A 56,948-nucleotide genomic window follows, 5' to 3' on the forward strand; every position below is an offset into this window, starting at 1 on the left:
TGATCCCATGCCGAACTCAGAAGTGAAACCGCTTAGCGCCGATGGTAGTGTGGGGTCTCCCCATGTGAGAGTAGGTCATCGTCAGGCACTTATCCCGTAGAAAGCCCCGAGCACACTGTGTTCGGGGCTTTTTGCTATGCGTTAAATTTGTCGTGGGAAGGGGCGTCGAGAAACGTTGGTTGGGAAAATTCCTGAGCAAAAAAACACCCAGCCTGTGGCTGGGTGAGGGTGACTTTACAAGAGATCGGTTGCTAGGCGTCTCTGCGGTGTTGGCATACGCCTCCGGCCCAGGTTTCATAGACAGCGCGGTCATCGGCGAGCATCATCAATGCAAATAGCCGTTCACCGAGGGTGGTGCAGTGCTGGCTACGTCGCTGTAGCAGTGACGTGGCGTCAGGGTCGATCACGACAAAGTCAGCTTCGTAGGAAGGGGCCAACTGTCCAATGTGGCTATCCAGAGAGAGGGCTTTGGCGTTGCCGTGGGTGAGGCCATAAAATCCTTGCCAGGCGGTCAGAGGCTGACCACGCAGTTGGCCTACCTGGTAGGCACTTTTCAAGGTGCCGAAGCCTGAAAGATCCGTGCCTGCGCCAATGTCGCTGGCATAGGTAAATGCCATGCCCGTCTCTCGGGCAGCGTCTCGGTCGAACAGGCCGCTACCCAGGAACAGGTTGGAGCTGGGGCAAAAGGCGATATTGGCGCCGCGCTCTGCCAACCGTTGGCGCATGCCGTTGTCCAAATGGATACCGTGGGCAAAGGTGCTGCGTGGGCCGACGAGTCCTGCTTCTTCGTAAACGGCCAAATAGTCTCGACTGCCGGGAAACAGTTCCGCCACCCAGTCCAGTTCTCCGCTGTTCTCGGCGAGGTGGGTCTGCAGCCATAGGGTAGGGTCATTGCGCAGCAGGGCACCTGCCGCGTCCATTTGCGCTCTGGTCGAGGTGGGCGCAAAACGCGGGGTAACGCTGTAACCGAGGCGCTGCTTCCCGTGCCAGTCCTCGATGAGCCGCTCTGTGTCGGAGATACCCGAGACGCCATCCATCAAGGCATCGGGGGCATTGCGATCCATCAGTACCTTGCCTACCAGCATGCGCAGCTGCCGCTTTTGGCAGGCTGCAAAAAAGGCATCCACGGAGCCTGGGTGGCTCGAGCCAAACACTTGCGCGGTGGTGGTACCTGCGCGCAGCATTTCGCTCAAGAACGCTTCCGATAACGCCTTGGCGTGATCATGATTGGCGAACTGGCACTCGGCCGGAAACGTGTAGTCATTCAGCCAATCCAGCAGTTGGCGCCCATAAGAGGCCATGATGTCCAACTGGACATAGTGGACGTGAGTATCGATGAATCCTGGCATGATGAGCTTGCCGCGATGGTCGATCACTTCCGCTGCTTTCGGCAACTGATCAACCAGGTCGGCATAATGCCCCGCTGCATGGATATGCCCACCCTTCAGCCACAAGAGGCCGTCAGCGTAGTGTTCCAGACTGCCAGGGTGGGGCAGGTTGCCATCGCCGGGGTCATTGGGAAAGCTGATCAATTCAGCGCGGATAAGCGTATCGGTGGGCAAGGTCATATCAACTCGAGTGCGTTGCAGTAGGGGCAAAAAGCGCGCGTAGCGTAGCGCTATCCAGGCCACGGGTCTCGGTGGCATAGGGTTGGTCGGTCAACCAGAGTAATTCCGTCACCACGCTCAGCGCGATGGCGTAGGGGGTTTTATTGCTGAGCTTGGTATCCCTGACCGAGCCGATGGGGCAGCGCACGCGCTGCAGTATCGGCTGGTCGACACCTGCTCGGGAAAGGCGCCCTTTGAAGCTCGCCCACTTGCTGTCGGAGCCTATCAGCCCAATGGACGCAATATCGGCGCGCTCCAGCAACCCCTTGATCAAGGCATAATCCTCATCATGATCGTGGGTCATGACCAGAGCATGGGTGCCAAGGGGTAAGCCTGCCACCGTATCTCCAACGCCGCCTAGCAAATGACAACTCAAGCGTGCTCGAGGGACATCTGACTGGAAAGCATCGGCGCGGCTGTCATACCAATCGAGCTGCCAAGGCAGAGGAGCGCTGAGTTTGACGATCTCGCGTCCGACATGCCCCGCGCCGAACAGGGCAATGTGAGCGGTGGCGCCCAGAAATACTTCCAGCAGGACGTTGACCAGCCCGCCACAGCACTGCCCGCTACGACCGCCCAGCGAAAAGGATTCCAGTGAGAACCCCGCCTGGCGCTGGCTCAATAGGGAGCGAGCCTGCTGAATGGTCTGCCACTCGAAGGTGCCGCCGCCCAGCGTATCGAAGACAGCGTGTTCGGTAATCACCATGCGTGCGCCAGGCTCACGGGGCGTGGAGCCTGCGCTGGTCATCTGGGTGGCCAATACATGAGGCGTGCCGTGGCGTTGACAATGATCGAGGGCGGCATGCCAAGTCATGGGCGTTTCATGGGTCATAAGGCACTTTTCCGAATGGCATGCGCCGCCAGCATGACGCGCTCGGGCGTGGCCGGGGTATCCAGACGCGGCGAGCTGCGGTAGTCATCCAGGCTGGCGAGGGCATCGCGCAAGGCTGACCAGACGCATATCCCCAGCATGAAGGGCGGCTCACCCACCGCTTTGGAGCGGTACAGGCTGGCCATGGAGTTAGGGTGTCCTTCCAGCAGTTCGACATTGAAGACGCTGGGCAGATCCCCGAAGGTGGGAATCTTGTAGGTCGCTGGACCATCGCTGACCAGCGTCCCTTCACTGTTCCATTTGAGCTCTTCGCTGGTCAGCCAGCCCATGCCCTGGATGAACCCGCCTTCTACCTGACCAATATCGATGGCCGGGTTGAGCGAGTTGCCCACATCATGAAGTATGTCGACACGGTCGACCTGATACTCGCCGGTCAACGTGTCGACGCTGACCTCCGCCGCGGCCGCGCCAAAGGCGTAATAATAAAATGGGCGGCCTTGGCCAGTTGCGCGATTGTAATGAATCAGTGGCGTCGCGTAGAAGCCTTTCTCGGACAGCGAAACCCGGTGTAGATATGCCGTCTGCACCAGCTCGCCCCAGGGAATGCGGCGTTCACTTTCGCCGATGCCTGCGATGAGCATGCCGTCCCTCAGCTCCATGCCTTCACGATCCAGCCCGCCCTCGAAGTGGTTGGCGGCAAAATCGAACAGACGCTCACGCAGTTTGATGGCAGCATCGCGAGCGGCCATGCCGTTCAAATCCGCACCGCTGGAGGCTGCCGTGGGGGAAGTGTTCGGCACCTTGTCCGTTCTTGTGGCGCTGATGCGTACGCTCTCCAGGTCCAGCCCCAGTTCCAGAGCCACCACCTGGCAGATCTTGGTGTGCAGGCCTTGCCCCATTTCAGTGCCGCCGTGGTTGATCAGGATGCTGCCATCGGTATAGACGTGTAGCAGCGCGCCGGCCTGGTTGAGGTGCTGGGCGGTGAAGGAGATGCCGAACTTGACGGGTGTCAGTGCCAGTCCTTTTTTGATGACGGAGCTGGAGGCATTGAAATCCCATATCTGCTGTCGACGCGTCCAGTACTCGCTGCGTTGCTCAAGGCGCTCGACGAGCGTGTGAAGCAACTGCTTCTGGTCGACCTGTTGCCCGTAATGGGTCATGTCGCGTTCGGGGCGGTAAAAGTTGCGCTTGCGGATGGTCAGCGGGTCTTCACCGACATGGCGGGCAATATCGTCCATGGCCGCTTCGATGATCATCATGCCCTGGGGGCCGCCAAACCCGCGAAAAGCGGTGTTCGATGCAGTGTGGGTGCGGGCTCGGTGGCCGGTCACACGGGCATTGCCCAGTGAGTAGGCATTGTCTGCGTGAAACATGGCGCGGTCGACGATCGCATCGGAAAGATCGGGAGAGTAGCCGCAGTCGCCGATCACGGTAATGTCGCTGCCTTGAATCACTCCCTGTGAATCGATGGCCAGCCGATAGCGGTTGTGAAAGGGGTGGCGCTTGCCAGTGGCGCGCATGTCGTCACGTCTGGGTAGGCGAAGACGCGTGGCCTTGCCGGTGCGTCGTGCGATGAGGGCAGCAATGCAGGCCCAGGGGGATGCCTGGGTTTCCTTGCCTCCAAAACCACCCCCCATGCGCCGTACTTCCACCGTGACGGCATGAAACGGGATACCCAGCACTTCGGCAACCAGCTTTTGGGTTTCACTGGGGTGCTGGTTGGAGGTATGTACCATGACGCCTTCGTCTTCGCTCGGAATGACGACGCAGGCCTGGCCCTCCAGGTAGAAGTGCTCTTGTCCACCAATGAACAGCGCGCCTTCCAGCACGTGTTCGGCTTGCTCCAGTGTGGCCTGCCAGTCACCACGCTGCTGGGTGTGGCTGGGACGAACGAACTCCTGTTGAGCAGCGGCTTGAACGGCATCCAGCTGTGCTGGCAGCTTGTCGATCTGCACATTGGCAAGCAGCATCGCGTGACGCGCCGCACTCAGGGAAGTGGCAGCCACGGCGAACAGGCACTGCCCTGAATAGCTGATCTCGTGTTCGACGAAGATAGGGTCGCCAGGGAAGACCGGGCCGATGTCCGTGTGGCCAGGCACGTCGTGGAATGTGATCACGTCGACCACGCCGGGGGCGGTGCGAACGGCCTCCAGGTCGAGGTGCGTCAAGGTTCCGTGGGCCACGGGTGAGAGCCCCAGAGCCACGTGTAAAGCATCAGCAGGTGTCTTGAGGTCGTCGATATAGAGCGCTTTCCCCGTCACATGTTTTTCGGCGCTCTCATGAAAGCTGGAGGACCCCGCCTGGCGCTGTCCGCTGCTGTCCACGGTATGGCGTGCCAAGGGTGCCGCGCCATGTATACGCTGGTCGAGCTCATGCCGGGCCCGGCGACTGTCGTTGTCGAGTTTAGTGAGCGTACGCATGCAACATGACCTCCTGTTCTGGTGATGATAGCGACAAGTAGAGTCGTTCCAGCAGATTGGCGGCCGCCAACTGACGATACTGCTGGCTGCCTCGCACGTCACTCATGGGCTCGAACTCATCTTGCAGCGCTTGCCGAGCCGCTTGAAAGGCCTGTTTGCCTACCCTTTGCCCTTCCAGCGCGGCCTCCGTTGCCGGAGCGCGCCGGGGCGTGGCAGCCATCCCTCCGAAGGCGATGCGCACGTCGCTTAACTTGCCGTCGTCCAAGCGGTAGCTAAAGGCACCCAGAACGGCAGAGATATCGTCTTCACGGCGTTTTGAGAGCTTCCACACTCTGAGTGAAGCACTCTTCTCCAGCGCCGGAATGAAGATACGTGTGATGACCTCATCGGCGGCCAGGGCCGTTTTTTTGTAATCGATAAAGAATGCCTGCAGCGGCAAACAGCGGGTACCCGCATGGCTGGCAAGTTCGAGGTGAGCGCCGAGTGCCAGGAGTACGGGTGGGGTATCGCCAATGGGGGATGCATTGGCGATATTGCCGCCCAGAGTTCCCCGGTTACGCACTTGTTCCGAGCCCAGCCGGTGGAGCAGGTGCGCGAAAGCGGGGAAGTGTGTTGCCAGCAGCGGAGCAAGCCGCGAATAGGTCACCGCCGCGCCGACCCACCATCCTTCCTGCCCCTGAAAGGTCGCTGACGAGATCATGCTCAGCTCGGGCACGCGGGTGGTATCGATCAGTTGATCCAGTGCGGACAGGCGCTGGGTCGTTTCCAGCCATAGGTCCGTGGCGCCGGCGACCAACCTGGCATTGGGCAGATCGCGCCGCAGCGCTGTCAGTTCGCTCAGGGAGCTCGGCTGAGCAAATAGCGGACCTTCCTGAAAGGCTTGTGTGGAGCTGTCGCCATCCTGAGAGTCAGCAAGCGTCGCATCCCACCATTGAGGCGGCTGCCAGTCGCTGGCGTGCATGGTCAGCGCGGCATCACGAATCGGGCGATAGCCCGTGCAGCGGCAAAGGTTGCCACCCAGCGCGGCTTCCAGACGCTCGGGCGTCAAGGGGGCAGGTTGGCGCTGCTGCTGCGTATGCAAACTGAACAGCGACATGACGATGCCCGGCGTACAGAAACCGCACTGGCTGCCGTGGCAGTCGATCATGGCGCGCTGCGCAGGGTGCAAGGAGTTGCCCTGTGAAAGGCCTTCCACAGTGACGAGATGCTGACCGTGCAGTTGGTGAGCCGGCGTAATGCACGCATTGACCGTCAGGAACGGTGGCTGATCGGGGTCGCTGCTTTTCAAGGCGACTGTGCAAGCACCGCAGTCGCCGGAAGCGCAGCCCTCTTTTGTGCCCGTGGCCCCCAAATGGTCGCGTAACAGCGTTAGAATACTGGTCTCAGGGGGCACTCGACACTGTTGACGGGTGCCATTGAGCAGAAACTCAATCGTTGCCATGCCAAACTCCGTTATGATTGTTCTGACCGATTGGTCAATAATGGTGAGCTTGGGACAAAAAAGCGTGGCTTGCAAGACTTTGTTGTCAGCGCGTTTTGATGCCCTGAAACGATGCATAAAGAGCGAAAATGCCCCTTTTTGCAGCGTTGTCCGACGTTGGGCCTGAGCTGATCGGCACAACCCGAGCCTATATCAAGGAGCTTACTCAATGACGCTTGATACCGCTAACCATGAGAGCGCCAGCAGGGATCGCATCGAGCAGATGATATTGAGTGCCGCCGAACAGGTGTTTGCTCAGCATGGTTATCGCGGAGCCAGCCTGCAGTCGATTGCTGACGTCGCTGGTTTGCCCAAGGCCAATATCCTCTATTACATGGGGAGCAAACAGGCGCTCTATGTGCGACTACTGAATCGCATGATGAAGCGCTGGAACGCGGTGCTGGAGGACATTACGCCAGCGAGTGACCCAGCAGCCGTATTGAGCGATTTTATTCGCACCAAAATGGTGCTTGGTCAGCGCTATCCCGAGGGTTCCAAGCTGTTTGCGGCTGAAATCCTGGGGGGCGCACCTTTTCTGAAGGATTACCTGAACGGTGAGCTGAGAGAGTGGGTCAGCAGCCGTGCCGCCATCATGCGAGAGTGGTCGCGACAGGGGAAGATGGATGATGTGGATCCTCGCTGGCTGATTTTTCTGATCTGGTCATCCACCCAGCACTATACCGAGTACAGTGCCCAGGTGAACGGCATTCTCGGCCAGGAGGCACTGGCCGAGGAGGACATCGACGCTATTTGTCGCTTCCTGGAGCATGTGATCTTGAAAGGCTGTGGCATAGAGCGCCCAGTCGTATCCATTGCATGAGTTCGACCATGCCTGAGCTGCCCATCGAGCAACACCTGGCGTCGATCGAAGACGCTCTGGACACCCACTCTCGCCTCATTCTGGTGGCGCAGCCCGGCGCGGGCAAGACCACCCGCGTGCCGTTGCGGCTCATCGAGCGCCCTTGGGCGCGTGGCCAGCGCCTGCTGATGCTCGAACCTCGGCGGGTGGCGGCCAGGCTGGCGGCAACTTACATGGCCGCTCAGTTGGGTGAGCCGGTGGGTAAGCGTATTGGCTATCGCATGCGCGGTGATCAACGGGTGGGGCCTGACACGCAGCTGGAAGTGATCACTCAGGGGGTGCTGACGCGCATGCTGCAGGATGACCCGCTGCTGGAGGGGGTGGCCGGCATTCTCTTCGATGAGTTTCATGAACGCAGTATCGAGTCCGACCTGGGTCTGGCGCTGGCAATGGACGTGCAGCAAAGCATTCGTGACGATCTCCGCCTGGTGGTGATGTCCGCGACGCTGGATATAGAGGCGCTGCGTACCTTGCTGGGCGAGCATACTCCGGTGATCGAGAGCAGTGGCCGCGCTTTTCCGGTCACCACGCTATATCGGCCACCTGTTGGCGGTGAGACCGCCGCCATGGCGGCGCGCAGTGTCGTGGAGGAAGCCGTGGCGCTGGACGATGCCCAGGACATATTGGTCATCTTGCCCGGCGTGGCGGACATCCGCCGGCTCGCTCAGGCGCTGGCGGCTTCATCGCTGACGCTGGATATTCGCACGCTGCATGGCGGCATGACGCTGGATGCTCAACAAGCGGCACTTAGCCCTGGTACGCAGCGGCGGGTGATCATTTCCACCTCGATCACCGAATCGAGCCTGACGGTCGACGGCGTCAACGTCGTCATTGACGCAGGCCTTGAACGGGTGCCCGAGTTTAGTGCCCAAACGGGGCTTACGCGATTGACCACCCGTCGCGTCAACCGCGCCAGCGCCGACCAGCGGCGTGGGCGCGCGGGTCGCCAGCAATCGGGCTACTGCTATCGCCTGTGGGCACAGGACCAGCCACTGGTCGCGCACCGTGAGCCCGAGATGCTGCAGGCCGACCTCTCGCGGCTGGCGCTGGAACTGGCGCTATGGGGCGTCAATGCACCCGACGCGCTGGCCTGGCTATCTCCACCCCCCAAGGGCGCATGGCAGAGCGCGCGCGATCTTCTCCAGCGGCTGGGGCTGCTCGATCAGGCCGGCGGTCTGACACCGCTGGGGCAGCAGTGCGGTACCTTGCCGGTGGAGCCTCGCCTGGCCGCGATGCTGGTGCGCTCCAAGGCTGGAGAAAATACCGCGCTGGCCTGTGCGTTGGCAGCGCTGCTGGAGGGCCGGGAGCGTCTTGAGGGAACATTGCAGGAAGCCCTGGCCGCTCGGCTGAAAACACCTTCTGCATTCCCAGCCTGGCACCAGGAATTCAAGCGTCTGGCGGCGCTGATGGGATGCACGGTGCCGTCACGCCTTGATCTTGAGCCTCTGGGTGAGCTGCTTGCGGTGGCGTTTGCTGACCGAGTGGCCCAGCTCATGAACCTCGGGCGTTTCAAGCTGGCCAATGGCAAGACGGCAACGCTATCGCCGCAGCACCCGTTGGCCAACGAGCCGTATCTGGTGGCCGTTCACCTCGACAGCGCTAGCCGTGATGCACCGATCCAGAGGGCAGTGCCCCTCTCCGAACAGGCTTTGCGAGCCCTTTATCCGGCGACGGCGAGGTGGCACGAACGAGTTGCCTGGCAAGAGCCGCCAGGCAAGCTGGTGGCCGAAACGGTGCAGTGTCACGGTGAGCTGGTATTGGCGGCACGCCCGCTACAGACGCTGCCCGCCGCCGCTGCCGAACAAGCGCTGATGAGCGCTTTGCAGCGCCGCCCTTCAGCCTTGCTGGATGACGAGGTCAGGCGCTTGCAGGGGCGCATGGCGCTGCTCAAGCGTACTTTCCCTAGGCAATGGCCCGACTGGTCCGATGCTGCGTTGGTGGATGATCTGGACGAGTGGCTGGCGCCTTACGTGGCCGGTATGACTCGGCTGGCACAAGTCGAAAAACTGCCTTTCGCGCGGTGCCTGCTGGATACGCTGACCTGGGAAGCGCAGAGTGCGTTGGCACGTCTGGCGCCTATCGGCCTTACCGCGCCGAGCGGTAACACGATTACGCTGGACTATCTTCCCTGCCTGGAGGGCAGGCCGCCGGTGCTGGCATTGAAGCTGCAGGAGGCCTTTGGCTGGCAAGAAACACCGACCGTAGCCGAAGGGCAAGTGGCCGTGATGATTCACCTGCTGTCACCGGCCCGACGCCCTCTGCAGGTAACCCAGGACTTGCGCAGCTTCTGGCTGACCGGCTACCCGGAGGTGAGAAAAGAGATGCGCGGGCGGTATCCAAAGCACCCGTGGCCAGAAGACCCCTTGACGGCGCAAGCCACGGCACTGACCAAGCGCCGCTTGGGCAACGCTTGAAGGTCAGTCAAAGCGTGCTCTTTACTCTTGTGCAGGTTCCGGTACTTCTCCAGGGCGTTGATAGCGTACGCCGTCCGCGCGAGGTTCTTCGTAACGCTTGTTCTCATCTTCGGAAACCACCCCAAAGACCGTTTCCTGAGAGCCATCCGGCCATGTGTAAGTGGTACAGCCCGCCAGGCTCGACAGACCAAGAATAAAAACGAAACCAGACAGCGTGATACGACGCTTGGGCATGAAAAGCTCCCTGAAAATGGCACATGCTCATGAAAAAGGGTGACGACGAGTGCTGCGTAGTGTGAAGCGCAGCGCCACTGCTCGCAAGCTAATTTCAATGGTGTCGATGCAGCAATGGAGATGATGGTCGGTGGCGGGCATGTTCACCTTGTGTCTATGCTGGGATATCAGTCAGGTGTCCTTGTAAAAGGGCGCCAGGAAGACGCCCAGGCGGTTGAGTGCAGAAGGTGGGGAGGGGATATGTGGTCAGTCTTGAAGTCGGTACTGGCAGCCCTGATCGGGGTGCAGAATGATCGGCAGCGCAGGCAGGACTTCTCCAGCGAGCGACCTGCGGCGTTCATTGTGACGGGGGTCGTCGTCACGCTCCTGTTCGTACTGGCGATTGCCTGGTTGGCCAAGTGGGTCGCCGGATGAAACGTTGAGGCAAATCACGCAAGGTTTGCGTGACGAATGGCATTTGTTTTCTATACTGAGATTGACGTCTTAATCCTGCTTTAATAAAAGCATGGCGAGAACAACAATAATAAAGGAGGTTTCTATGCCCCCAGTGTGGCGATGGCTACTACTTCCCTCATCGAGTCTTGCCGTCGCGTCAGCGGCGTCGGCCAATAGTTGGAATATGCCGGTGGGTGTCACGGACGTCAGCCGTGATATCTTCAATCTGCATATGACCATTTTTTGGATCTGCGTCGTCATTGGCGTCGTGGTGTTTGGCGTCATGTTCTACTCGCTGTTTCGCTATCGCCACGCCAAGGGAGCCAAAGCAGCCCATTTTCACGAGCACACCACGGTGGAAGTGTTGTGGACGGCCATTCCCGTGCTGATTCTGGTCGGTATGGCGATTCCCGCCACCGCTACGCTCAAGAACATGTATGACGCCTCGGAAGCCGACCTGGATGTGATGATCACCGGCCAGCAGTGGCGCTGGCGCTACGAATACCTGGGCGAAGACGTTGCCTTCAACTCCAATATGAGCACCCCTTGGGAGCAGATCCGCGGGCAGGAGGAGCGAGGAGAGCACTATCTGCTCGACGTGGACGAACCCCTGGTCTTGCCAATCAATCGCAAAGTGCGCTTTCTGATGACCTCAGACGATGTCATCCACTCCTGGTGGGTGCCCGAGCTGGCGGTCAAGCAGGACACGATTCCCGGCTTCATCAATGAAAACTGGGTGCAGATCAATACACCCGGTATTTATCGCGGACAGTGTGCCGAACTCTGTGGTGTCAATCATGGCTTCATGCCTGTCGTGGTACATGCCATGGAAGAAGAGGAATTCGATGCCTGGCTGGTAGAGCGGCGTGAAGCGGCCGAGCAGGAGGCCATGGGCGTCGACCGTGAATGGGAAATGGAGGAACTGATGGCCAGAGGGGAAGCGGTGTACCGCGCCATCTGTTCTTCTTGCCATCAAGCCGAAGGGCAAGGGGCGATGCCGGCCTTCCCTGCATTGGCCGGTAATGATCAGTTGATCGAAGACCTGGATTGGCATATCGACAGGATCGTCAATGGGGTCTCTGGCGCGGCGATGCCTGCCTTCCGGGCAACTCTGAACCCCGTTGAAATTGCCGCAGTGGTCACCTATACCCGCAATGCCTGGGGAAATGACACGGGTGAAACGGTACAGCCTGCAGCCATTGCTGAGCTGATAGCCCAATAACTCCACGTTTCTACCCATAACAACGAAAAGCAGGCGGAGAAGCTCATGGCGCCCCAACTACCCCCTCAGCATCCGTTGCAGCATAGCTCTACCACTCACGCTGGCACTCATGCCAGCGCCGGTTCTGCCCACCATGAGCATGCGCATCACCCGAAAGGACTCATGCGCTGGCTATTGACCACCAATCACAAGGAGATCGGTACGCTCTATCTGATCTTCTCGCTGACCATGTTCTTCATTGGGGGCATCTTTGCACTGGTGGTCAGGGCAGAGCTTTTTCAACCAGGACTGCAGCTGGTACAGCCCGAGTTCTTCAATCAGATGACCACCATGCATGGCTTGATCATGGTGTTCGCAGCCGTCATGCCTGCCTTCACGGGACTGGCCAACTGGATGATCCCGCTACAGATCGGAGCGCCTGACATGGCGCTTCCTCGGCTCAACAACTTCAGCTTCTGGCTGCTGCCTGTCGCCTTCACGCTCCTGCTTTCAACACTGTTCATGCCGGGCGGCGGGCCCAATTTTGGCTGGACCTTCTATGCGCCCTTGTCCACCACCTACGCGCCACCCTCCACGACCTTCTTCATCCTGGCCCTGCACATAGCCGGTATCAGCTCCATTCTGGGGGCGATCAATATCATCGCCACCATCCTCAACATGCGTGCCCCCGGAATGCGCATGATGGACATGCCGCTGTTCGTCTGGACATGGCTCATTACCGCTTTCCTGCTGATTGCCGTCATGCCCGTGCTGGCGGGGGTGATTACCATGATGCTCATGGATATCAATTTCGGAACCAGCTTCTTCGATGCCTCGGGGGGCGGTGACCCGGTGCTGTTCCAACACCTGTTCTGGTTCTTTGGGCACCCCGAGGTCTACATCATGATTCTGCCAGCCTTCGGTATCGTGTCGGCGATCATTCCAACCTTTGCGCGCAAGCGTCTGTTTGGCTACGCCTCTATGGTGTATGCCACGGGAGCCATTGCGTTGCTCTCGTTTCTGGTATGGGCGCACCACATGTTCGTGGTGGGCTTGCCGCTGGCGGCCGAACTCTTCTTCATGTACACCACCATGCTGATCGCTGTGCCAACCGGCGTGAAGGTATTCAACTGGGTCACCACGCTGTTTCGGGGCTCCATCAGCTTCGAACCCCCTATGCTGTTTGCACTGGCATTCGTGGTGCTGTTCACCATCGGTGGTTTTTCCGGGCTGATGCTGGCCATTGCACCGGCCGACTTTCAATACCATGACACGTACTTCGTGGTCGCTCATTTTCACTATGTGCTCGTGCCGGGGGCCATCTTTGCCATCATGGCAGGCGTGTACTACTGGCTGCCCAAATGGACCGGCCACTATCCCAACGAGCGTTTGGCTCAGTGCCATTTCTGGTGCTCGATCATTGGGGTCAACCTGACCTTTTTCCCCATGCATTTTGCCGGGCTGGCGGGCATGCCCAGACGGATTCCCGACTATGCGCTGCAGTTCGCCGACTTCAACCTGCTGTCCAGCATCGGCGCGTTCTTCTTCGGTTTCTCTCAACTGCTGTTCGTGCTGGTCGTCGTACTGTGTGTCAAGGGGGGTAAAAAAGCACCGGCCAAGGCTTGGGAAGGGGCTGAAGATCTGGAATGGAGTGTGCCTAGCCCGGCGCCACTGCATACCTTTGAGACGCCACCTGTCTTTCAACGCCATCAGGCACATGATTAGTCATGCGTAGTCGGGGGAGGGCTCCAAGATGGCCATCAGCAGTACAGAGCAAACGGTAGCCGTTCGGCGTACGGTCATTCGCACCACGGCAGTGCTGGTGGGGATGTTTGCCTTCGCCTTTGCCTTGGTCCCGCTTTACGACGTTTTCTGCCGTATCACAGGGCTGAATGGCAAGGTGGATACGACCGCCCAGGCCATCGTTCACGAAGAGGTGGACACGTCGCGTTTCATCACGGTCCAGTTCATTACTCGTGGCAGCGCGGGGTTGCCCTGGCAGATGAGTGTTGCCACGCGCCAGATGCGTGTGCATCCCGGGCAAACTGCCGAGGTCGATTTCACGTTCACCAATAATAGCCAAGCCCAGAGCTGGGGGCGTGCCGTGCCTAGCGTATCGCCTTCCAACGCCACGACACACCTTCGCAAGGTCAGCTGTTTCTGCTTTCAAGAGCAGCAGTTGCAAGGCCAGGAACGGCTGACCATACCGCTGGTATTTCAACTCGCCCGGGATCTGCCAGCGGAGATCAATACGATTACGCTGGTGTACACCCTCTATCCCGTTCATCACGTCGCACTGAGTGACCCTTATGACAATGCCTCAGGAGGCAGCATATGAGCAGCGGCAGCTATTACGTACCTGCGACCAGCCGGTGGCCAGTATTGGGCTCGATTGCGCTGGGTGTGATGATGATCGGTGCCGGTATTCAACTGGTCTATGGCACCGGTATGCCAGTCTTGGCGGTTGGATTGGTGGCCGTGGTGGCGGTCATGGGTCTCTGGTTCCGAGATGTCGTGCATGAGTCGATGGGCGGTTTGTACGATGCCCAGATGGATCGCTCGTTTCGCTGGGGGATGGGGTGGTTCATTTTTTCGGAAGTGATGTTCTTTGCAGCTTTCTTCGGGGCGCTTTTCTACGTCCGAACGTTTGCGCTTCCGTGGTTGGGCGGTGAGGGTGCCAAAGGTGTATCGGCGCTGCTATGGCCTGGTTTCATTCCCGAGTGGCCGCTGTTGAGCCCTCCTGATGCCGCCGTGTCAGGGCCCCATGGCGTGCTGAGCCCATGGCAGTTGCCGCTGGTGAATACGTTGCTGCTGGTCACATCGAGCATCACCCTGACGGTCGCTCATGAAGCGCTCAAGCTGGGTTATCGAGCAACATGTCGGAATTGGCTGGCGGCAACGGTCGGTCTGGGCATTTGCTTCATCGTCATTCAGGGGGTCGAGTACTACGAAGCCTACCACCATTACGGGATTACCCTGGAAGCCGGTATCTTTGGCGCGACTTTTTTCATTCTCACGGGCTTTCATGGTCTACACGTGATCATTGGCACACTGATTCTGGCCACCATGCTGGTCAGAATCATCAAGGGACATTTCGCCAATGAGCAGCATTTTGGTTTCGAAGCTTCGTGCTGGTATTGGCATTTTGTCGATGTGGTGTGGGTAGGGCTGTTCATCTTTGTCTATGTGCTTTAGCGCGTCAGCCCAGTTCGCCGGTCCAGAAGCCAAAAATGAGCAATGCCATGAGCAGACAGCCCAGGCCGACACGCCACTTCAGCGAGGTCAGAAGGCGCCGTGAAGCGCCGTGGTCTCGTAATAAAAAACCAGCACCTGCGGCGAGGCTGGCCACCATGCCTATGAATACCAATGCGATCAGTAGCTTGAGTGCCATGCGTCGACGCTCCCGTGTTACCTTGCGGTTATGTGTATGGGGTTGTTTTTGGACCGTGGTGGTCGTTGCTGGTGTGCTGTTAGGACTATGGCAGTGGGAGCGTGCTGCTGACAAGCAGCGATCGCTTGACCAGCGTGCCGCAGCCCCCTCCCTGGTGTCACCGGTCAGTGAGCCCGTCGAGGGCGCCACGTTGCGCCTGCAGGGCGAATATCTGGCGGCGAACACGCTCTATCTCGATAACCGTATCCTCAATGGCCGCCTGGGCGTTGCCGTGCTGACCCCCTTGCGTGACGAGCATGGCCAGCTCTGGCTGATTCAACGTGGGTTCATGGAAACCGGCAGCAGCCGAGAGCCACCGGTTTCGGCGACACCAGCAGGCCTGGTGCAGGTCATCGGCGAGTGGCAGGTGGCGCATTCGGATGGTCTCGTCTATGGCAATAATCTGGAAGGGGTGAGGCTGCAACGGCTCGACCTGGCTCCCTGGACGTCCGCACTTGGCGAGTTCCGTTTTGCCGGATGGGTGCATGCTCAGGAGGGCGATGGTGTCTTGACCCCCTGGTGGGAAGCCAATGTCGTGCCACCAGCTCGCCATCAGGCTTATGCGTTTCAGTGGTGGGGCCTGGCGTTGGCGGCTCTGGCGGTAATGCTGATCGGGGGCCACCGCCTCATGAATGACCCTCGGGTCGCGAGAATCAGGAGTTAACCCGATGTCCTCCAGCGCAAAGCGTTTTCCTCGTCTTATCCTGATGTTACTGTTCGTTGCGTTTGCCGCGCCAGTGGTGATCGCATGGGTCATGGTGACATGGCGCATCGGTATACCTTCCCATTACACCGCTCATGGCGATGTTTCCGTGACTGCGCCACCACTGGAGGAGTGGCCACTAACGTCTAGACTTGGGCCTGGTGAGCAGTGGATGCTGGTGTTCGAGTGCGTGGAGCCCTGTGACGCAAGACAGGATGAACTGTGGCGTTTGCACCGTGCGCTCGGACGGGAGGCAGGGCGCTTGCAACGCATCAGGATAGGCGGCGACTTGCAGATATTGCCTGGGGAGGCTGCTACGACATGGCACACCTTGCCCACTTGGCGTGGTGAGCAACGAGTCTGGGTGCTGGACCCCGCAGGCCGCCCAGCGCTGGCCTATCACACAACGGCCACTGCGTCAGACATGCTCAAAGATATCAGGCACTTGTTCAAAGTGAATGCTCTGTAATTTTCTCCCGGCGACTGAACAGCCGTAAGGACACGTGATGATTCATTCCGATAAGCACCGTTTGCGCCTGCTGGTAGCGTTGAGCCTGGCAGGCACGCTATTGACGATGCTGGTCATTCTGGTGGGGGCTTGGACTCGCTTGGTGGATGCTGGGCTAGGGTGCCCCGATTGGCCTGGTTGCTATGGGCGATTGCTGGTGCCTGATAGCGAGCATGCGGCACTGCGTCATCCGGATGTGCCGCTCGACCCGTTCAAGGCCTGGGTCGAGATGGGGCACCGCTATGTCGCCAGTTTTCTCGGGCTGCTGGTGATCGGAACGCTGCTTCTGGGGTGGCCATTGAGGCGCCGAGAAGGCTACCCGTGGAAGGTAAGCGTCGCGCTACTGGTAGTGATCCTCATCCAAGGCGCGTTTGGCGCATTTACCGTGACCTTGAAGCTCTGGCCACAGGTGGTCACGCTGCACTTGTTGGGCGGGCTGAGTGTGTTGATGCTGTTTTTCTGGCTTCATCTGCGTATCCGGCGGTTGGCAAAAGGGGTGTTGGCGCCTCCCCGAAAGCCAAGCCTGCTTTGGCTGCTGGCTGGGGCGGCGCTGGTGCTGCAATTGGCACTGGGGGGCTGGGTAACGAGCAATTATGCCGGCATTGCGTGCCAAGGGTTTCCCACCTGCAACACCCAGTGGTGGCCTGAAATGGATTTGAGCGAAGGGTTTCATCTGACCCAGACCGTGGGCCCCAATTATTTGCATGGTCAACTGCATGCCGATGCGCGCACTGCCATTCACGTGGTACACCGTTTAGGTGCGTTGCTGCTGGGTATCGTGCTGTTGGCGCTCTGGTGGCGCCATCGCCGCCAGAGTGAGGTCGTGGGTGCCTTGTCCATGGTCGTGTTGCTGTATGTATTACAGGCAGGGTTAGGTGTTGCCAATGTGTTGCTCTGGCTGCCGTTGTGGCTGGCGTTGCTGCATACCGCTGGCGCAGTGCTGTTGTGCCTGGGGCTGGGGTGGGCCTGGTGGCGCTACCGTTATATGCCTGAACGGTCACACGCAGTGCAGGCGCTCGACGGGAAAGCGTTATACGTGCAGGCCCGATAGTCCAATGATTGACCTTGAAAACAATAACAATCCATCAGGTGATCACTATGCGATACGCAACACTGGATAGCACCTTGCCTGCCGTGCGCTGGGGAGTATTGAAAGAGCTGGTGTTACTGTGCAAGCTCAACGTGGTAGTCGTCATGTTGGTATGTACGGCCGTAGGCATGGCGCTATCGACACCAGGGGTGCCGCCACTGAAAGCGGTCATCTACGGCCTTCTGGGGGTCGGGTTGGCCTCCAGTGGGGCCGCCGCGTTCAACCATATCATCGACCGCCATCTGGATGCTGTGATGACGCGTACGTCACGGCGGCCGTTGGCGGCACACCGCTTGCCTGTCTGGGTGGCCGTGCTATGGGCCGTGGGGCTCTCGGTGGCGGGCATTGGACTGCTTGCCTGGCAGGTGAATACGCTAGTGGCTGCGCTGACGCTGGTATCCTTGGTGGGTTACGCCGTGCTGTATACCGCGTACCTCAAGCGTGCCACGCCGCAAAATATCGTCATTGGTGGTGTGGCAGGGGCCTCGCCGCCGCTGCTTGGGTGGGTCGCCGTGACGGGCAGCGTATCAGCAGAGCCCTTGCTGCTGATGTTGATCATCTTCGTATGGACACCGCCGCATTTCTGGTCGTTGGCTATCCACAAGCGTGACGATTACGCCCGAGCCGGCATCCCCATGTTGCCCGTGACGCATGGCGTCGTGTTTACGCAACTGCAGATCTGGCTCTACAGCTGGTTGACGGTTGCCGCATCACTTTTGCCGGTTGTCGTCGGGATGAGTGGCTGGGTCTATCTTGTGATTGCCGTAGCGCTCAATGCGCGGTTCATTTATTGGAGCTGGCGCGTATGGAAAGGGGATGACCAAGAAGCGCCGCTGCTTGCCTTCTGGTTTTCCATTCGTTACCTGCTGGGACTGTTTGGCGCGCTCTTGTTGGACCATTATACTTTTCTGCTGCCCTCGGCCCTTGGGTAGCGAGGACGAGCAAATGACAAAATTGGTCTACGCTGTAGAAAACGGTGTACAATTTTCGTTAAACTATTTCACGGTTGAATGAAGAGGTTTCATGAGCTCTACCGTTGCACTACTGTTGCTGGCTGTCGCGTTGATGGTGATTGCCGGGCTGGGGGGCTATGCGTATTCCCTGCGGAAGGAGGTAAAGCGTCGGGAAGCTTTTCGTATCGAGGAAGAGCAGCGTGCTCAGCAGAACAGCCTTGAAAATCTGGATTACGTCGTAAGCGCGCTGGTGCAGGAGCAGGTGGATATCACCGAAGGCTCTTGGCGGTGTAAGGTGCTGCTGGAAATCGTTGATCCTAGTCTTGCAGAAAGGCCAGAATTTCAAGCATTTGCCGAAGTCTACAACCGGACGCGGCATCTCAAGACCCACTCTGCTCGCAAGCAATTGACGCCCCGAGAGCGGATGCGTGAAGACAAGGAACGGCTCGAAGTGGAAGCTGAAATGCGACCTGCGGTGCTTGCCGCTGCCGCAGCTGTGATCCAGTGGCGAGCCAAAGGTTCCAAGGCGTTACACTGATTTTTAGTGTCATTGGTGTCAGCTTTGCTATGCTAAACACGTTGGTATTGGCAAGAAGTTGATATCACGGCATTGTTGCCTTCTAACGCTGAAACGTTAATGATAGGCACCTCGTTCGATTTCATGATGCGCTCCGGCGCCCATCCTGAAGAAGAACAGCGAAAAATGGATGCTCTCGCTAAAAGAAGCATTAGATAGATTTGGTCACAGACCATATCAGCATTGGATCAAGAAGGAGTCTTGCATGAAAAAATCAACAACTGGCTTGCTAATCGGTTCTGCCCTCGTAGTAGGCCTCTCTGGCTGCGCCAGCTCTGCCTCTCAGTCTTCTGGTCAGGCGAGTGCAAGCAGTGACCGTAGCTGGTACCAGCATCCCGCCGTATGTGGACTTGCTGGCGGCCTGATCGGTGGCAGCATTGGCTACGCGACTAGCGGCAGCTCTGACGAAGAGAGCGGCGCTGCCACTGGCTTCGCAGCTGGCGCTGCCATCGGTGGTCTGCTGTGTGCCGACCACACCCCTGAGCCGGTTGCACCGCAGTGCCCGAGCTATGGTGAAGTGCCTGCAGGCGTGGCAGTTGACGCTGAAGGCTGCCCGCTGGACTCAGACGGTGACGGCGTGCCGGATTACCGTGACCAGTGCCCGGGTACCCCTGCTGGTGTGGCAGTAGACGCCAATGGCTGTCCGCTGGACTCCGACGGTGACGGCGTGCCGGATTACCGTGACCAGTGCCCTGATACCCCCGCTGGTGTTGCCGTGAACGCGCTGGGTTGCCCGGAAAGCCTGGTACTGCGTGATGTCAACTTCGAGTTCGACTCCGCACAGCTGACTGCCAATGCACAGCAAGTGTTGAACGGTGTTGCCGAGCGTCTGGTCAACAACCCTGACGTACGTGTCAGCATCGAAGGCCACACCGACTCACGTGGTGCTGCCGAGTACAACCAGAACCTGTCTCAGCGTCGTGCCGAGTCCGTGGCTGCCTACCTTGCCCAGCGTGGCGTAGAAGCTAACCGCATGCGTGCTGTAGGTTACGGCGAAGAGCGTCCTGTTGCGACCAACGACACTGACGAAGGTCGTGCGCAGAACCGTCGCGTAGAACTGGATGAGTGGAACTAATCACTTGTCGGTATGATGCTCCTTGACAGGCCACATGTGTGGCGCTGAAAGAGAGTCAAAGAACGGGAGGCCATGGGCCTCCCGTTTTATTTTATGAAGTGCCAAAGTCTGTTAGGCTGTCGGCCGGTTTCGAGCCCGTTTTTCTACCGTTGATAGCGAAATGTGATCCCTGGTATGGATCACCACTGCGCTCAAGGAATATTTGAATGCCCATAGTGACACTGCCTGACGGCAGCCAGAGAACATTTGATAGCCCCCTTTCCATCATGCAGCTGGCAGAGTCCATTGGTCCTGGTTTAGCCAAGGCCTGCGTGGCGGGCAAGATCGATGGGGTGCTGGTGGACGCAGCGGATATCATCGAGCAGGATGCCGATGTTTCCATCATCACGGCGCGGGACGACGAGGGGGTGGAGATCATCCGCCATTCATGTGCCCACCTGATCGGCCATGCCGTGAAGCAGCTCTACCCCAGCGCCAAGATGGCGATTGGCCCGGTTATCGATGATGGTTTCTACTACGATATCGATTTTGGTCAATCCGTGACGCCAGAAGATCTGGAGGCGATCGAGAAGCGCATGCAGGCGCTGATCGACCAGGAGTACGACGTAATACGTGAATACGTCGATAGTGCCAAGGCCATGGCCACCTTCGAAGAGCGTGACGAGCCCTACAAACAGGAAATCGTCCGTGATATTCCGGAAGGTGCTGCGATTCGCCTGTATCATCATGAAGAGTACACGGACATGTGCCGGGGGCCGCACGTGCCGAATACCCGGCACCTGAAAGCCTTCAAGTTGACCAAGCTGGCGGGCGCTTACTGGCGCGGCGACGCTTCCAATCCGATGCTCACGCGTATTTACGGCACGGCTTGGGGCGATAAGAAACAGCTCAAGGCTTACTTGCAGCGCTTGGAGGAAGCCGAGAAGCGTGACCACCGTAAATTGGCGCGCAAGATGGACCTCTTCCACCTGCAGGAAGAGGCTCCCGGTATGGTTTTTTGGCATCCCAATGGCTGGACCATGTACCAGGCCTTGGAAGAGTACATGCGTAACGTACAGCGGGCGCATGGTTATCAGGAGATCAAGACACCCCAGGTGGTCGATCTCTCGCTGTGGAAAAAATCAGGCCACTGGGGTCACTACAGTGAGCTGATGTTCACCACCGAGTCCGAAAAGCGTGAGTACGCGGTCAAGCCGATGAACTGCCCTTGCCATGTGCAGGTGTTCAACCAGGGGCTGAAGAGCTACCGCGACCTGCCTTTGCGTCTGGCCGAGTTTGGCAGCTGCCATCGTAATGAACCCTCTGGTTCACTGCATGGTCTGATGCGGGTGCGTGGGTTTACCCAGGACGATGCGCACATCTTCTGTACCGAAAAGCAGATTCAGGCAGAGGCCGAAGCGTTCATTGCGCTGACGCTGCAAGTCTACAAAACGCTTGGATTCGACGAGGTAGAGCTCAAACTGTCCACGCGTCCTGAAGACTTCCTTGGCGAAGCAGAAATGTGGGATAGAGCCGAGCAGGGTCTGGAAGCTGCCTTGAATGCCACGGGACTTGCGTGGGAGTTGCAGCCAGGCGAAGGGGCGTTTTACGGTCCCAAGATCGAGTTTGCGCTGCGCGACTGTCTGAATCGAGTATGGCAGTGCGGTACCTTGCAGTTGGACTTCAATCTTCCGGGCCGCTTGGGTGCTCAGTATGTGGATGAAGACGGTGCGCGCAAGACACCGGTCATGCTTCATCGTGCCATTCTGGGCTCTTTCGAACGTTTCCTGGGTATTTTGATTGAGCACTATGCCGGTGCTATGCCATTATGGTTGGCCCCGCAGCAAGCGGTGTTGATGACGATTACCGATGCACAGCGCGATTTTGCTCTGGAAGTAGAGCGTCGGCTGCAAAAAAATGGCTTGCGGGTCAAGGCGGACTTGAGGAACGAGAAGATCGGCTTTAAAATCCGTGAGCATACATTACAGAAAGTTCCCTATCTCCTGGTGGTAGGAGATAAGGAAGTAGAAGCTGACTCAGTGGCCGTGCGTACTCGCAGCGGCGAAAATCTCGGCACCATGACCATCGACGAATTCATCGAAAGGTTCAGTGAAGAGAGAGCAGCCCTGGCGACATCGTCAATTGCCTAAGGAGACAGAGCAATCAAGCGAAGCAATCAGCGCGGGCGTCCACAAGATAAACGCCCACCAATGAACGAGCGGATCACCGAAGAAGAAGTACGTTTAATCGATGCCGAAGGCGAGCAGTTGGGCGTAGTGCCCACCTCCGAGGCTCTTGAGCGTGCAGAAGCGGCAGGTCTGGATCTCGTGCAAATCTCGAATGCCGACCCCATCGTCTGCAAGATCATGGACTACGGCAAATTCGTTTTTGAGACCAAGAAGCAGAAAGCGGCTCAAAAGAAAAAGCAGAAGCAAATCCAGGTCAAGGAAGTCAAATTCCGTCCTGGCACCGACGAGGGCGATTATCAGGTCAAGCTTAAAAACCTGATTCGCTTCCTGGAAGGTGGTGACAAGGGTAAGGTCACATTGCGCTTCCGTGGTCGTGAAATGGCGCATCAGGACATCGGTCGCAAGCTGATGGAGCGGATCGCGGCAGACCTGGAAGAGATCGGAGCGGTGGAGTCTTTCCCGAAAATGGAAGGCCGCCAGATGATCATGATCCTTGCCCCGAAAAAGAAGTGATCCAACGGCGTTGTTAACGGGCCAGCGCATTTGCGCTGGTCGGCCCTGGGTTTTCTAAAAAATATCGAGCGGAGTTATCTCATGCCGAAAATCAAAAGCAACAGCGGCGCTGCCAAGCGCTTCAAAAAGACCGCTAACGGCTTCAAGCACAAGCAGTCTTTCCGTAGCCACATCTTGACCAAGAAGTCGACCAAGCGTAAGCGTCAGCTGCGTGGCATGAAGCAAGTGCATGCTTCCGACAAAGCGCTGATTCAGCGCATGCTGCCGAACCTGTAAGGTCGAATTTTCTTATCTGAGCACCGTCTCAGTCATAAAGTCAGGAGTGTGTTATGACCCGTGTTAAGCGTGGCGTAGTTGCCCGTCGTCGCCATAAAAAAGTTCTGAAGCAGGCCAAAGGTTACTACGGTGCCCGTTCGCGTGTTTTCCGCGTAGCCAAGCAGGCTGTCATCAAGGCCGGTCAGTATGCCTACCGTGACCGTCGCAACCGCAAGCGCCAATTCCGCGCTCTGTGGATTCAGCGTATCAACGCTGGTGCACGTATCAACGGCATGTCTTACAGCCGCTTCGTAGGTGGCCTGAAGAAAGCCGGTATTGAAATCGACCGTAAAGTATTGGCCGACCTGGCTGTACACGAGAAAGCCGCATTTGCTGCTATCGTGGAAAAAGCCAAGGCTGCCCAATAAGGCACTTTTCACTGGGCTAGCCCAGCGTGAAATGCCCGTGGTCATTTCAGTGTGACCCATGCAGGGGAAGAGCAGCCGCTCTTCCCCTGTTTTTTTGTCACCTTCAACATGCCTGCCATCCCCGTGGATGGAGCCGCTTAATTCGGAGTGAAATCGGATGGACCACCTTCCTACTCTGGTGTCTGAGGCCCGCGAAGCTATCCAGGCTGCGCAGAGTGTCTCGTCGCTGGATGAGTTGCGCGTACGTTACCTGGGCAAGAAAGGCGAAGTGACTGCCTTGCTGAAAGGGTTGGGTAAACTATCGGCCGAAGAGCGACCTGCCGCAGGTGAGCAGATCAACCAGGCCAAGCAGACCCTGTCGGCGGAAATCGATAGCAAGCGCCAGCAGCTGGAAAATGCCGCCCTGGATGCGCGCCTGGCAGCAGAGCGCATCGATGTCACTCTGCCAGGGCGTGGGCAAGCCAGCGGAGGGCTGCACCCCGTGACGCGAACGCTGGAGCGTATCGAGGGGCTGTTTACCAGAATTGGCTACGATGTGGCGGTAGGGCCTGAAATCGAAGACGACTACCATAATTTCGAAGCACTCAACATTCCTGCCCATCATCCTGCGCGCGGCATGGCGGATACGTTTTACTTCGATGCGACGCGGTTGCTGCGTACCCATACCTCGCCGGTGCAAGTGCGTACCATGAAAAGTAGCGAGCCGCCCATCCGGATCGTTTGTCCGGGGCGCGTTTATCGTAGCGATTCCGACCTGACCCACACGCCCATGTTCCACCAGGTGGAAGGGCTGCTGGTGGATGAGGGCGTCAGTTTTGCCGACTTGAAAGGCACTATCGAAGACTTCCTGCAGGCGTTTTTCGAGCGTGACGACTTGTCAGTTCGCTTTCGTCCTTCCTACTTTCCGTTCACCGAACCCTCGGCGGAAGTCGATATTCAGTGCGTGATGTGCAGCGGTGAAGGGTGTCGTGTCTGTTCTCACAGTGGCTGGCTGGAAGTCATGGGTTGCGGCATGGTGCACCCTGAGGTGTTTCGTCATTCGGGGATCGATACCGAGCGCTATACCGGGTTTGCATTTGGCATGGGCGCCGAGCGTCTGGCCATGTTGCGCTATGGGGTCAATGATCTACGCCTATTCTTCGAGAACGATTTGCGCTTCCTGCGCCAATTCACCTGATACTGCTGCTTACGACGGGAAAAATTATGAAGTTTTCAGAACAGTGGCTGCGTGAATGGGTTGCTCCGCAGTTGGATGCGCAAGCCATTGCCGATCAGATCACCATGGCAGGGCTCGAAGTCGACGCGGTCGAGGCCGTTGCTGCAGCTTTCAGTGGCGTCGTCGTTGCCGAAGTGTTGAGTAAAGAGAAGCACCCGGATGCCGACAAGCTCAATGTGTGCACCGTGGATGACGGTACCGGCGCGCCCGTCCAGGTGGTGTGTGGTGCCGCCAACGTGGCAGTCGGTCAGAAAATTCCTTTTGCCCAGGTGGGCGGAGTGCTGCCGGGCGACTTCAAGATCAAGAAAGCCAAGCTGCGTGGTGTCGAATCCAATGGCATGATCTGCTCGGCATCCGAGCTGGGTTTGGAGGAGGAAACCTCGCCAGGCATTCTGGTACTCTCCGAGGCAGCTCCGGTCGGCGTCAGCTTCCGCGAGTACATGCAGTTGGACGACATGACCATCGAGGTCGATCTGACGCCTAACCGCGGTGATTGCCTGAGCATCAAAGGGTTGGCGCGCGAAGTGGGCGTGCTGAACAGACTGCCTGTCAGCGGCCCGCAGATTACGCCGGTGCCCGCCACGATCGACGATACTTTCCCTGTGCGCGTGGACGCCGCAGAGCAGTGCCCCCGCTATCTGGGTCGTGTCATCAAGGGTGTCGACGTACAGGTGGAAACGCCGCTATGGATGGTGGAGCGGCTGCGCCGCAGTGGCGTGCGCTCGATCGACCCGGTCGTCGATGTCACCAACTACGTCATGCTCGAGCTGGGTCAGCCGCTGCATGCCTTTGACCGCGACAACCTTCACGGCAGTATTTGTGTGCGCATGGCGCAGTCGTCAGAGCGACTGACCTTGCTGGACGGCCAGGACGTAGCGCTTCGTCAGGATACGCTGTTGATTACTGATGAGCGTGGGCCCCTGGCCATGGCCGGTGTCATGGGAGGGGAAAACTCTGGCGTCAGCGAGAAAACGCACACCATTTTCCTGGAGTCTGCATTTTTCGCGCCGCTAGCGATTGCGGGCAAGGCTCGCTCTTATGGCCTTCATACGGATGCCTCGCACCGCTACGAGCGTGGGGTGGACCCTGAGTTGGCCAGTAGCGCGATCGAACGGGCGACCCAATTGCTGCTGGAGATCTGTGGTGGTCAGGCTGGCCCGGTTACGGAAGCTGTTCACCAGCAGGCAATACCTGCACCGAAGACCATCATGCTGCGTGAAGCACGACTCGAAGCAGCGCTTTCCAAGCAGCTGCCAGGTGATGAGGTGAGCGATATCCTCGAGCGTCTGGGGCTGCAAGTGGAGCGCTTGGCGGAGGGTTGGAAGGTCAAGGCAGCCAGTTGGCGTTTCGACATTGCCATCGAAGAAGACCTCATCGAGGAGGTCGCCCGTGTGCATGGTTACAACAATCTGCCCGTCCGCCGACCAGCCGCTCGCCTGGCGCTGCGTCCTGCCAACGAGTCGACCCTGACGCTGGCGCGTCTGCGTAACCAGCTGGTGGCTCGTGGTTATCAGGAAGCGGTGACGTATAGCTTCGTGGCGCCAGACCTTCAGGCGGCACTGCTGCCCGACGCCGTATCACCCGTATTGGCCAACCCGATTTCGGCGGATCTGTCCGTCATGCGAGCCAGTCTGTTTCCGGGGCTGGTGAGGGCGCTGGAGCACAACCTCAATCGCCAGCAGTCGCGCGTTCGTCTCTTCGAGACGGGCCTGGTGTTCAATGGCCCGCTGGACGATCTTTCTCAAGTGCCCATGATGGGGGCGCTGGTGTGCGGTGGTCGTGAAGCAGAAGGCTGGAGTGGCGGTAAGGCAGCCGTCGATTTCTATGATCTCAAGGGCGACCTTGAGAGTGTGCTGGCACTAGGGGGGGCTGCAGAAGATTGGCGCTTCGAACCTGGCGAGCACTCGGCTTTGCATCCGGGGCAGACGGCCAAGGTGCTGCATAAAGGGAAGCCGGTTGGCTGGATTGGAACGCTGCATCCTCAGGTGCGTGCCAAATTGGGCCTGAAAGTGGATGCCGTGCTGTTCGAAGTGCGACTGGATGCTCTGAGTCAAGGTGCAGTTCCCGCCTTTGAACCACTTTCCCGCTATCCAGAAGTGCGCCGCGATCTGGCGTTCACGGTCAAGGAAGAGACGCCAGTGCAGGCGCTGCTCGACTGTGCGAAGTCTCAGGCGGGAGAAAGCTTGAAAGACATCAAGCTGTTTGATGTCTATGCTGGTAAGGGCGTTGCGGAAGGTCACAAGAGCATTGCGCTGGGCTTGACCTGGCAACACGCATCGCGCACGCTAAATGATGAAGAAATCAACCAGTTGGTTGATGCCATTGTGACTACCGTGCGTACCGAGCTGAACGCTGATCTGCGCGGTTGATGACGCCATGCCATGACATGACGCTTACCACGATCCTGGCAGTGCGTTTGCTACACCGTTTGCTACATGGAGGAGCCTTATGGGTGCGTTGACCAAAGCAGAGCTAGCAGAGCATTTACATAGCGAGCTGGCGCTGTCAAAACGAGAAGCAAAAGCGATGGTCGAAGCTTTTTTCGAAGAGATTCGCGCTTGCTTACGTGAAAACGAGCAAGTGAAGCTGTCAGGATTTGGTAATTTCGACCTGCGGGACAAGCGTGAGCGTCCAGGGCGCAACCCCAAGACCGGAGAGGAAATTCCGATTTCGGCGCGCCGGGTAGTGACCTTCAGGCCTGGTCAGAAGCTCAAGCAGCAGGTAGAGCGGTATGCGAGCGAAAGTGGTCTTGGCAAGCCGGATTAGCCTTGACCACCCATGTCGAAAAGGAGTGCTGGACAGCACTCCTTTTTTTATGGCTGAAAGATTAGAAAGGCTACAGGCCTCTCCCTTCGATCAACCAGGTGATGATGACTTTGATGATGTAACCCATCATGCCTGCGCCGAGTACGACGAACAGCATGATCGTGCCGAATTTGCCTGCATTCGACTTTTTGGCCAAATCCCAAATGATGAAGCACATGAACACGATCAAGCCGCCGATCATGATAGGGGTGATCCATGTCTCAAAGGCTTGCTGCATAAGCGCTCCTGCAGATAGAAGATGTAAGAGTAGAAGGAAGAAGGGCGTGCGCAACGTGCGCGGCTTTTGCAAGTCGTGTTAATATTTGACCAAATTCATCAGGTATTTGTCGACTGAACATTGTGAACCGGGAGTAAGCAATGCCAAAGATGACGATTGTGGTGGGCACCATGTATGGCGGTGCTCTTGACGTAGCCGAGCAGGTCAAGCCGCTGTTCGAGAAGGCGGGATATGCCGTAGTGGTGTCTGAACAGCCCACGTTGACAGACGTGAGTGGAGATAATGACCTGACGCTGTTTTGCTTGTCGACCACCGGTAGTGGCGACTTTCCTGGCAATATCGTACCGTTCGTGCGCAGCCTGAAAGACCAGTCACCTTCGCTCACCGGTCTTCGTTACGGACTGATCGCGCTCGGCGACAGCTCCTATGGCGATACGTTCTGCGGTGCCGGCCGTGCACTGGACGAGCTGCTGACATCGTTGGGCGCTCAGCGTCTCGGGGAGCGGTTGGAAGTCGATGCCATGGAGACCTTCATGGCCGATGATGCTGCAGTGCCGTGGGTGGAAGAGTGGATCGTGGCTCAGCAGTTGAAGGTGGCGTAACCATGCAGTCAGCGGCTCACTCTCCTGAACGGGTAAGCATTGCCATTGGCCTGTGCGTGGTCATGTTGTCTGCTTTGCCGCGCTATCTGGCGGGCGGGCATGAGACTCGTCAAACGCTGATCGTCATGGCCCTGGTGCTGGTGGCAGGGGCGGCTGCGGTGCAGTGGAAGATGCTTCCCGTCGAGGCTCGTCAGCGGTTGCCAGCGCTGCTCAAGCGCCTTAGTGTCATGATGTTGTTGGGCGCCATCATCATGGGTGGTTGGCATGCGCTGTTCACGGCGTGGATCAGTTGGCAGGAGTTCATCTCCCACGCGGCCACCTGTGGGCTACTGTTGCATGCCGTCACGCTTTGGTGGCGTTCGCGTGCTTGAAGTCGTGCAAGCATTGGAATGCGCCTGTTTTTGATGCCCGAACCCTTGAAATTGGAGGGCTAGCCCCCATCTTGCGAGCATGGCGCTTGCCTCCTTGCGTCAGGGTTCTTAAAATCGCCCTCTTGAATCAATTTTACGTAATCAACCCAACGCCCAGCCGCTAGAGGACAATTCATGCAAGTTTCCGTCGAGACGACCTCCCAGATCGAACGCCGTATCACTATTCAAGTGCCGGCAGCAGAAATCGATGGGGCCGTCAGCGCTCGCTTGAAAGAGACTGCGAAAAACGTTCGCCTGAACGGTTTTCGCCAAGGCCGGGTGCCGATGGCCGTTGTTAACCAGCGTTACGGCGACAGCGTGCGCAATGAAGTGGTTGGCGAAGTCATGCGCGAGCGTTACGTGCGCGCCATCACCGAAGAAGGCCTCAATCCTGCTGGCTTCCCGCAGATCGAGCCCAAGGTAAACCAGGCGGGCAAAGATCTCGAGTTCGTCGCGATCATGGAAATCTACCCGCAGGTCGAGCTGGCCTCCATCGAAGGTACTGAAGTAGAGCGTCCGGTCGTCGCCGTCAATGATGCCGATGTCGACGAGATGATCGATACCCTGCGCAAGCAAAACGCTGCCTGGGAAGAAGTCGACGCCGCTGCTGCCTCTGGCTATCAGGTCACCATCGATTTTCAGGGCTTCCTGGGCGATGAGCCTTTCGAAGGCGGCAGTGCTGAAGGCCACGCGTTGGTCATCGGATCGAACAGCTTCATTCCTGGTTTCGAAGATCAGCTGATCGGTGCCAAGGCGGGTGAAGAGAAAACGATTTCCGTCACCTTCCCGGCGGATTACCAGGCCGAGCACCTGGCAGGTCAGGAAGCGACTTTCAAGGTCACTGTCCACAAGGTCAGCAGCCAGAAGCTGCCGGAAGTGGATGCGGCGTTCATCGAGCGTTTTGGCGTTGAAGGCGGCGACGAAAGCCAGTTCCGCGCTGAAATCAAGAAGAACATGACCCGTGAAGCGGCACAAGCCGTGGATAACCGTGTCAAGCAGCAGGTGCTGGATGCGCTGAAGAAAGCCAACGACATCCCCGTGCCGAGCGCGCTGGTGCAGCAGGAAACCGACGCCATGAAGCGTCAGGCAGCTCAGCAGTTCGGTCTGGGTGAAGACTTCGACGTCAGCCAACTGCCCAATGAGCTGTTTGCCGACCAGGCCAAGAGCCGCGTGCAGGTAGGCTTGCTGCTGGCGGAAGTCATCAAATCCAACGAGCTGGATGCCGATGATGCCGCCATCAAGGCGAAGGTGGAAGAGCTGGCTGAGCAGTATCAAGACCCCTCGGAAGTCGTCGAGTACTACATGGGTAACGAGCAGCTCAAAACCCAGGTGAAGTCTGCCATCCTCGAAGAGAAGGCGGTCGAGAAACTGCTGGAGCAAACGAACGTCAAAGATGTTGAAATGTCTTATCAGCAGGCACTGGCAGCCGCCCAGCAGCAGGCTGAGCAAGATGAGACCGCTGAAGAAAGCGAGCAGGCGAGCGCCTGATCTCATCGAGTCGCGCACCTGTTCTCAGGTGCGCTTTTCCCTTACCGGACGCAAGGAATCACCCGAATGAGTGAGTTTGATATTCAAAACGCCGGCGGTTTAGTGCCCATGGTGGTGGAGCAAAGCGCCAAAGGGGAAAGAGCCTACGACATCTACTCGCGCCTGTTGAAAGAGCGCGTCATTTTTCTGGTGGGTCCTGTGGAAGACTACATGGCCAACCTGGTGGTCGCTCAGCTGCTGTTTCTGGAGTCTGAGAACCCCGACAAAGATATTCATCTGTACATCAATTCGCCTGGCGGTTCGGTCACGGCTGGCATGTCGATTTATGACACCATGCAGTTCATCAAGCCGGACGTCTCCACGGTGTGTATTGGTCAAGCGGCCAGCATGGGCGCCTTGCTGCTGACGGCGGGTGCTGCTGGCAAGCGCTACTGTCTGCCCAACTCGCGCGTCATGATCCACCAGCCGTTGGGCGGTTATCAGGGTCAGGCGTCGGATATCGAGATTCATACCCGTGAAATTCTCGGTATTCGTGAGAAGCTGAACCAGATTCTGGCCCATCATACGGGTCAAGATATCGAAACGGTGGCCCGTGATACCGACCGTGATAACTTCATGAGCGCCAATAAAGCAAAAGAGTATGGCTTGATTGACGCAGTGCTGGATAAGCGTCCTACATCCTGATAGCGTAGTAGGATTCTGCTTTTCTAAGAGCTTTTCAGGCGGCTCTGGCCGCCTTAGTGACAGAGGTACGCGAATGGCCGACGGCAAAGGCAAGGACGAAGGTGGCAAGCTGCTGTACTGCTCGTTTTGCGGTAAAAACCAGAACGAAGTACGCAAGCTGATTGCTGGCCCGTCCGTTTATATCTGCGATGAGTGTGTCGACTTGTGTAATGACATCATTCGCGAGGAAGTTCTCGAAGCCGATGCCGAGAGCGATGAGGAGCGTTTACCCACGCCCCGCGAAATACGTCATACATTGGACGATTACGTCATCGGGCAAGACCGCGCCAAGATGGTGCTGTCCGTAGCGGTATACAACCACTACAAGCGTCTCAAATCAGAGGTGCGCGAAGGCGACGTGGAGCTGGGTAAATCCAACATTCTCCTGATTGGTCCTACCGGTAGCGGCAAAACGCTGCTGGCGGAAACCATGGCGCGGCTATTGAATGTACCCTTCACGATTGCAGACGCCACTACGCTGACAGAAGCGGGCTATGTGGGTGAGGATGTCGAAAACATCATCCAGAAACTGCTTCAGAAGTGTGATTACGATGTAGAGAAAGCCGAGCGTGGCATTGTCTATATCGATGAGATCGACAAGATTTCTCGCAAGTCGGATAACCCCTCGATTACTCGTGATGTATCGGGTGAGGGTGTTCAACAGGCGCTGCTCAAGCTCATCGAAGGAACGACGGCGTCCGTGCCTCCCCAAGGTGGGCGCAAGCATCCCCAGCAGGAGTTCGTACAGGTCAATACGGCCAACATCCTGTTCATCGTTGGTGGTGCTTTTGCCGGACTGGACAAAGTCATCCGTGATCGCGCTGAAAAAGGTGGTATCGGTTTCAATGCCAGCGTGAAAAGCAAGGAGTCCAGTCGGGGCGTGGGTGAGCTGTTGGCCGACGTCGAGCCCGAGGATCTGGTGAAATTTGGCCTGATTCCCGAGTTCGTGGGTCGTTTGCCTGTCATCGCCACGTTGACCGAGCTCACCGAAGATGCCTTGGTGCAGATTCTCACGGAGCCCAAGAACTCGCTGGTCAAGCAGTACGCCAAGCTGTTCGAGATGGAAGACGTGGAGCTGGAGTTCAGGGATGAGGCACTGCGTGCCGTGGCTGCCAAAGCCATGGAGCGCAAGACCGGAGCTCGTGGTTTGCGCTCGATTCTGGAGTCCGTGCTGCTGGATACCATGTACGAAATCCCTTCATTGGAAGGCGTCAGCAAAGTGGTCATCGAAGGTTCGGTGATTGCCGGCGAAAGCGAGCCACTGCTGATCTACTCCCAGCAAGAGGCTGCCCGCGTTGACGGCACCGATGGTTAACCGCCCGGGTTTCCGCGCGGTCTCATGACCACCGCATGCGCCAATCCAAGGGGTCGCCTAGGCGGCCCCTTGTTGTTCATACGTCTTGTATCATGAGCTGCTTGGCAAAGTATCCGGCTTGAATGCCGTTCAAGTACTCATCCGAAATTGAGGAACGTCTGCGATGCAGCAGAACGCCGATCAGACACAATGTCTACCCCTGTTGCCGCTGCGGGATGTGGTCGTGTACCCGCAGATGGTCATTCCGCTTTTCGTGGGTCGCGAAAAATCCATTCAAGCGCTTGAAGCCGCGATGGAAGCGGACAAACGTGTATTGCTGGTGGCTCAGCGTGAAGCGTCTCAAGATGAGCCGGACAATACGGATTTGTATGCCATGGGCACCGTGGCAGACATCATGCAGCTACTCAAATTGCCTGATGGCACGGTGAAAGTGCTGATCGAAGGCAGCTTTCGTGCGGATGTCGTCCGTATCGAGGAGAACGAGGCCGGTTACACTCAGGCCCATCTTCTGCCCCGCGACAGTGAGCCTCTGACCAGTCGTGAGCAGGAGGCGCTGGTGCGCGTGCTGCTCAATCAGTTCGAGCAATACGTCAAACTGTCGAAAAAAGTGCCCAATGAAGTGCTCAACTCTCTGTCGGGTATAGAAGATCCCAGCCGTTTGGTAGACACAATCTGCGCACACTTGTCATTGAAGATCGGTGACAAGCAGGACCTGCTCGAAATGGATCGGGTGCGTGATCGTATCGAGCACCTGATGGCGCTGATCGAATCAGAAATCGACTTGCTGCAGGTCGAAAAACGCATTCGCTCCCGGGTCAAGGAGCAGATGGAAAAGACCCAGCGCGAGTACTACCTGAACGAGCAGATGAAGGCCATCCAGAAAGAAATGGGTGAGCTGGACAATGTGCCCAATGAGGCCGAGAAGTATGAGCGTGCCATTCAAGAATCGGGTATGCCGAAAGAAGCCTCCGACAAGGCAACCCAGGAGCTGAACAAGCTCAAGATGATGTCGTCGAATTCTGCCGAGGCTACCGTGGTGCGCTCCTACCTGGACTGGCTGATTGCCGTGCCCTGGAAAAAGCGCACTCGTGTCAAGCATGACCTGGTCAAAGCGCAAGAAGTGCTCGATCAAGACCACTATGGTCTGGAAGAGGTCAAGGCGCGCATTCTCGAATATCTTGCGGTGCAAAAGCGCGTTCGCAAGATGCGTGGCCCGGTACTGTGTCTGGTCGGCCCACCTGGCGTTGGCAAGACCTCTCTGGGGCAGTCCATCGCCAAGGCGACCAACCGCAAGTACGTGCGTCTGGCGCTGGGCGGCGTGAGAGACGAGTCCGAGATTCGCGGCCATCGCAGGACATACATTGGCTCTCTGCCTGGCAAGTTGATGCAGCGGATGAGTCGGGCAGGGGTCAAAAACCCGCTGTTCCTGCTGGACGAAGTCGACAAACTGGGCATGGACCATCGCGGTGATCCGGCCTCAGCGCTGCTGGAAGTGCTGGACCCAGAGCAGAACAACAGCTTCAGCGATCACTATCTGGAGCTGGACTACGATCTTTCCGAGACGTTGTTCATCTGTACGGCCAACTCGATGAACATTCCCGGGCCGCTGCTGGATCGCATGGAAATCATTCGTCTGCCGGGCTACACGGAAGACGAGAAGCTGGCCATTGCCAAACGCTACCTGCTGCCCAAACAGTTGGAGGCCAATGGCCTTAAAGACGAAGAGCTGGCGTTGGAAGACGATGCCTTGCTAGAGCTGGTGCGCTACTACACCCGCGAGGCGGGAGTGCGCGAGCTGGAGCGTCAGATCGCCAAGGTGTGCCGTAAAGTGCTGCGCGAAAGGCTGGAAGCGGAGCGTACTTCGGGCACCAAAGCCGGGAGCCAGCTGCAGGCGAAACAGGTACTCCTGGCCGACGATATCGAGACCTACGCTGGCGTGCGTCGCTACAGCTACGGTCTGGCCGAACAAGAGGACCAGGTAGGGCGCGTGACGGGGCTTGCCTGGACCTCGGTAGGCGGTGAGCTGCTCAATATCGAGTCCGTCGTGACGCCTGGCAAAGGGCGTCTGCACAAGACCGGTTCACTGGGCGACGTCATGAAAGAGTCGGTCAGTGCGGCACAGACCGTGGTCAAATCACGGGCCGTTGCTTACGGTATCGATCCTCAGCGCTTTGAGAATGAAGATCTGCATATCCATGTGCCCGAAGGCGCGACGCCCAAGGACGGACCTAGTGCGGGTATCGCCATGGTCACTGCCATCGTGTCGGCCTATTCACTGCGTCCGGTTCGCTGTGACGTGGCCATGACCGGAGAGGTCAATCTTCGCGGTGAGGTACTGCCCATCGGGGGGTTGAAGGAGAAATTGCTGGCAGCTCGCCGCGGTGGTATAAAGACCGTCCTGATCCCTGAGGAAAATCGCCGAGATCTCAAGGAAGTGCCGGATAATATCAAAGGAGCACTTGATATTCGTCCCGTACGATGGATAGATGACGTATTGGCCGTTGCGTTAGCCGAATCGGTGGACGACAAGGCCGCGTTGAAAGCAGCGGATAAGTCGTTCAGTACCAATGCTGTTGCAAGCACCCATTAAGTGTTAAAGCAGTCCTGCTTTAATTTTGCTTAATAAATTTGCCCAATGCCTTGAGCGACGGGCATTTCACGGCACGGTTGCTTGACAGGTGTTTCAAGGCATTGCTATAAAACGCAGCTATGCTTTGAGGTTGTTGCACTCGGTGACCGTGCCGTTCAAAGCCATTTTTTTGAAACAGTCAAGGGGTGAAGTGTGAATAAGTCCGAGCTGATTGAAGCTATTGCCGCATCTGCTGATATTCCGAAAGCAGCGGCAACCCGCGCATTGGATGCCATGGTGGAGTCTGTCACCGATAGCCTCAAAAAAGGCGAAAGCGTTTCTTTAGTAGGTTTTGGTACTTTCGCCATCAAAGAACGTGCCGCCCGTACGGGTCGCAACCCTCAGACGGGTCAGCCGATCGAAATCAGCGCTGCCAAAGTGCCCAGCTTCAAAGCCGGTAAAGCGCTGAAAGACGCCGTCAACTAATTGGCTCGCGTTTGCTGTAAGCTAATGGGCGCATCGCATCCGCGATGCGCCCATGTTCTTTTCTGGCCCGATGGTTTGGGCGATAAATGGCTTTGATGATCTGAGGCTAGCATGCTGCAAAGTATTCGAGATGGCTCCAGAAGCTGGGGTGCCAAGATAATCATTGGTGTCATGGTCGCGGCCATGGCGCTTTTTGGTGTGGAGTCGCTGTTCAGTGTCTTTGGTAGCGACCCCAATGAAGTGGCGAGCGTCAACGGCGAGCCCATCGTGCGTCAGCAGGTGGAGCTCGAAGTGCAGCGTGCGCTGCGCTCTGGGCAAGTGCCTCCTGAGCAGGAGCGGGCACTGCGCAACGATATGCTCGACCAGCTCATCACTCAGTCTTTACTGCGTCAGTATGCTGAGGACGGCGGTTTTTACGTCTCCGACGCTCAGCTTGACCAGATGATCGTGACACTGCCTGAGTTTCATGATCAGGATGGGCGCTTTTCTGCAGAAATGTTCCGGAATCGTCTGGCAGGAGCGGGTTACACGCCGCTCTCGTTCCGTGAAGAGCTGCGGATGGATATCAAGCGTCAGCAACTGCAGCAGGGCTTGGCCTTCAGTGACTTCAGCTTGGCCAATGAAGAGCAGCGTCTGGCAGACCTGCAAGGCCAGCAGCGAGATTTCCGCTACGTGATACTGGATGCCAATGATGCTGCTTATGAAGTAGAGGTCACCGAGGAGCAGATGCAGGCCTACTATGACGCCAACCAGGAACGCTTCGAGCGCCCGGAGCAGGTGCGCGTCGAGTACGTGGTGATCGACCGCCAGGCCATGGCTGAAGATATTGCTGTGGACGAGAGCGAACTCCGCGCTGCCTGGAGTGAGCAGAATCGCGATGCCGACCGTCGTGTTTCCCATATCATGGTGACCTTTGGTTCCGAGCGTGGCCGTGAAGAGGCCCAGCAGCTGGCCAATGAGGCGCTGGCTGACCTGAACAGTGGTGAGAGTTTCGCCGACACCGCCGTGCGTTTTTCGGACGACACCGCCAGTGCCGAGCAGGGTGGTGATCTGGGCGTGATCAGTCGCGGCTTCTTTGGCGATGCCTTCGATGACGCTGCGTTTGCCCTTGGGGTCGGTGAGACGTCCCAGGTCGTCGAAATGGACGGTGCTTTCCATATCCTGCAGGTTACCGAGCTGGATGCGCCTTCTTTCGAAGAGCAGCGTGACCGTTTGGCCCAGGAAGTGGCGCTGCGTGAGGTCAATGATGACTTCAATCGTCAGGTGCAGCGTCTGATCGATGAGAGCTTCGCGGCAGACGATCTGCAGTCCGTTGCGGATGACCTCGGCCTGACGCTCAACGAGAGCGACTGGTTGGCGCGTGGGGAAGGTGAAGGAGCGCTTTCCGAGCCGGGCGTGCTGGATGAGGCGTTCAGCGCTGACGTGCTGGGTGAAGGTTACAATAGTGAGGTCATCGAGCTGGACAGTGACCGTCGCCTGGTGCTGCGCGTGGCCGAGCATCGTGACGCGACGCTCTTGCCTCTTGACGACGTGCGTGATGAGGTAGAACAGGCCGTAGCGGCCCAGCAGCGCCAGCAGGCCTTGCAGGAAGAGGCCAATGAGATGATTGCGGCTCTGCGCGACGGTCAAGCCTTGGAGCTGGACTGGATGAGTGCGTCCAACATCACCCGTCAATCGGACAGCACTTTGCCACAAACGCTGATCCGTGAAGTGTTCCGTATGCCACACCCTGAAGAGGGCGACAGCGTTTACCGTGCCGTGGCCTTGCCTCAGGGCGTTGCCGTCGTTGCATTGGACAGTGTCAACGAAGGGCAGGCCGACGAGCAGATGAATGCTTTCGTGTCACAAATGGCCGAACAGCTGCGGGCTCAGGCGATCATTCAAGGATTGATCGATGACCTGCGCAGTGATGCCAGGATAGAGCGCTAAAACGAAAAAGCCGATCCATGTGATCGGCTTTTTCATGACGGGACCTGTGCTTAGTGCGATTCGCCGTCGAACCCGGGCGGGTTGGTCAGCGAGAACTGGCGCAGTACGGGCTCCGGGTGGCGCTCGCTCGAGTGCTCTACGACAATGTCCCAGCCGTGCGTCTCGTCCCAGTCGCCCAGCACGAAGCGCTTGGCAGGTACGTCTTCGACGGTGAGGTCATGGACCTTGGGGCGATGGGTGTGGCCATGGATCATGATGTTCACCCCATGGCGCTGCATCGTGGCCACGACTTCTGCGTGGGTCACATCCATGATGGCCTCGGCCTTGTTGGCGTTGGCATCCCCAGACTGCATACGCAGGCTCTTGGCCAACTCTAGCCGCTGCTCCAGCGGCATGGCCAGGATCTGCGCCTGCCACTCAGGGTGGCGAGACTGGGCGCGAAACGCCATGTAGGCCTCATCTTTGGTGCACAGGCTGTCACCGTGCAGAATGACGGCGGCTACGCCCTGCAATTCCACTTGCTCACTGTCGGGCAGCAGGGTTGCCTGACAGGCGTTGATGAAGCGTTCGCCGATCAGAAAGTCCCGGTTGCCGTGGATGAAAAAAATGGACGTGCCCGCATCGCTCAGTGCCCGCAGGCGCTTGATCACCTCATGGGCCACCCCGCTGAGGGGGTGAGGCGTATCCAGCAAGTCGTCTCCGATCCAGGCGTCGAACAGGTCGCCCAGAATGTAAAGATCCTCGGCCCCTTTGGCGGTATGCTCCAGGTAACGATAAAACCCCTGATTGAGCTCAGGGGTGTCGTTACTCAAATGCATGTCAGCGATCAGCAGCGTACGCATAAGACTCCCGACGGTTATTCCGCATCCTTCAGGTAGGCGCGCTCGATGACCACGTCTTCGGCGGGTACGTCTGCGTGCATGCCACGGCGCGTGGTGCTCACGGCCTTGATGGCGTTGACCACGTTCATGCCGTCCACTACTTCACCAAATACCGCGTAACCCCAGCCTTGCAGGCTTTTGCCGCTGTGGTTCAGGAAGCTGTTGTTACCGACGTTGATGAAAAACTGGGCGGTGGCAGAGTGGGGGTCCTGGGTACGGGCCATGGCCAGCGTGCCGATGGTGTTCTGCAGACCGTTGTCGGCTTCGTTTTCGATGGGGTCGCGTGTCGGCTTCTGGTTGAACTCCTGGTCGAAGCCGCCCCCTTGAATCATGAAACCATCGATGACCCGGTGGAACAGCGTGCCGTCGTAAAAGCCATCGCGCACGTATTGCTCGAAATTGGCTGCGGTGGCAGGCGCTTTTTCGTGATTGAGAGCAATAGTGATGTCACCGTGGTTCGTCTGTAATACGATCATGGATAAATTCCTGTTCAATAAAGGCGTTCGCCTTGGCGCTGTGCATCGGCGTCACGTTATAATAGCGGTTTTGCTCGGCACCGCGAAGCGCTAACCCGTTTAGCATAGGCATCGGTTGCCCGGCACGCCATCCACGATGAGGTTATCAACACCACCATGACCAACGAGACCACCCCAGCGCCGAACTTCATTCGCAACCAAGTACGCGACGAGATAGCGGGCGGCCAGGTCACCAAAATTGTGACGCGCTTCCCTCCGGAGCCCAACGGCTTCCTGCATATCGGCCATGCCAAGTCGATCTGCCTGAATTTCGGGCTCGCCGAGCAGTTGGGTGGTGAGTGTCATCTGCGGTTCGACGACACCAACCCGGCGAAGGAAGAGCAGGCGTATATCGATGCCATCAAGGAAGACGTCAGTTGGCTGGGCTTCGAGTGGGCAGGCCCCGTACGCTTTGCCTCCGACTATTTCGAGCAGCTCTATGCCTGGGCACAGCACCTGATCCGCGAAGGAAAAGCCTATGTCGACGACCTCTCTCCCGATGAGATCCGGGAGTATCGCGGTACCTTGACCGAACCCGGCAAGCCCAGCCCTTACCGGGAGCGCAGCGTCGAAGAGAATCTCGATCTGCTGGAGCGTATGCGCAAGGGCGAGTTTGCCGAAGGCGAGAAAGTGCTGCGCGCCAAAATCGACATGGCGTCGCCCAACATCAATCTTCGCGACCCCATTCTGTACCGTATTCGTCACGCCCATCATCACCAGACCGGTGACGCTTGGAAGATCTACCCTTCCTACGACTTCACCCACGGCCAGTCGGATGCCATCGAAGGGATCACCCACTCCATCTGTACCCTGGAGTTCGAAGACCATCGTCCGCTGTACGAATGGTTCCTGAACAATCTGCCGGTGCCCGCCAAACCCCGCCAGATCGAGTTTGCGCGGCTGAACCTCGACTACACGCTGACCTCCAAGCGCAAGCTCAAGCTGCTGGTGGATGAGCAGATCGTGGATGGCTGGGACGACCCACGCATGCCGACCATCTCGGGCATGCGCCGCCGCGGCTATACCCCGGCTTCGATCCGCAAGTTCTGTGAAATGATCGGCGTGACCCGTTCGGATGGCGGCCTGGTGGACATTGCCATGCTGACCCATGCCATTCGTTCGGACCTGGAAGACAACGCCCCCCGCGCCATGTGCGTGCTGAAGCCTCTGAAAGTGGTGTTAACCAACGTGCCGGAAGACCACGAAGAGGTCTACGAAGTGCCGGGCCACCCCGCCCGTGACGACATGCCAATGCGCAAGGTGCCGTTTGGTCGCGAGCTGTACATCGACCAGGACGACTTCATGGAGGATGCGCCGAAGAAGTTCTTCCGACTGGCCCCTGGCAAGGAAGTGCGTCTGCGCAATAGCTACGTGATCCGCTGCGATGAAGTCGTCAAGAACGACGCCGGCGAGATCCAGGAGCTGCACTGCTCGGTGGATTTCGACACCCTTGGCAAAAATCCGGAAGGCCGCAAGGTCAAGGGCGTCATTCACTGGGTCAGCGCCGCCCATGGTGTGCCGATGGAAGTACGCCTCTATGACAACCTGTTCATGGTCGAGCAGCCGGATCGCGACAAGGATGTGGATTTCCTCGAGCACCTGAATCCCGAGTCGCTGGTCACCTGCCAGGCCATCGGTGAGCCCAGCCTGGCCAGCGCCGCGCCGGAAGATCGTTTCCAGTTCGAGCGGATGGGCTATTTCTGCGCCGACCGCCACGCCTCCAGTGCAGAGCATCTGGTGTTCAACCGCACCGTGGGCTTGAAAGATAGCTGGGCGAAAATCAAACAGAAGGGTTAAGGAAACGTCATATGCACATTTACAATACGCTGACACGCCGCAAAGAGCCTTTTAAGCCCCTTGTCGATGGCAAGGTAAGCATGTACGTCTGCGGCATGACGGTGTATGACTACTGTCACCTTGGCCACGCCAGGGTGATGGTGGCCTTTGACGTGATTACCCGCTACCTGCGCCACCGTGGCTACGACGTGACCTACGTGCGCAACATCACGGATATCGACGACAAGATCCTCAAGCGTGCCGAGGAGAACGGTGAGGCCATCAGCGCGCTCACCGAGCGCATGATCGCGGCCATGCATGAAGACGAGGAGCGGCTGAATGTGCTGCCCCCCAGCCAGGAGCCCCGTGCCACGGGGCATATTGGCGACATCATCCGCATGATCGAAACGCTGGTGGAAAAAGGCTTTGCCTACGCCGCGGAAAACGGCGACGTCTACTATCGGGTGCGAAAGTTTGCCGATTACGGCAAGCTCAACAACCGCCAGTTGGATGACATGCGCTCTGGCGCGCGCGTGGAAGTGGACGTGCACAAGGAAGACCCGCTGGACTTCGTGCTCTGGAAAGCGGCCAAGCCGGGAGAGGCCCATTGGCACTCCCCCTGGGGGGACGGCCGCCCAGGCTGGCATATCGAATGTTCGGCCATGTCCACCTGCTGTCTGGGGGACACCTTCGATATTCATGGCGGTGGGCCGGATCTGACCTTCCCCCATCACGAAAACGAGATTGCCCAGTCGGAAGCGGCCACGGGCAAGACCTACGTGAACACCTGGATGCATGCCGGTGCCGTGCGCGTCAATCAGGAAAAGATGTCGAAGTCGCTGGGCAACTTCTTCACTATTCGTGATGTGCTGGCGGAGCATGACCCGGAGGTCGTGCGCTATCTGCTGGTGGCCAGCCACTATCGCAGCCCGATCAACTACTCCGTGGATTCGCTGGTCGAGGCACGCAAGTCGTTGACGCGCCTGTATACCGCCCTTGAAGGTGTCGAGGTGGCGTCTGAGGGTGAGCAGGGGAGTTATGCCGAGCGCTTCACTGCTTCCATGGATGATGATTTCAATACCCCGGAAGCGCTGGCCGTACTGTTCGATCTGGCAAGGGATCTCAACCGCGCCAAGAGCGACCAGCCGGAAGCTGCGCCCCGCCTGGCCGCAGAGCTGCAGCGCCTGGCGGGAGTGCTGGGGCTCTTGCAGCAGGCGCCGCGGGCTTTCCTGAAAGGGGCGCAGCATTCGATGGCGCTGAGTGAAGGCGAGATCGAAGCCAGAATTGCCGAGCGTCAGGCGGCCAAAGCCAACAAGGACTTCGCCCGCGCCGATGCCATTCGTGACGAGCTGGCAGCGCTTGGCATCGTGCTGAAAGACTCACGAGAAGGCACGACCTGGGTCATCGAAGCGCCTTGATGACGAAGGAAGTCGGATGCCGTTGAGGCGGCGTCTGACTTCAACGCAGTTGCCTCGTATACTGAAGCGACACTCTCAGGATGCTCACTCAAAGGATGACCCCCATGCGCCGACTGCTGAACCCCCTGCTGACCGCCTGCTTGTCCACGGTGGTCGTTACCTCGACGGTACTCGCGACGGCCCAGGCCAGCGAGCCGGTGGTGGTCTCTTCCAAAATCGACACGGAAGGCTCGGTGTTGGGAGAACTGATCATCCAGACCTTGGAGCGCAATGGGATTGCCACCCAAGACCGCCTGCAACTGGGAGCGACCAGCGTGGTGAGGAATGCCCTGCTGGCCGCTGAAATCGACGTCTATCCAGAGTATACCGGTAACGGTGCGTTCTTTTTCGATATGACCGACAGCCCGGTGTGGAACAGTGCTGATGATGCCTATCAGACCGTTCGTGAACGGGATGCGGAGCAAGGCTTGATCTGGCTGCAGCCGGCCAGTGCCAACAACACCTGGGCCATGAGCATTCGTCAGGATGTGGCCGAGACCCATGGGCTCGACACCCTGGAAGACCTGGCCAGCTATCTGGCCGACGGGGGCGAGTTCAAGTTTGCAGCCAGTGCAGAATTCGTCGAATCCGAGCAGGCCCTGCCGGCGTTTCAGGACGCCTACGGCTTCGAGTTGAGCGATGACCAGTTGCTGGTGCTCTCCGGGGGCAATACCGCCGCCACCATGCGCGCAGCCGCCCAGCAAACCAGCGGCGTCAACGGTGCCATGACCTACGGTACCGATGGCGGGCTCACCGCGCTGGGACTGCGGGTGCTGGAGGATACGCTGGGCGTGCAGCCGGTCTACCAGCCTGCGCCAGTGATACGAGAAGACGTGCTGGCCCAGTATCCCGACATCGAAGGCCTGCTCAATGACGTGTTTGCGACGCTGGATCTGGTGACCCTGCAAACGCTCAACGCGGACGTGGCCGTCAACGGTCGCTCTGCCGACCAGGTGGCTCGCGAATATCTCGATAGCCTGGATGACTGATGAATGTCGTTGATCGACGCACTGCCATCGCCAGCGGCCATTCGGCGCCGCTGGCAACCTAATGTCGTACTGCTGTGCCTGAACGCCGCCATGCTGGCGGCAGCCTGGTCTTTCCATCTGGTGACCGTGGCGCCCAATCGGATCGTCACGGGAACGGGGTTTGGAATGGTGGCGGCCATTGGCTGGCCAGGTGGCGTACTGGTATCGCTTCTGTTCATCGCCATGGCCGCCCTGGCCTGGGTGCCCAGCACGCGCCATTATCGGGCGCTGCTGGGGGTGATTACCCTGACCCTGTTGCTGATGCCGTTTGGCCTGATGGTCGCCGGGCACTGGCTGATACCCGTGGATGCGCCCCAGGCCAGGCTAGGCATCGGGACTGCCTACTGGACGGTGCTGTTCGTGCTGTTGCTGTGTCTGGTGGAAGTACGCCTGCGGCTTGGGCTATCCCGCTGGTGGACAGCGCTGCTGCTGCTCGGCATCGGCACCTTGTGGTGGCTGTGCGCTGCCTTCGGATTGCAGGCGCTGGCCCTGGTGCAGGAGTTTCAGGCCCGGGAGCGGCAGTTCTATCGTGCGTTGAGCCAGCATATCGTGCTGGTCAGCAGTGCCGTGAGCGTCAGCGTCGTGATGGGCATGCTGCTGGCCATGCTGATGCGCCGCTACCGGCGCCTTCAAACCGTCGCCTTTGGGCTACTCAATTTTCTGCAGACGATTCCCAGTCTGGCGCTGTTCGGCTTGCTGCTAGCCCCCTTGGCCTGGCTGGCGGCCAATGTGCCTGCCTTGGCAGCCATGGGCGTCAGTGGAATTGGCAATGCCCCGGCGCTGATCGCCTTGATTGCCTACAGCCTGTTGCCCATGGTGCGTAATACTTACGTTGCCCTGGAGGAGGTCAGTGCAGAGACCCTGGAAGCGGCCAAGGCCATGGGAATGCGGAGCCCGCAGCGGTTCTGGCAGGTTCGGCTACCGCTGGCGCTGCCGGTGTTGCTGGAAGGGGTAAGAGTCACCGCCGTACAGGCCATCGGGCTCACTGCGGTGGCGGCGCTGATTGGTGCCGGGGGGCTCGGCACCTTCATTTTTCAAGGGTTGGGGCAGGCGGCCATGGACATGGTGCTGCTGGGTGCGCTGCCAATCCTGGTGCTGGCGCTGATCGTGGATGCAGGATTAGGGGCGCTGGCGGAAGCGCTACGCCCTGGAGGACAGCAATGATCGAGCTTTCCCATGTCTCCAAGCAGTTTGGTGACGAAACGGCGGTGGATGATATTTCACTGCGGGTGGCCAAGGGCAAGTTCTGTGCCCTGGTGGGCACCTCCGGATGCGGTAAGTCCACCACTCTGCGCATGATCAATCGGCTGATCGAGCACACCCGTGGCGACATCATTCTGGATGGCCAGGCGATAGAGCACTACGACCCGGTCAAACTTCGCCGCCGTATTGGCTACGTCATCCAGAGCACCGGCCTGTTCCCGCACTGGACCGTCGCGCGCAATATTGGCCTGGTGCCGCGGCTGTTGAAGTGGGCTCCTGCCGAGGTCAGCCGCCGTGTCGAAGAGCTGATGGGTTTGCTGGGGCTGCCGGTGGGCGAGTTTGCACACAAATACCCGCATCAGCTTTCCGGCGGGCAGGCGCAGCGTGTGGGGGTGGCCCGCGCGCTGGCCGCAGACCCGGATATTTTGCTGATGGACGAGCCGTTTGGAGCCCTGGATCCGATCACCCGAGACAAGCTGCAGGATGAGCTGGCCCGCCTGCAGGCTCGGCTGCACAAGACCGTGGTGCTGGTGACTCATGATATGGATGAAGCCCTGAAGCTGGCCGACCACCTGGTCGTCATGCGCGAGGGGCGTATCGTCCAGCAGGGCACGCCTTTGGCGCTGTTGCAGCATCCCGCCGACCCCTTCGTCGATTCCTTGCTGGGCGGGCTGGAGCGGGGGCTCAAGCAGGCGGGGCTGACGCGCGTCAAGGATCACATGGCGTCTCTGGGCCCCACGCTGCCAGCCCAGTCGCGTATTCCCGCTGACTTTTCGTTGCGGCAGGGGCTTTCCATGATGCTGCGTGACCACAGCGACCGCTTGACCGTGGTGGACCAAAACGATGTGCCCATAGGCGAGCTGTCGCTGCGTAGAATCGTCAAGGAAGCCCAGTTGGACAGGGGCACCCTAACGTGATGCCGGATCCATCTCGCTCTGCGTCTTCGACCTCAGCCACCTCGAGCGCTGTCCCCGCGAGTTCCACCGCTTCGCGCTATGCCGCGTGGGGCTGGCCACTGGCCTGGGTGGCCTTGTTGCTGGTGCTGGTGTTGGCCATGCCCACTCTGGAACCGCTGTTTCGCTGGGTAGAGCCCAATGCGCGGCAGGTCATCTACGGACGTGCCGATTTTGTCGATTTGCTGGCCCGGCATCTGCTGGTGGTGAGCGTGGCCGCGCTGGTCACGCTTCTGGTGGGCGTCTCGGCAGGCATTGCCGTCACCCGGGCCAAGGGGCAGGATTTCCTGCCGCTGGTCGCTCAGCTGTCGTCGCTGGGCCAGACGTTCCCGCCCGTGGCGGTGCTGGCGCTGGCCGTGCCGGTACTGGGGTTTGGCACGCTGCCGATCATCGTGGCGCTCATGCTGTATGGGCTGCTGCCCATCGTGCGCAATACCTTGACGGGCATCAACGAAGTAGACCCCAACGTCAAGCAGGCGGCCATCGCCATGGGTATGACGCCCTGGCAGCTGCTGTGTCATGTCGAGCTGCCGCTGGCCATGCCGGTCATTCTGGCGGGCGTTCGCACCTCGGTCACCATCAACATTGCCACGGCGGCGCTGGGTGCGACCGTGGGGGCCAGTAATCTGGGTGACCCGATCATCGCGGGGATCGTTAATGGCAACATGGCGTACATCGTCCAGGGGGCGCTAGCGATTGCCCTGCTGGCGCTCAGTGTCGATAGTGCCTTCAATGCCCTCCAACAACGCCTTGCACGCCGATCTGCGTCTTAAGTTGAATCCCTAACGGCGGGAGACTGCGTTACTGTCCAAGTGTTGCGTTGACGTGTGTCAGATAAATCCACTGGCACAAACGGTCATCACCAACAACACTGCCCTCAAAAGGGGTAAAAACAAGGACAATAACCATGACTCAGTTTGTACATCAGCCGGCCTTCATGACCGGCGACGAATTCACCATAGACACTTTCAGCGTGCTCAGCCCCGAGGGCGAGCTTTATGAAGGTGCCGATGAACCCACCTTGAGCCGCGATCACGCCCGTAGACTCTACCAGGCCATGCTGGCCACGCGTATTCTCGATGAGCGCATGATGGCCGCGCAGCGCCAGGGCAGGCTCAGCTTCTACATGCAGTGTACCGGTGAAGAGGCCGCGGTGGTGGGTGCCACCGCAGCCCTGGACGATGCCGACATGATCATGGCGCAGTACCGTGAACAGGGCGCACTCATGTATCGCGGGTTCTCCATCGACGAGTTCATGAATCAGCTGTTTGGCAACGAGCTGGACTATGGCAAGGGGCGGCAGATGCCGATCCACTATGGTTCCCGCAAGCTGCATTACATGACCATCTCTTCGCCGCTGGCCACTCAGATTCCCCAGGCAACCGGCTATGCTTATGGCCAGAAGCTCGCAGGTGAAGGCCACTGTACCCTGACGTTCTTCGGTGAAGGGGCTGCCTCGGAAGGCGACTTCCACGCCGCCCTGAATATGGCCTCGGTGCATCAGGTGCCGGTCATTTTCTTCTGTCGCAACAATGGCTATGCCATCTCGACTCCCGCCACCGAACAGTTTGCCGCGGATGGCATTGCCCCGCGTGCGTTCGGCTATCACATGCACGTCATCCGCGTGGATGGCAACGACGCCCTGGCCGTCTTCGAAGCCACCCGCCAGGCGCGCAAGATAGCCGTGGAGCAGCATCAGCCGGTGCTGATCGAAGCCATGTCCTATCGCTTGGCGGCGCACTCCTCCTCGGACGACCCATCGGGCTACCGTGCCAAGAGCGAAGAGGAGGCGTGGCGAGTCAAGGACCCGCTATTGCGCATGCAGCGCTGGCTGGTGAGTAAAGGGTGGTGGAGCGACGATGAGGAGTCCCGCCAGCAGGAGAGCCTGCGGCGAGAAGTGCTGGAAACCATGAAGCGCGCCGAAAAGCGTCCGCCGCCGCCGCTGGACTCCTTGATCACCGATGTCTATGCCGACGTGACGCCTGCCTTGCAGCGCCAGTTGGATCAGTTGAAACGGCACATTCGCCGCTATCCCGATGCCTACCCGCGCGGCGCTCAGTCGCTGGACCCCAGCGTATCGACGGCCCACGACGCACAGGGAGATGCCTAGTATGAGTACCATGAACATGCTGCAGGCCATCAATAACGCCCTGGACATCGCCATGGCGGAAGATGACAAGGTCATCTGCTTTGGTGAAGACGTGGGGGTTTTTGGCGGGGTATTCCGAGCGACCAGCCATTTGCAGGAGAAGTATGGCAAGGCGCGCTGTTTCAACACGCCGCTGGTGGAGCAGGGCATCATCGGCTTTGCCAACGGTCTGGCAGCCCAGGGCTCGGTGCCCGTGGCGGAGATCCAGTTCGCCGACTACATCTTTCCCGCCTTCGACCAGATCGTCAACGAAACTGCCAAGTTCCGCTATCGCTCTGGCGATCTGTTCAACGTGGGTGGCCTGACCATCCGCACGCCGTATGGCGGCGGCATCTCGGGTGGCTTGTATCACTCTCAGTCGCCGGAAGCCTACTTTACCCACACGCCGGGCCTCAAGGTAGTGGTGCCGCGTAACCCCTATCAGGCCAAGGGGTTGCTGTTGGGGGCGATCCGTGACCCCGACCCGGTCTTGTTTCTGGAGCCCAAGCGCCTCTACCGGGCCGCCGTGGGCGAGGTGCCCGAAGACGACTATCAGCTGCCCGTTGGTGAGGCCGAAGTCGTCAGGGAGGGCAGCGATATCACCCTGGTGGGTTGGGGGGCGCAAATGGAGGTGATCGGCAAGGCCGCCGAGCTGGCCGAAGAGCAGGGCATTGCCTGTGAGGTCATCGATCTGCGTTCACTGCTGCCCTGGGATGTGGATACCGTTGCCGAGTCGGTCTTCAAGACCGGTCGTATGATCGTCAGCCACGAAGCGCCGCTGACCGGAGGTTTTGCCGGTGAGATCGCCGCCACGATACAGGAGCGCTGTTTTCTCTATCTGGAGTCGCCGATTACTCGGGTGACCGGACTGGATACACCTTTCCCGCTGATCCTGGAGAAAGAGTACCTGCCGGACCATCTGAAAATTTTTGAAGCGATTCGCGAAAGCGTGAATTTTTGACGCAAGGGAGAACGGTCATGAGTGATTTTTTACTACCGGATATCGGTGAAGGCATCGTCGAGTGTGAAGTGGTGGAGTGGCGAGTGGCCGAAGGCGACACCATCGAAGAAGACCAGCCCATCGTCGAGGTCATGACCGACAAGGCGCTGGTGGAGATCACTGCGCCCGAAGCGGGCACGGTGACCAAACTGTATGTGCCCCAGGGGAAAATCGCCAAGGTACATGCGCCGCTTTACGCCTATCAAGGTGCAGAAGAGGGTGCCAAAGAGAGTGCAGAAGAGGTTGCAGAAAAGAGTTCAGAGAACACTCGTTCCCCTGCCAGCGACGCTGCTGAAATCAGTAAGCCGCCACCTTCTACGCCATCGCCCAGCGTCGAACAATCGACGCCACAGTGCCCGACGGAAGGGCCAGCCTGCCCGGTGAAAACCCCGGCCAGCCCGGCCGTCAGGCGGCTGGTGCGCGAGCATCGGCTGGTGCTGGCGGACATCGCCGGTAGCGGCAAGGATGGCCGCGTATTGAAGGAAGACGTGCTGGCGCATGTGAAGTCCAGCCACGCTGCGCCCAGCGGCACGGCCCATCACACCCAAGGGAAACCGGCGGTGGGCCAGTCAGGCCCCGCCCGGGTCGAGCCCCTGCGCGGCGTGCGCGCCGTCATGGCTCGGCGCATGGTGGAAGCCGCGACGACCATACCGCACTTTCATTATGGGGAAGAGGTGGATGTCACTGAGCTGCTGGCGCTGCGCGAGCGCCTCAAGCCCCGGGTGGAAGCGCTGGGGGAGCGGCTGACGCTGATGCCCTTCTTCATGAAGGCGCTGGCGCTGGCCGTGGTCGAGCACCCCATCCTCAATGCGCAGCTCAATGCCGAGGGGGACGAGCTGCACTATTTTGCCCAGTGCAATATCGGCATGGCGGTGGACAGCAAGGCGGGCTTGCTGGTGCCCAACGTGAAAGCGGTGGAGCAGCTGAGCCTGCTGGACATTGCTCGGGAGGTGAGCCGATTGACTCAGGCAGCGCGGGAAGGCCGTGTGGATCAGGCGGACCTCAAGGGTGGCACCATCAGTATTTCCAATATTGGCGCCCTGGGCGGCACCTATGCCGCTCCCATCATCAACGCCCCGGAAGCGGCCATCGTGGCCATCGGCAAGACCCAGTGGCTGCCGCGTTTCGATGCCGAGGGCGCCGTGCAGCGACGCGCCATCATGACCGTGACCTGGGCGGGAGACCATCGATTTATCGACGGCGGCACCATTGCGCGCTTCTGCAACCACTGGAAAGCGTCTCTGGAAGCGCCAGAGACCATGCTGCTGCATTTGGCCTGACCCAAGGCCATTGCCCCCATGAGCCAGGCAGCGCTACAGCAGTTCTATATTCCAGAGGAGCAGTCGGTCTATCTGCTGAGCCATCACGATGCGCGCAAGCTGAAAGACTGGGTAGCGCTGTGCCAGGCTCAGCTGGTGCAGCTGGGATACCGGGACATCGAGCTGATTGGCAAGGGGGCCTATGGTTTCGTGTTTGCGGGCAGCGCTCAGCAGCAGGGGCAGCCCACCCACTATGTGTTCAAGTTCTCGCGCATCACGCTGCCTACCCACTTGCAAGAGCGCCTCGAAGAAGAGGCGTTCATGCTCGACCAGGTCAGCCACCCTCTGATTCCCGGACTGATCGCCTATCAGCGCGTGCGCGGCCAGTCCATTCTGGTCATGGAGCGCGCGCCCGGCTGGAATCTCGAGCAAGTATCGCTGCGCCAGGGGCGGCTCTCGCCGCGCCTGGTGGTGCATATTGCCGCGCAGTTGGCAGAGATTCTGGTCACCCTGCGCCGGGAAACCGGCCCCCATGCCCGCCCGGTGGTGCATGGCGACATCAAGCCTTCCAACCTGGTGTTCGACGCCAGCAGGGAAAGCATCGCCCTGATCGATTGGGGGTCGTCGGTCTTTGCCCAGCTGGATGCGGCGCTGCAGTTCGTCGGTGCCAACGTGATGGAGCTGATGTCGGATAACCTGCAGCAGACCAACGCACGGCTGGGCGATGTCTACTTCATCGGCGATGAGCAGCTCAACGGCGCGCTGTCATCGCCGCGTTTCGACGAACAGGGGGTGGCGGGGACCCTGTATGCCCTGGCATCGGCACAGTCCTGCCGTTTTGGCTGCCGGGCGATTCCGGCCAGTGCGTTGGGCCTGCCTATCGAGTTTGCCCGCACGCTGGATGGGCTGCTGGATGCCGACCCGGCCATTCGCCGCCGCGCGGGGGATCACTTCATTCGTGAAATGCCGCGCATGGCCAGAACCGTGATGATCGACTTGCCTGCCGTGCCGCCGCCGCCCCTGGTGCCGATCTGGGGGCATCGCCAGCGTCGGGAGATCGATACCGTGGTGTACAGCTCTCGCAAGGCCTTTCTGCGCGAGGCCAGCGTCGAAGAAACCCTCAATGACGTCAATGACGTGCAGCTGGACCGCTACTACAAGCAGTTCATGCAGGGCATGGGTGACACCGAGAAAGCCTTTCTGGCATCGGTGAGCCGGTTGGGCAAATACCCCGTGGTGGGCGGGCTGGCCGTGCGCTGGGAGCGGGAGGGCGTCTATATCGACTCGTCGCTCAATCTGCACGACCCCGACCTGAAGCCCGCCTTTACCGAAGCGGTGAATAACATGGTGCATCTGGCGCGGGCCATCCATCGCCAGGGTATTTTCAAGAGTTGCCTGTTCAATGCGCGGCAGACGCTGCACCTGGAGCGGGAAAGCGCCGATGCTTCGTTCGCTGCGCAGCCGGGCATGACCATCGGGTATGAGGTGAGCTCCGTGCCGGAGATGGAGGATCGCACCCGCCAGCACAGTTACTTCGAAGATGGTCCGGATCCAGAAGAGCTGCTGGTGTTGCCCGAAAGCATCATGGCCCTGCTGGAGCAGCTCAATGACATTCACCATACCGGCATGATCATCTTCGAGGCGCTGCCCAGACACCTGAAGATTCATAGCTACTACCGTCTGCTGGACCCACGCCGAGAGCAGGCATTCTCTGCGCTGCTGGCGCACATGCTGGACAGCGTCAATCAGATCGAAGGGCTGGGGGTGTCGGGCTTCATGAAAATGCCCTACAAGGACACCCGGTTCTTTACCCACCTGGAGTGCCAGCCTGCCCACTACTACCCCAGAGACCCGCGCGACTATCTGCGCAAGCTGAGCGGTGGGGCAATCGATCCGCGTTAGCGGGTTACCTCGCGGGTCAGCCACTCGCCCAACTGCTGATTCAAATCATCGGACGCTGCGCCAAAGGCATCGACCACGTCGGCAATGGCGACGCTGCTGGCACGCTTGCGTATGGCGAAGCTGCTGGTCGCCAAGGGCGCGCGGTTACTGTCAACCAGCTGTACATCCAGCTGCACGTTGACGCTGGGCGGCGTATCGTCATATTCGCTCTGGAAGTGGCGCAGCTCGCTGAGCAGGGTCAGGTCGTGGGGCAGGCGATCACTGCCGACGCTCGCAAACCGCTGCTGGGCCTGCAGGCCTTCGATGAGCCGGGCCTTGAGCATGTCCGGAGCGTCCTCGTGCCAGCGTGCGCCTTCGTAGACGTTCACCACGTTGCCTTCCGGAAATACCACCATGCGGTTGCTGCCCAGCAAGTGCCCCGTTTCTGGCGTGGCGATGCCCAGCGTCATGGCGTGGGTGGCCGCTGCATTCGGCTGCCCTGAGGTGTCTACGGCCGGCAGCCGATAGAGCGTGGCCGGTTCGTTGTCGGGCAGGATCGAACAGGCCGTCAGGGTGGCCAGAATGATCAGCAGGGCGCCTGTACGCAGGGGGCTGATTCGAAGGGCCCCGTTTCGAAGTAGCCTGATGTGCAGGGCTTTGGCTCGCAGGGTCTTGAACATCATGGGCGGAACTCCTCTATCTGGTCACGACCCAGCAAAAAGTTGGTGGGGTTCTCTTCGAGCTGGCGGGTAATGCGATCCAGGGTGGTCAGGGTGGCGCGCAGCGCCGCCAGGGCCGGGGCAATATCGCGGGTGCTTTGCAGCGTGCTTTCCACGGCACCTGCATTGTCATCCACCAGCTGTTCGATGCGCTGGGCGGCGTTGGCCACGTCGCGGCTGGCATTCTCGGCGCTCTGCATGACCTCTCGACCTTCGCGGCTGAGCAGCGAATGCGCTTCCTGGCTTAAGGTCTCGATGCTTTCCAGGGTGGCGGTGGCCTGACGCGAGACCTCCCCGAACAGGGCCATGTTCTCGTCCAGAGCAGACTGCTGGGAGGCAATCATGTCGGTGATCTGGGCAACGTTGGTGAGAATGTTGCCTGCCTCCTGGCGATTGTCGTCGTTGAACAGCTCGTTGACGTTTTTCAGAATGGCGTTGATGTTGTCGATCATCTCTTCGCCCTCTTCGAAGAGCGTGGCAATCGGCGACGGGTCGGCGCGAATGAAGGGCATGTCGTCATCGCTCTGGTCCAGCAGGCGCGGGGTCTCCGGCGTGCCGCCATGCAGCTGAACGGACATGCTGCCAGTAATGCTGGCAAAGGCCAGACGTGCCCGGGTATCGGTCTTGACCGGGGTGTCGTCGTACACACGGATACTGGCCAGCACCTGGCGGGGGTCATCCGGGTTGAGGCTCAATTCGGTGACATCACCTACCTCGATGCCGTTGTACTGCACCTTGCTGCCCACCGCCAGGCCGCTGACGCTGCGCTCGAACAGGATGCGGTAGGGCTGGTAGTCGCGCTCGCCCGCCGCGTGGCTCATCCATAGGGCAAAGAGCAGGGCAGCGGCTGCCGTGAGTACGGTGAACAAGCCGATCATGATATGGTGCGCGCGGGTTTCCATGTGTCTCACTCCTCGCAGGAAGTCGGTTCGGCAGAGCGCTGCGCGGCGCGTCCACGGGGGCCATTGAAATAGTCCTGTATCCACTCGTCGTCGGTCTGGGCGACTTTCTCCAGGGTATCGGCCACCAGCACGCGCTTCTGGGATAACACCGCGACGCGGTCGCAGGCGGCGTAGAGCGTGTCCAGGTCGTGGGTGACCAGAAAGACGCTAAACCCCAGGGCATCTCTCAAGGTGACCAGCAGCTGATCGAAGGCGGCGGCCCCGATAGGGTCCAGCCCGGCGGTGGGTTCGTCGAGAAACAGAATGTCAGGGTCCAGGGCCAGGGCGCGAGCCAGCGCGGCGCGCTTGACCATGCCCCCCGACAGCGACTCCGGGAACTGTCGCGCCGCCTGCGGGGGCAGGCCGACCAGCGCCAGCTTGATGCGCGCCAGGTACTCGGCTTCTTCTCGGGACAGCTTGGCGTGCTCGATGAGGGGAAGCGCGACGTTTTCCTGTAGCGTCAGCGAGCTGAACAGGGCACCACGCTGGAAAAGCACGCCAAACCGCCGTTCGACCTGGCTGCGCTCGGCATCGCTCAGCTCGTCGAGCCGGTTGCCCAACACGTCGATGCGGCCCCCATCGGGCTTCTTGAGACCGACGATACTGCGTAGCAGTACGGATTTGCCGGTGCCCGACCCGCCGACCACGCCGAGAATTTCACCGCGCTGCAGCGTCAGGTCGAGGTCTTCGTGGACCACGTGGCTTCCAAAGCGGTTGACCAGCCCCTCGACGGTGATGGCCGCGTGGTCGTCTCGGTCATCGGGTGTCTTGTGGTGTTCCTTTACCATCCCATCTCCATGAAAAAGAGTGCCGCCAGGGCGTCCAGTAGAATCACCATGAAAATGGATTGTACGACGCTGGAGGTCGTATGGGTGCCCACGGACTGGGCACTGCCGCTGACCTTGAAGCCTTCCAGGCAGCCAATCACGGCAATCACGAAAGCAAACACCGGGGCCTTGCTCATGCCCACCAGAAAATGCGTCACCGAGACGTCGTTCTGGAGCGTGTCCATGAATTGGGTCAGGGAGATATCCAGCGAGAGGGTGGCGACCATGGCGCCACCGACCAGGCCACTGAGCATGCCGACGAAGGCCAGCAGGGGCAGGCTGATCAGCATGGCCATGACCCGGGGCAGCACCAGCAGCTCGATGGGGTCCAGCCCTTGGGTTTTGAGGGCGTCGATCTCCTCGTTGGATTTCATGGCACCCAACTGCGCCGTGAAGGCGCTGGCAGTACGCCCCGCCAGCAGAATGGCCGCCAGCAGCACGCCGAATTCACGCAGGAAGGAAAACGCCACCAGGTCGATGGTGTACACCGTGGCCCCAAAGTCTTCCAGCACCGTGGCCCCGAGAAAGGCCACCACGGCCCCCACCATGAAGGTCAATAGGGCCACGATGGGCACGGCATTCAGGCCACTTTGCTGCACATGGGCCACCGTAGCGGTGATGCGCCAGCGGCTGGGCCGAAACACGAGCGGGGCGAAGGCCGCCAGTACCAGACCGACAAACCCCAGCAGTTGACGCTGCTGAGACCACAAACCGCTCATCTGCTGACCGATGGAAGCCAGCGCTTCGCTGACACGAGAGGCGCGCGGTTGGTCATTTTCCAGCGGGGATGCCATGGCCTCGGCCAGACGTATCAGCAGAGCTTGCTGCGCGTCCGGTAGCTCGCTGGCCCACTCATTTACCTGCTTGGCTTTGTCAACGCCTACCAGCTCGATGACCAGCGCGGCGCCCGCCGTGTCCAGTTTGTCGAAGCCGGGCAGCTGGATAGACGCCTCAGAGACCTCCTGCTGTCGATTCAGCGTGTCTCTCAAGGCCGAATAGTGGCGAAGCGTCCATTCCCCGTGCAGCGCTATGTGATCATCGTGTTGCGTGATCCACTCGTTTGGCATCCCTGCTCCCCATGTGCCGACAAGGCGATTAATGCTCCATGATGCATTCAAACGAGCGTTAGTGAAAGGTCGTCGGCAACGGGATTAACGTGAAGCCCCATATTTGGGGGCGAGTTCCTGCTTGATGCGGGCAGCGACCTCCTTGAGTCGTGGGCCAAGATTGTTGACCAGGCGATCATGATCCAGCCGCAGGCTGGAGCCGCCACAGTTGATGGCCATGACTTCCGCACCATCTTCCAGAATCAGCGGCATCGCCACCGCGCTGATATCCCGCTGCCAATCCTGTTCGGAGAGGCAGAAGCCGTACTCGGCATAGTCGTGCAGGCTCTGTTCGATGCCCGCCTGCAGGCGGGGCCAGTCGCTGCCATGAAACGCGGCCAGCTCTTGCATCACTTGATGGCGACGCTCGCCAGACAGCCCGCAAAGCCACGCGCGCCCGATGGCCGACGTGGCGATGGGCAGCCGGGAGCCCACGTCCAGGCGAATGATCAGCGGGCCGTGGCCATGGCAGGTTTCCAGATACACCATGTCGCTGCGGTCGGCACTGCCCAGGCTGACGTTACAGTCGGTGGCATCGGCAAACTGCTGCAGATGGGGGCGGGCGACTTCGCGTATTCCCATGTTGGCCAGAAAGCGGTAGCCCAGTGCCAGCACCCCTGGCCCCAGGCGGTACTTTTCCAGATGGCGGTTATGCTGCAAGTAGCCAAGCTGGGTCAGCGTGTAGGTCAGCCGTGACACCGTGGGGCGGGGAATGCGGGTGCGATTGGAGAGCTCCGCATTGCCCAGGTACTCCTCGCCCGTTCCAAAGGCGCGGAGCAGTTCCAGCCCACGCGCCAGCGCGGTGACGAAGTTGCGGTCTTTTTCGGAGGGTTGCGGCTCATCAGCAGCGGCGTCGGTGGGTTCCATCAAGCGTCTCGGCTAATCGTTTCATTGAGTGGCAAGTATCGCATACCTGCGCTGGGGCGATGCAAAGCGTGATGACAAATGCCATCAACGCTTGGCCTGCGTCAGCGGTCCAGGCGCTCGATGATGGTGGCAATGCCCTGACCCACGCCGATGCACATGGTCACCAGCGCATAGCGCCCGCCGGTGGCTTCCAGCTGGCGCAGGGCCGTGAGGGCCAGGCGCGCGCCCGAGGCACCCAGCGGATGGCCGATGGCAATGGCGCCGCCGTTGGCGTTCAGGCGTGGGTCGTCGGCGGAAAGCCCGAGCTGCTGAACGCAGCCCAGCACCTGCACCGCAAAGGCCTCGTTGATTTCGATGACGTCCATCTGTGCCAGCTCAAGGCCAGCCCGGGCCAGCGCTTTTTGCGACGCGGGCACCGGCCCCAGGCCCATCACCCGAGGGGCAACGCCCGCCACGGCGCTGGCCACGATACGGGCACGGGGGGCAATTCCGGCACGCTCGCCCGCAGCCAGGGTGCCGACGATCAGCGCCGCCGCCCCGTCGTTCAACCCGGAAGCGTTGCCTGCGGTCACGACGCCGTTGTCGAACAGCGCACCCAGCCTGGCCAGTTTCTCTTCGGTGCTTTCCGGCCTGGGGTGCTCGTCCTTGTCCACCATCAGTGGCGGCTGTTTGCGCCCCTGGGGTACTTCGACGCCGAACATCTCGCCGTCATAAAAACCGTTGGCCAAAGCCTGGGCGTAGCGAGCCTGGGAGCGGGCGGCAAAAGCGTCGCTGGCGTCGCGGCCAATGTTCAGGTCGTGGGCGATGTTATCGGCGGTTTCCGGCATGCTGTGGCTGCCGTACTCTTTGGCAATCCACGGGTTGGGGAAGCGCGAGCCAATCACGGTATCGAACATGGGCTGATTGCGCGCGTAGGGGGAGTCGGCTTTGCCCAGCACGTAGGGCGCACGCGACATGGACTCGACCCCGCCCGCCAGGAACAGCTCGCCTTCGCCCAGACGCGCCGCCCGGGCGGCGTCCATCATGGCGGCCAGGCCGCTGCCGCACAGCCGGTTGACCGTCTGCCCCGCGACATCAATGGGCAGGCCCGCCAGCAGCGCCCCGTGGCGGGCCACGTTGCGAGAGTCTTCGCCCGCCTGGTTGGTGCAGCCCGCCAGCACCTCTTCGTAGCTTTCAGTGGCAAACGGATTGCGCGCCACCAGCGCTTTTAACGTCAATCCCAGTAACTCATCCGGGCGAATGGCCGCCAGGCTGCCGCCATGGCGGCCAAAAGGGGTGCGTAATCCGTCGTAGATATAGGCGTCTTGCATGGTTGTTCTCCTTGTTTGGGTTAGCCGTATTGGTAACTGTGGGGTGTCAGCCCGTTGGCCCGTTCGTCAGGGACATGCCCAGCGCAGCGCGGCGGCGCAGCCACGGGCTGGGGCGGTAGCGGGGGTCGCCGGTG

At 59.4% G+C, this 56,948-nt stretch carries 54 protein-coding genes and 1 rRNA gene (1 of these 55 running past the window's edge); 39 read left to right on the forward strand and 16 right to left on the reverse strand.

What is annotated here, in order from left to right:
• A 5S ribosomal RNA gene (gene rrf / locus FEU76_RS17140) occupies positions 1-87 on the forward strand; the annotation flags it as partial.
• Between the two features lie 164 nt (positions 88-251).
• Here rrf and guaD read toward each other — a convergent pair.
• Genes guaD through xdhA form a run of 4 tightly spaced genes read right to left on the reverse strand, consistent with a single transcriptional unit; the run spans position 252 to position 6,300 of the window.
• Positions 252-1,568 carry a guanine deaminase gene (gene guaD / locus FEU76_RS17145; protein WP_039181897.1) on the reverse strand — a complete coding sequence of 439 codons (1,317 nt, stop codon included), beginning with the start codon at positions 1,566-1,568 and terminating at the stop codon, positions 252-254.
• A gap of 1 nt (position 1,569) precedes the next feature.
• Positions 1,570-2,439, reverse strand: coding sequence for a xanthine dehydrogenase accessory protein XdhC (gene xdhC / locus FEU76_RS17150; RefSeq protein WP_144984584.1), 870 nt, complete (start codon positions 2,437-2,439; stop codon positions 1,570-1,572).
• Complete coding sequence (xdhB, locus tag FEU76_RS17155) at positions 2,436-4,859, reverse strand: xanthine dehydrogenase molybdopterin binding subunit (protein WP_144984587.1); 2,424 nt, start codon at positions 4,857-4,859, stop codon at positions 2,436-2,438. Before xdhB ends, xdhC begins: the two co-directional genes overlap by 4 nt.
• Positions 4,843-6,300 carry a xanthine dehydrogenase small subunit gene (xdhA, locus tag FEU76_RS17160; protein ID WP_144984590.1) on the reverse strand — a complete coding sequence of 486 codons (1,458 nt, stop codon included), beginning with the start codon at positions 6,298-6,300 and terminating at the stop codon, positions 4,843-4,845. Before xdhA ends, xdhB begins: the two co-directional genes overlap by 17 nt.
• 208 nt (positions 6,301-6,508) lie before the next feature.
• Between xdhA and FEU76_RS17165 the strand changes: the two genes are divergently transcribed.
• Positions 6,509-7,159, forward strand: coding sequence for a TetR family transcriptional regulator C-terminal domain-containing protein (locus tag FEU76_RS17165; RefSeq protein WP_144984593.1), 651 nt, complete (start codon positions 6,509-6,511; stop codon positions 7,157-7,159).
• 8 nt (positions 7,160-7,167) lie between these two features.
• Entirely contained in the window at positions 7,168-9,612 is a 2,445-nt protein-coding gene (gene hrpB, locus FEU76_RS17170; RefSeq protein WP_096922916.1) for an ATP-dependent helicase HrpB, read from the forward strand.
• A 21-nt stretch (positions 9,613-9,633) separates the two neighbouring features.
• Here the strand turns inward: hrpB and FEU76_RS17175 are convergent, their stop codons facing one another.
• Positions 9,634-9,846 carry a hypothetical protein gene (locus tag FEU76_RS17175; RefSeq protein ID WP_096922917.1) on the reverse strand — a complete coding sequence of 71 codons (213 nt, stop codon included), beginning with the start codon at positions 9,844-9,846 and terminating at the stop codon, positions 9,634-9,636.
• A 240-nt stretch (positions 9,847-10,086) separates the two neighbouring features.
• Between FEU76_RS17175 and FEU76_RS17180 the strand changes: the two genes are divergently transcribed.
• The 5 genes from FEU76_RS17180 to FEU76_RS17200 all read left to right on the forward strand — a co-directional run bounded on the left by FEU76_RS17180 (position 10,087) and on the right by FEU76_RS17200 (position 14,677).
• A complete protein-coding gene (locus tag FEU76_RS17180; RefSeq protein WP_084123813.1) occupies positions 10,087-10,260 on the forward strand; it encodes a DUF2970 domain-containing protein in 174 nt (57 codons plus the stop codon).
• 124 nt (positions 10,261-10,384) lie between these two features.
• Positions 10,385-11,503 carry a cytochrome c oxidase subunit II gene (coxB, locus tag FEU76_RS17185; protein WP_039181877.1) on the forward strand — a complete coding sequence of 373 codons (1,119 nt, stop codon included), beginning with the start codon at positions 10,385-10,387 and terminating at the stop codon, positions 11,501-11,503.
• 45 nt (positions 11,504-11,548) lie between these two features.
• A complete protein-coding gene (gene ctaD / locus FEU76_RS17190) occupies positions 11,549-13,207 on the forward strand; it encodes a cytochrome c oxidase subunit I (RefSeq protein WP_039181874.1) in 1,659 nt (552 codons plus the stop codon).
• A gap of 28 nt (positions 13,208-13,235) precedes the next feature.
• A complete protein-coding gene (locus FEU76_RS17195; protein ID WP_144984596.1) occupies positions 13,236-13,820 on the forward strand; it encodes a cytochrome c oxidase assembly protein in 585 nt (194 codons plus the stop codon).
• Positions 13,817-14,677 carry a cytochrome c oxidase subunit 3 gene (locus tag FEU76_RS17200; RefSeq protein ID WP_144984599.1) on the forward strand — a complete coding sequence of 287 codons (861 nt, stop codon included), beginning with the start codon at positions 13,817-13,819 and terminating at the stop codon, positions 14,675-14,677. The genes FEU76_RS17195 and FEU76_RS17200 overlap by 4 nt, the downstream gene beginning before the upstream one ends.
• Positions 14,678-14,681: 4 nt before the next feature.
• On the opposite strand, the gene FEU76_RS17205 is transcribed toward FEU76_RS17200, so the two are convergent.
• Positions 14,682-14,873 (reverse strand): DUF2909 domain-containing protein, encoded by a 192-nt coding sequence (locus FEU76_RS17205; RefSeq protein WP_144984602.1) that lies wholly within the window; start codon positions 14,871-14,873, stop codon positions 14,682-14,684.
• Positions 14,874-14,928: 55 nt separating this feature from the next.
• Here FEU76_RS17205 and FEU76_RS17210 point away from each other — a divergent pair, with 55 nt between their 5' ends.
• The 13 genes from FEU76_RS17210 to FEU76_RS17270 all read left to right on the forward strand — a co-directional run bounded on the left by FEU76_RS17210 (position 14,929) and on the right by FEU76_RS17270 (position 27,164).
• Positions 14,929-15,576, forward strand: a complete 648-nt coding sequence (locus tag FEU76_RS17210) for an SURF1 family protein (protein WP_313955446.1) — start codon at positions 14,929-14,931, stop codon at positions 15,574-15,576.
• Positions 15,577-15,580: 4 nt separating this feature from the next.
• Complete coding sequence (locus FEU76_RS17215; protein WP_144984608.1) at positions 15,581-16,084, forward strand: hypothetical protein; 504 nt, start codon at positions 15,581-15,583, stop codon at positions 16,082-16,084.
• A 37-nt stretch (positions 16,085-16,121) separates the two neighbouring features.
• The gene (locus tag FEU76_RS17220) at positions 16,122-17,174 is read left to right on the forward strand and encodes a COX15/CtaA family protein (RefSeq protein WP_144984611.1); all 1,053 of its coding nucleotides are present in this window, start codon (positions 16,122-16,124) and stop codon (positions 17,172-17,174) included.
• 47 nt (positions 17,175-17,221) lie between these two features.
• Positions 17,222-18,145, forward strand: a complete 924-nt coding sequence (locus tag FEU76_RS17225) for a heme o synthase (protein WP_144984613.1) — start codon at positions 17,222-17,224, stop codon at positions 18,143-18,145.
• A gap of 91 nt (positions 18,146-18,236) precedes the next feature.
• Positions 18,237-18,704, forward strand: coding sequence for a DUF2489 domain-containing protein (locus FEU76_RS17230; protein WP_144984616.1), 468 nt, complete (start codon positions 18,237-18,239; stop codon positions 18,702-18,704).
• A 244-nt stretch (positions 18,705-18,948) separates the two neighbouring features.
• Positions 18,949-19,818 carry an OmpA family protein gene (locus FEU76_RS17235; RefSeq protein WP_039181848.1) on the forward strand — a complete coding sequence of 290 codons (870 nt, stop codon included), beginning with the start codon at positions 18,949-18,951 and terminating at the stop codon, positions 19,816-19,818.
• Between the two features lie 206 nt (positions 19,819-20,024).
• Positions 20,025-21,947, forward strand: a complete 1,923-nt coding sequence (gene thrS, locus FEU76_RS17240; protein WP_144984619.1) for a threonine--tRNA ligase — start codon at positions 20,025-20,027, stop codon at positions 21,945-21,947.
• A gap of 12 nt (positions 21,948-21,959) precedes the next feature.
• Complete coding sequence (gene infC / locus FEU76_RS17245; protein WP_081135803.1) at positions 21,960-22,499, forward strand: translation initiation factor IF-3; 540 nt, start codon at positions 21,960-21,962, stop codon at positions 22,497-22,499.
• 81 nt (positions 22,500-22,580) lie between these two features.
• Entirely contained in the window at positions 22,581-22,775 is a 195-nt protein-coding gene (gene rpmI / locus FEU76_RS17250; protein WP_039181842.1) for a 50S ribosomal protein L35, read from the forward strand.
• 53 nt (positions 22,776-22,828) lie between these two features.
• Positions 22,829-23,182, forward strand: a complete 354-nt coding sequence (rplT, locus tag FEU76_RS17255) for a 50S ribosomal protein L20 (RefSeq protein ID WP_009097607.1) — start codon at positions 22,829-22,831, stop codon at positions 23,180-23,182.
• Positions 23,183-23,339: 157 nt separating this feature from the next.
• Positions 23,340-24,359 carry a phenylalanine--tRNA ligase subunit alpha gene (gene pheS, locus FEU76_RS17260; RefSeq protein WP_039181837.1) on the forward strand — a complete coding sequence of 340 codons (1,020 nt, stop codon included), beginning with the start codon at positions 23,340-23,342 and terminating at the stop codon, positions 24,357-24,359.
• A gap of 26 nt (positions 24,360-24,385) precedes the next feature.
• Complete coding sequence (pheT, locus tag FEU76_RS17265; RefSeq protein ID WP_144984621.1) at positions 24,386-26,767, forward strand: phenylalanine--tRNA ligase subunit beta; 2,382 nt, start codon at positions 24,386-24,388, stop codon at positions 26,765-26,767.
• Between the two features lie 79 nt (positions 26,768-26,846).
• Entirely contained in the window at positions 26,847-27,164 is a 318-nt protein-coding gene (locus FEU76_RS17270; RefSeq protein ID WP_039181832.1) for an integration host factor subunit alpha, read from the forward strand.
• Positions 27,165-27,234: 70 nt separating this feature from the next.
• Here FEU76_RS17270 and FEU76_RS17275 read toward each other — a convergent pair whose 3' ends face one another.
• The gene (locus FEU76_RS17275) at positions 27,235-27,441 is read right to left on the reverse strand and encodes a DUF2788 domain-containing protein (protein WP_039181829.1); all 207 of its coding nucleotides are present in this window, start codon (positions 27,439-27,441) and stop codon (positions 27,235-27,237) included.
• 140 nt (positions 27,442-27,581) lie between these two features.
• Between FEU76_RS17275 and FEU76_RS17280 the strand changes: the two genes are divergently transcribed.
• The 8 genes from FEU76_RS17280 to FEU76_RS17315 all read left to right on the forward strand — a co-directional run bounded on the left by FEU76_RS17280 (position 27,582) and on the right by FEU76_RS17315 (position 36,963).
• On the forward strand, positions 27,582-28,043 hold the full coding sequence (locus tag FEU76_RS17280; protein ID WP_039181827.1) for a flavodoxin domain-containing protein: 462 nt from the start codon (positions 27,582-27,584) through the stop codon (positions 28,041-28,043).
• 2 nt (positions 28,044-28,045) lie between these two features.
• Positions 28,046-28,414: a hypothetical protein gene (locus tag FEU76_RS17285; protein WP_096922926.1), complete on the forward strand. Its 369-nt coding sequence runs from the start codon at positions 28,046-28,048 to the stop codon at positions 28,412-28,414.
• A gap of 174 nt (positions 28,415-28,588) precedes the next feature.
• Positions 28,589-29,941, forward strand: a complete 1,353-nt coding sequence (gene tig / locus FEU76_RS17290; protein WP_144984624.1) for a trigger factor — start codon at positions 28,589-28,591, stop codon at positions 29,939-29,941.
• Positions 29,942-30,007: 66 nt separating this feature from the next.
• Entirely contained in the window at positions 30,008-30,625 is a 618-nt protein-coding gene (clpP, locus tag FEU76_RS17295) for an ATP-dependent Clp endopeptidase proteolytic subunit ClpP (protein WP_016913935.1), read from the forward strand.
• 73 nt (positions 30,626-30,698) lie between these two features.
• Entirely contained in the window at positions 30,699-31,979 is a 1,281-nt protein-coding gene (gene clpX, locus FEU76_RS17300; protein WP_039181818.1) for an ATP-dependent Clp protease ATP-binding subunit ClpX, read from the forward strand.
• A gap of 163 nt (positions 31,980-32,142) precedes the next feature.
• Complete coding sequence (lon, locus tag FEU76_RS17305; RefSeq protein ID WP_144984627.1) at positions 32,143-34,569, forward strand: endopeptidase La; 2,427 nt, start codon at positions 32,143-32,145, stop codon at positions 34,567-34,569.
• A 192-nt stretch (positions 34,570-34,761) separates the two neighbouring features.
• Positions 34,762-35,034, forward strand: coding sequence for an HU family DNA-binding protein (locus FEU76_RS17310; protein WP_009724302.1), 273 nt, complete (start codon positions 34,762-34,764; stop codon positions 35,032-35,034).
• A 111-nt stretch (positions 35,035-35,145) separates the two neighbouring features.
• Positions 35,146-36,963 carry a SurA N-terminal domain-containing protein gene (locus FEU76_RS17315; protein WP_039181810.1) on the forward strand — a complete coding sequence of 606 codons (1,818 nt, stop codon included), beginning with the start codon at positions 35,146-35,148 and terminating at the stop codon, positions 36,961-36,963.
• A gap of 50 nt (positions 36,964-37,013) precedes the next feature.
• Here FEU76_RS17315 and FEU76_RS17320 read toward each other — a convergent pair whose 3' ends face one another.
• Entirely contained in the window at positions 37,014-37,805 is a 792-nt protein-coding gene (locus tag FEU76_RS17320) for a UDP-2,3-diacylglucosamine diphosphatase (RefSeq protein ID WP_144984630.1), read from the reverse strand.
• A 14-nt stretch (positions 37,806-37,819) separates the two neighbouring features.
• Entirely contained in the window at positions 37,820-38,320 is a 501-nt protein-coding gene (locus tag FEU76_RS17325) for a peptidylprolyl isomerase (RefSeq protein ID WP_144984632.1), read from the reverse strand.
• Between the two features lie 156 nt (positions 38,321-38,476).
• Here FEU76_RS17325 and FEU76_RS17330 point away from each other — a divergent pair, with 156 nt between their 5' ends.
• The 10 genes from FEU76_RS17330 to FEU76_RS17375 all read left to right on the forward strand — a co-directional run bounded on the left by FEU76_RS17330 (position 38,477) and on the right by FEU76_RS17375 (position 51,065).
• Positions 38,477-40,156, forward strand: a complete 1,680-nt coding sequence (locus tag FEU76_RS17330; protein WP_039181804.1) for a glutamine--tRNA ligase/YqeY domain fusion protein — start codon at positions 38,477-38,479, stop codon at positions 40,154-40,156.
• An 11-nt stretch (positions 40,157-40,167) separates the two neighbouring features.
• The gene (gene cysS / locus FEU76_RS17335) at positions 40,168-41,553 is read left to right on the forward strand and encodes a cysteine--tRNA ligase (protein WP_144984635.1); all 1,386 of its coding nucleotides are present in this window, start codon (positions 40,168-40,170) and stop codon (positions 41,551-41,553) included.
• 104 nt (positions 41,554-41,657) lie between these two features.
• Positions 41,658-42,581: a glycine betaine ABC transporter substrate-binding protein OsmF gene (gene osmF, locus FEU76_RS17340; protein WP_144984638.1), complete on the forward strand. Its 924-nt coding sequence runs from the start codon at positions 41,658-41,660 to the stop codon at positions 42,579-42,581.
• Positions 42,582-42,584: 3 nt separating this feature from the next.
• Positions 42,585-43,784 (forward strand): ABC transporter permease, encoded by a 1,200-nt coding sequence (locus FEU76_RS17345; protein ID WP_144984641.1) that lies wholly within the window; start codon positions 42,585-42,587, stop codon positions 43,782-43,784.
• Complete coding sequence (locus FEU76_RS17350; protein WP_016913925.1) at positions 43,781-44,740, forward strand: ABC transporter ATP-binding protein; 960 nt, start codon at positions 43,781-43,783, stop codon at positions 44,738-44,740. Before FEU76_RS17345 ends, FEU76_RS17350 begins: the two co-directional genes overlap by 4 nt.
• Positions 44,740-45,549: an ABC transporter permease gene (locus FEU76_RS17355; RefSeq protein WP_144984644.1), complete on the forward strand. Its 810-nt coding sequence runs from the start codon at positions 44,740-44,742 to the stop codon at positions 45,547-45,549. The genes FEU76_RS17350 and FEU76_RS17355 overlap by 1 nt, the downstream gene beginning before the upstream one ends.
• Before the next feature lie 134 nt (positions 45,550-45,683).
• Entirely contained in the window at positions 45,684-46,886 is a 1,203-nt protein-coding gene (locus FEU76_RS17360; protein WP_144984647.1) for a thiamine pyrophosphate-dependent dehydrogenase E1 component subunit alpha, read from the forward strand.
• A 1-nt stretch (position 46,887) separates the two neighbouring features.
• Positions 46,888-47,865 (forward strand): alpha-ketoacid dehydrogenase subunit beta, encoded by a 978-nt coding sequence (locus FEU76_RS17365; RefSeq protein ID WP_144984650.1) that lies wholly within the window; start codon positions 46,888-46,890, stop codon positions 47,863-47,865.
• Between the two features lie 17 nt (positions 47,866-47,882).
• Positions 47,883-49,184: a 2-oxo acid dehydrogenase subunit E2 gene (locus FEU76_RS17370; protein ID WP_144984653.1), complete on the forward strand. Its 1,302-nt coding sequence runs from the start codon at positions 47,883-47,885 to the stop codon at positions 49,182-49,184.
• 18 nt (positions 49,185-49,202) lie between these two features.
• Entirely contained in the window at positions 49,203-51,065 is a 1,863-nt protein-coding gene (locus FEU76_RS17375) for a protein kinase domain-containing protein (RefSeq protein WP_144984655.1), read from the forward strand.
• Here the strand turns inward: FEU76_RS17375 and FEU76_RS17380 are convergent.
• The 7 genes from FEU76_RS17380 to FEU76_RS17410 form a co-directional block, all read right to left on the reverse strand.
• Positions 51,062-51,727, reverse strand: a complete 666-nt coding sequence (locus tag FEU76_RS17380; protein ID WP_144984658.1) for an ABC-type transport auxiliary lipoprotein family protein — start codon at positions 51,725-51,727, stop codon at positions 51,062-51,064. The genes FEU76_RS17375 and FEU76_RS17380 overlap by 4 nt on opposite strands.
• Positions 51,724-52,665 carry an MlaD family protein gene (locus FEU76_RS17385; RefSeq protein ID WP_144984661.1) on the reverse strand — a complete coding sequence of 314 codons (942 nt, stop codon included), beginning with the start codon at positions 52,663-52,665 and terminating at the stop codon, positions 51,724-51,726. Before FEU76_RS17385 ends, FEU76_RS17380 begins: the two co-directional genes overlap by 4 nt.
• A gap of 5 nt (positions 52,666-52,670) precedes the next feature.
• Positions 52,671-53,492: an ABC transporter ATP-binding protein gene (locus tag FEU76_RS17390; protein WP_260851420.1), complete on the reverse strand. Its 822-nt coding sequence runs from the start codon at positions 53,490-53,492 to the stop codon at positions 52,671-52,673.
• A complete protein-coding gene (locus tag FEU76_RS17395) occupies positions 53,486-54,598 on the reverse strand; it encodes an MlaE family ABC transporter permease (protein WP_144984664.1) in 1,113 nt (370 codons plus the stop codon). Before FEU76_RS17395 ends, FEU76_RS17390 begins: the two co-directional genes overlap by 7 nt.
• Positions 54,599-54,682: 84 nt before the next feature.
• A complete protein-coding gene (locus FEU76_RS17400; RefSeq protein ID WP_039181768.1) occupies positions 54,683-55,504 on the reverse strand; it encodes an IclR family transcriptional regulator in 822 nt (273 codons plus the stop codon).
• A gap of 101 nt (positions 55,505-55,605) precedes the next feature.
• Positions 55,606-56,814 carry a 3-oxoadipyl-CoA thiolase gene (locus tag FEU76_RS17405; protein WP_144984667.1) on the reverse strand — a complete coding sequence of 403 codons (1,209 nt, stop codon included), beginning with the start codon at positions 56,812-56,814 and terminating at the stop codon, positions 55,606-55,608.
• A 46-nt stretch (positions 56,815-56,860) separates the two neighbouring features.
• Positions 56,861-56,948 carry the end of a 3-hydroxyacyl-CoA dehydrogenase gene (locus FEU76_RS17410; protein WP_144984670.1) on the reverse strand. The gene runs 1,445 nt beyond the window's last position, so the window shows 88 of its 1,533 coding nt (coding positions 1,446-1,533); its start codon lies off the right edge, out of view — the gene reads right to left on this strand; the stop codon is at positions 56,861-56,863.

The sequence above is a fragment of the Halomonas sp. C22 genome (assembly GCF_007655045.1).
GTDB lineage: Bacteria > Pseudomonadota > Gammaproteobacteria > Pseudomonadales > Halomonadaceae > Vreelandella > Vreelandella hamiltonii.

Coding starts and splice junctions, on each gene's coding strand:
- xdhA (WP_144984590.1), bottom strand. CDS start 6,300: ATGGCAACGATTGAGTTTCTGCTCAATGGCACCCGTCAACAGTGTCGA.
- FEU76_RS17205 (WP_144984602.1), bottom strand. CDS start 14,873: ATGGCACTCAAGCTACTGATCGCATTGGTATTCATAGGCATGGTGGCC.
- FEU76_RS17405 (WP_144984667.1), bottom strand. CDS start 56,814: ATGCAAGACGCCTATATCTACGACGGATTACGCACCCCTTTTGGCCGC.
- FEU76_RS17330 (WP_039181804.1), top strand. CDS start 38,477: ATGACCAACGAGACCACCCCAGCGCCGAACTTCATTCGCAACCAAGTA.
- hrpB (WP_096922916.1), top strand. CDS start 7,168: ATGCCTGAGCTGCCCATCGAGCAACACCTGGCGTCGATCGAAGACGCT.
- FEU76_RS17380 (WP_144984658.1), bottom strand. CDS start 51,727: ATGATGTTCAAGACCCTGCGAGCCAAAGCCCTGCACATCAGGCTACTT.
- FEU76_RS17385 (WP_144984661.1), bottom strand. CDS start 52,665: ATGGAAACCCGCGCGCACCATATCATGATCGGCTTGTTCACCGTACTC.
- FEU76_RS17230 (WP_144984616.1), top strand. CDS start 18,237: ATGAGCTCTACCGTTGCACTACTGTTGCTGGCTGTCGCGTTGATGGTG.
- rplT (WP_009097607.1), top strand. CDS start 22,829: ATGACCCGTGTTAAGCGTGGCGTAGTTGCCCGTCGTCGCCATAAAAAA.
- FEU76_RS17165 (WP_144984593.1), top strand. CDS start 6,509: ATGACGCTTGATACCGCTAACCATGAGAGCGCCAGCAGGGATCGCATC.
- FEU76_RS17360 (WP_144984647.1), top strand. CDS start 45,684: ATGACTCAGTTTGTACATCAGCCGGCCTTCATGACCGGCGACGAATTC.
- FEU76_RS17400 (WP_039181768.1), bottom strand. CDS start 55,504: ATGGAACCCACCGACGCCGCTGCTGATGAGCCGCAACCCTCCGAAAAA.
- FEU76_RS17280 (WP_039181827.1), top strand. CDS start 27,582: ATGCCAAAGATGACGATTGTGGTGGGCACCATGTATGGCGGTGCTCTT.
- ctaD (WP_039181874.1), top strand. CDS start 11,549: ATGGCGCCCCAACTACCCCCTCAGCATCCGTTGCAGCATAGCTCTACC.
- FEU76_RS17320 (WP_144984630.1), bottom strand. CDS start 37,805: ATGCGTACGCTGCTGATCGCTGACATGCATTTGAGTAACGACACCCCT.
- FEU76_RS17345 (WP_144984641.1), top strand. CDS start 42,585: ATGTCGTTGATCGACGCACTGCCATCGCCAGCGGCCATTCGGCGCCGC.
- FEU76_RS17200 (WP_144984599.1), top strand. CDS start 13,817: ATGAGCAGCGGCAGCTATTACGTACCTGCGACCAGCCGGTGGCCAGTA.
- lon (WP_144984627.1), top strand. CDS start 32,143: ATGCAGCAGAACGCCGATCAGACACAATGTCTACCCCTGTTGCCGCTG.
- cysS (WP_144984635.1), top strand. CDS start 40,168: ATGCACATTTACAATACGCTGACACGCCGCAAAGAGCCTTTTAAGCCC.
- FEU76_RS17175 (WP_096922917.1), bottom strand. CDS start 9,846: ATGCCCAAGCGTCGTATCACGCTGTCTGGTTTCGTTTTTATTCTTGGT.
- FEU76_RS17395 (WP_144984664.1), bottom strand. CDS start 54,598: ATGCCAAACGAGTGGATCACGCAACACGATGATCACATAGCGCTGCAC.
- guaD (WP_039181897.1), bottom strand. CDS start 1,568: ATGACCTTGCCCACCGATACGCTTATCCGCGCTGAATTGATCAGCTTT.
- FEU76_RS17285 (WP_096922926.1), top strand. CDS start 28,046: ATGCAGTCAGCGGCTCACTCTCCTGAACGGGTAAGCATTGCCATTGGC.
- FEU76_RS17195 (WP_144984596.1), top strand. CDS start 13,236: ATGGCCATCAGCAGTACAGAGCAAACGGTAGCCGTTCGGCGTACGGTC.
- rpmI (WP_039181842.1), top strand. CDS start 22,581: ATGCCGAAAATCAAAAGCAACAGCGGCGCTGCCAAGCGCTTCAAAAAG.
- FEU76_RS17220 (WP_144984611.1), top strand. CDS start 16,122: ATGATTCATTCCGATAAGCACCGTTTGCGCCTGCTGGTAGCGTTGAGC.
- clpP (WP_016913935.1), top strand. CDS start 30,008: ATGAGTGAGTTTGATATTCAAAACGCCGGCGGTTTAGTGCCCATGGTG.
- pheS (WP_039181837.1), top strand. CDS start 23,340: ATGGACCACCTTCCTACTCTGGTGTCTGAGGCCCGCGAAGCTATCCAG.
- coxB (WP_039181877.1), top strand. CDS start 10,385: ATGCCCCCAGTGTGGCGATGGCTACTACTTCCCTCATCGAGTCTTGCC.
- FEU76_RS17235 (WP_039181848.1), top strand. CDS start 18,949: ATGAAAAAATCAACAACTGGCTTGCTAATCGGTTCTGCCCTCGTAGTA.
- FEU76_RS17325 (WP_144984632.1), bottom strand. CDS start 38,320: ATGATCGTATTACAGACGAACCACGGTGACATCACTATTGCTCTCAAT.
- tig (WP_144984624.1), top strand. CDS start 28,589: ATGCAAGTTTCCGTCGAGACGACCTCCCAGATCGAACGCCGTATCACT.
- pheT (WP_144984621.1), top strand. CDS start 24,386: ATGAAGTTTTCAGAACAGTGGCTGCGTGAATGGGTTGCTCCGCAGTTG.
- xdhC (WP_144984584.1), bottom strand. CDS start 2,439: ATGACCCATGAAACGCCCATGACTTGGCATGCCGCCCTCGATCATTGT.
- FEU76_RS17215 (WP_144984608.1), top strand. CDS start 15,581: ATGTCCTCCAGCGCAAAGCGTTTTCCTCGTCTTATCCTGATGTTACTG.
- FEU76_RS17180 (WP_084123813.1), top strand. CDS start 10,087: ATGTGGTCAGTCTTGAAGTCGGTACTGGCAGCCCTGATCGGGGTGCAG.
- FEU76_RS17365 (WP_144984650.1), top strand. CDS start 46,888: ATGAGTACCATGAACATGCTGCAGGCCATCAATAACGCCCTGGACATC.
- FEU76_RS17275 (WP_039181829.1), bottom strand. CDS start 27,441: ATGCAGCAAGCCTTTGAGACATGGATCACCCCTATCATGATCGGCGGC.
- FEU76_RS17375 (WP_144984655.1), top strand. CDS start 49,203: ATGAGCCAGGCAGCGCTACAGCAGTTCTATATTCCAGAGGAGCAGTCG.
- FEU76_RS17350 (WP_016913925.1), top strand. CDS start 43,781: ATGATCGAGCTTTCCCATGTCTCCAAGCAGTTTGGTGACGAAACGGCG.
- FEU76_RS17270 (WP_039181832.1), top strand. CDS start 26,847: ATGGGTGCGTTGACCAAAGCAGAGCTAGCAGAGCATTTACATAGCGAG.
- FEU76_RS17225 (WP_144984613.1), top strand. CDS start 17,222: ATGCGATACGCAACACTGGATAGCACCTTGCCTGCCGTGCGCTGGGGA.
- FEU76_RS17370 (WP_144984653.1), top strand. CDS start 47,883: ATGAGTGATTTTTTACTACCGGATATCGGTGAAGGCATCGTCGAGTGT.
- FEU76_RS17315 (WP_039181810.1), top strand. CDS start 35,146: ATGCTGCAAAGTATTCGAGATGGCTCCAGAAGCTGGGGTGCCAAGATA.
- thrS (WP_144984619.1), top strand. CDS start 20,025: ATGCCCATAGTGACACTGCCTGACGGCAGCCAGAGAACATTTGATAGC.
- FEU76_RS17355 (WP_144984644.1), top strand. CDS start 44,740: ATGCCGGATCCATCTCGCTCTGCGTCTTCGACCTCAGCCACCTCGAGC.
- xdhB (WP_144984587.1), bottom strand. CDS start 4,859: ATGCGTACGCTCACTAAACTCGACAACGACAGTCGCCGGGCCCGGCAT.
- FEU76_RS17390 (WP_260851420.1), bottom strand. CDS start 53,492: ATGGTAAAGGAACACCACAAGACACCCGATGACCGAGACGACCACGCG.
- osmF (WP_144984638.1), top strand. CDS start 41,658: ATGCGCCGACTGCTGAACCCCCTGCTGACCGCCTGCTTGTCCACGGTG.
- clpX (WP_039181818.1), top strand. CDS start 30,699: ATGGCCGACGGCAAAGGCAAGGACGAAGGTGGCAAGCTGCTGTACTGC.